The sequence below is a fragment of the Alteromonas sp. ABV2_168 genome (assembly GCF_056161165.1).
On sequence record NZ_JBSWYQ010000005.1, the window covers coordinates 230,686 to 288,356 of the forward strand.

The window sequence follows — 57,671 nt, forward strand, 5'->3', positions numbered from 1 at the left end:
GGTATTGTGCCTTTGTCCTTAGCAGGACTTCACGGCATTATTACTGCTCCTCTGGTACACAGTTCCTATGAGCATTTATTCCATAATACATTGCCACTGATCATTCTTGGTTCCGCCCTGTATTATGGCTATCCGGCTACGAGAGGCAAAGCGCTGGCATTCGCATGGCTGGGTTCAGGTATTGGGGTATGGTTATTTGGCAGGCCGTCTGTGCATCTGGGGGCAAGCGGAGTTGCACACGGATTGTTTTTTTATCTGTTTGTTATTGCCATTCTGCGCAGAGATAACCGCTCAACGGGCCTGATGATGATCGCGTTCTTTCTGTATGGCGGCATGATGATGTCTATTTTTCCCCGCGACCCGCAAATTTCTTACGAGGCGCATTTTTTCGGTGCAGCAGGGGGGGTTATTGCTGCACTGCTGTTTGGTAAACAGGATCCCAAACCGCTGAGGAAGCGCTATTACTGGGAATCGCAGGATGAAGAAGACCCGGTGATTGGTGATCAGTGGCAATCCACCGGGCCGGAAGAGCCGCCTAAGCCGCGTGAACGCGCTGGCGGCGCTGAATAATCATAACGCGGCTGCCTAACATTACGGCAGCACTGCTTAACCCCACTATAAAACCTATCCAGAAGCCGGCAGCGGACATGGGCTCACTGGTTATCCAGTCTGTACGACCCAGAATAAGCCCGGTGGGAAGACCGATTAGCCAGTAGGCAATGAAAGTGATGATAAACATAGCCGTGGTGTCTTTGTATCCCCGTAACGCATTGGCCGATAACACCTGGATTGCATCAGAGAACTGGAAAAGCGCGGCATAAATCAGCAATGAGTTAGCCAGTGCAAATACCGTTTCATCCTGCGTATACAGGCTGATGATGGCATCCTTTGCCAGTAACGTGAAGCTGGCGGTTAACGTGGCAATACACATACCGATGGTAATACCGCTTTTTACCACCATGCGGGCCTGCGCAGGATTGTTCTGGCCAATCCGGTAACCTACACGGATTGACAGCGCCATGCCTAAGCTCAGGGGAAACATGAACATGATTGCACTGAAATTGAGTGCAACCTGGTGAGCCGCTACGGTGCCGGGTCCGAAAGGGGCCAGCATCAGGGCAACGACGGCAAACAGGGTAACCTCAAACAGAAGCGTCATGGCCACCGGAAATCCGAGTTTGAATGTGCGCAGGATCATGCGCAAATCCGGGCGATAGATGTGGCCGAACAGGTTGTACTTCTTCAGTCTGTCAGACAACAAAACGTAAGCCATGGTAGCGAAAAACATCGTGTAGATAACAATGGCCGTGGCGATACCGCAACCTGCGCCCCCGAATGCCGGCACCGGCCCTGCGCCATAAATGAATATGTAGTTACCCGCGACGTTACACATTAATCCGATCAACGTAATGGCCATGGTGGGTTTGGTGGTGCCAAGGCCTTCACAGAAGTTACGCAACCACTGATAACCGGCAAATGCCGGCATGGAAAGCAACACAAACTGCACATAGTCCACGGTAATATCGTAGAGTGCCGGTTCCATGGGAAACAGTGCTACCAGCTGGCCGGTAAACGGCCAGATAAGCAGAATGAGTAAACTGATTGTCAGTAGAAGGTATCCGGCCTGCCAGGCCGCAGAGGCTACGTCAGATGTATTTCCCTTTCCGTGTAATCTCGACAGGATAGGGGGCATAGCAAGGCCCAGGCCCTGAACAAAACACTGCAACGGTACAATGATACTGAAACCCAGTGCCACAGCGGCCATATCCGTAGCGCTGTAATGACCGGCCATAATGGTATCAATAACACCCATCATCATCTGCGTTATCTGGGCAATCAACAGAGGCCAGGCAAGGGTGATCAAACGTTTACTTTCCACGGCAAAGCGCGGAGAAATGAATGCCGCCATGGGTGAATTATGCTCCGTTAACTGAAAATGGCTGCACTTTTACCGTGTCACCGGCACTGAGCATTTTGCAGTCAGACGGAACGACAATGTAACAATTGGCCTGTGTCACGGTGGTCATCACACCGGAACTTTGTTTACCTGACTGAGTGACGTTATAGCTGCCATCCTCCTGCACAACCATAACCGCCCGCAGAAATTCTTGTCTGCCGGCTTTACGTTTTATACCGGCGGTCAGTGTGGCATTAATGGTAAGAGGCTTACCTGCCCCGTCAGTTTCAATACCGCTCAACCGCTTGAGCATGGGTAACACCAGTTGCTGTGTGGTGACCCAGGCTGACACCGGGTTGCCCGGTACGCCACAGAAGCGTGCATTTCCCAGAGAACCGAATGCGAAGGGTTTGCCCGGTTTAATCGCGATTTTCCAGAACGCAATCTCACCAAGCCTGGCAACCAGTTCTTTAACAAAATCGGCATCACCTACAGATACACCGCCGCTGGATATAATGACATCCTGAGATTCAGACGCCTCTTTAAATACCGTTTCCAGAGCGGCTTTGTCATCAGGAATAATGCCATAGTCAGTGATTGTGACCGGCTCATGTGCGAGTAAGGCCCGTGTGCCGGTACGGTTTGATTCGTAAATCTGACCTGACTGCAAAGGTACTCCCGCCTCAACCAGTTCATCGCCGGTAGCCATGATCCCCACTTTGAGTTTGCGGAAAACACTCACTGAACTGATCCCCATTGAGGCAAGCAGTACCAGATGACCGGGCTCCAGGCGGGTGCCCCGTTTAATGACCTGTGCGCCTTTAGCGATATCTCCGCCGGCGCGGCGAATATTTTCACCGGCAATAGCGGGTTTGGTCACTGTGATAATGTCATCTTCCCTGCGTGTATTTTCCTGCATAACCACACATTCTGCTCCGGGAGGGATAAGCGCACCGGTCATGATCCTTACTGCTGTACCCCGCTGTATTTTTTCTTCCGGCAACGCCATGCCCGCAAACTGCGTACCGGATACCGTGACGGGTGCGCCGGCGGTATCGGCTGCATAAAGAGCGTAACCGTCCATCGCAGAATTATCAGCCGGTGGTACATCTGTCTGTGAAACAATGTCTTCGCCGGTAATCCGGTACAGCGCATCAGATACTGCAACGTTTTCAGTTTCTGTAACAGGAGTAACAGCGGCAAGAGCACGGCTCAGGGCCTCGTCCAGTGGAAGCCAGCCGGAGGGAGTGGAAGCAGAATTGGTCATATTTATTAGCGCAGGCGAATTAAGAAGGGGATTATTACTGATTGGTATAAGAAAACCAACACCTGCGGCCAGAATTCCGCAGGTGTTGATAAGCGTGTCAGTCTTCAAACTCCATATTGCTGATCCACACAGTCTGGTACGGCTTTAACTGCATGAATCCGCCCACGTCTTCAATTTCATCACGGGTAATGAGGTCCATCCATTTATCTGTGCCAATCAGATTAATACTGGAAAGCAGGATAGACTGTTCTTCATTAGTGACATTGCTGACGCAGAACACGCTCTGGCGTCTGTCGAGACTTTGCCGCCAGTAGCCAAACAAGGTGTCACCCAGTTGCAGGGTAAACTGTGTGGCATTGGGGTGAAAAGCCGGTTGTGCTTTTCTGATACGGATAAGCTGGGATAACCGGGTTAACACTTTATGATGTTGTGAAAACGGCGAGTCCAGCAGGGCTGCCAGTTCCTCAAAGTTCCATCTGTGCCGGTTGATAGAGCGGTTCTGACCGGTGTTAGCCACTTTTTCATAGTCATTACTGGTACCCAGTAAACTATGGATGTACAGACCCGGTATACCTTCCATGCCCAGCATAATGGCATGAGCACAAATAAAGCGGTCTACCTGATACTTATCCGGGCCTGCTGTGGTTCCCTGCAGTGCGTCAAACAAAGTAATGTTGATTTCATACGGCTTCTGCTGACCATGATCAGACGCCCGCCAGGAGACTTTTCCGCCGAAATTCTGCATGGTATGCACCAGTGTAGAAATTTCTTCATCGTCAAGTAACCCTTCAGCCGGGCGCAGACCGATCCCGTCATGGGATGCAATGAAGTTAAAATATGTCGTGCCGTTTTGGGCAGGCGGCATACTCATCATCCAGTTCTTCAGATAACCACAGTTGCCGGTCACGAGGGTATTTACCAGCAATGGGGGGAGTGAGAAGTTATAGATAGCATGGGCTTCATTGGCATTACCGAAATACGTCAGGTTCTCCCGGTTAGGGATGTTGGTTTCAGTAATAATAATGACAGTAGGATCAGTGTGTTCAATCAGTGTACGGAGCAAACGGATAACTTCGTGGGTCTGTGCCAGATTGATACAACTGGTACCGATGATTTTCCATAAAAACGCCACTGCATCCAGACGGAACAGCTTAGCGCCTTTATCCAGATACAGACGGATAATTTCCACAAAAGCCAGCAGTACCTTCGGATTGCGGAAATCAAAATCCACCTGGTCGTGACTGAACGTACACCAGACATGTTTCGTGCCGGTGGCGGTTTCAGTTTCCCGCAGCAGGGGAGACACCCGCGGGCGGGTAACCATAGATAAATCATCAGACGGATCGGCAGTAAAAAAGAAATCACTGCCAGTGCCTTCGCCTTTCTGAAAATTGTCAAACCAGGCACTACGGGCAGAACAATGGTTGATAACAAGATCAAACATCAGGCCGTAGTGCTTTGACAGCCGTTCAATATCAGGCCAGTCTCCCAGTGATTCATTCACACTGGAATAGTCGATGACGGAAAAGCCATCGTCTGAACTGTAAGGAAAGAAGGGCAGCATGTGTACCTTGTTGATCGTGTTCTTACAGTACGTGTGCAGAAAACGGTCAAGGGTAAACAATGGCTGCTCATTATCACTGATCACACTGTCACCGTAAGTGATCATGATAATATCTTCTTCATCCCAGTAATTGCAGTGCGGCGTTGGTTGAACAACGTCTTTATCTTCTTCAAGACGCATCGTATGCATCAGCTGAGTGGCAAGATCTCCCACAGGGATATCCAGAACCACATCAGCATAAATCGACTGCAAGTGATGACTGACTTTTTCGTGTAATTGTTCCCAACTCGTCATGCGTTACCCTAATAATTCTGCTGTGTCTGCTTCAACGGCCTCCAGCAGGCGGTCAAGAATGTCCGGTACTGCACTGGTGACCCTGTTCCAGCTTGGAATAAACGGTGTTTCCATCGGATTATCCAGGAAGCTGTTACCCGCTTTCATAATATTGCTGGCAAACAGTTCAACGGCTTTTTCTTCATTGTGAATGTCTAATGTCAGGCCATTCATTACTGCATCGTTGTGATAGGTTTCAACGAAATCCAGCGCAATACGGTAATAGGTTGCTTTAATGGAACGGAACATTTCGTTGCTGAAAGTAAATCCCTGAGTCGCCAGCTTTCTGAACAGTGCTTTGGTGATGTCGATAGACATCTTCGACAAACCGCCCTGGTCATTATTGAATGACAAGTCCTGGTGTTTATGATCGTAATTATCTGCAATATCGGCCTGACACAGGCGGTTGTGATTGTAGTTGCGGTGCATTTCAGACAGCACGCCCACCTCAAGGCCCCAGTCACTGGGAATACGGATATCGTTCAGCACATCACGACGGAAAGAGAATTCGCCGGCCAGCGGATAACGGAAGCTGTCCATGAATTCCAGATATTCGTTATCACCCAGCGTGCGTTTCAATGCGCGCAGCAACGGGGTAACCAGCAAACGGGAAACCCGGCCATTGATTTTTCCGTTGGCTACGCGGGCGTAATAACCTTTACAGAACTCGTAGTTGAACTGAGGATTCGCGACCGGATAGATAAGTCGGGCCAGCAGGTCGCGGTTATAGGTAACGATATCGCAATCGTGGAGGGCGACGGATTCTGCACGGTTTGATGCCAGAATATACCCCATGCAGTACCATACGTTACGGCCTTTACCCAGTTCCTTAGGTGCGAGATTCAGAGCCGATAATTCTTCGTCAATGGCTTTAAGACGGGGGCCGTCGTTCCACAAAACGCGATGATGTTGCGGCAGCTTTTCGAAAAATTTTAATGCAGATTTGTATTGCTCTTTATCTGCACGGTCAAGGCCAATGACGATTTCAGACAGATAGGGGACGTGGGTGAGTTCGTCGACGATGTGCGGCAGTGCTTCGCCTTCCAATTCTGAATACAATGACGGCAGGATCAGCGCCATCGGACGTTTCTGAGAAAATCGTAACAGTTCAGCTTCAAGCTCTTCTGTAGGGCGTCTTGATAAGTTGTGTAACGTTGTCACTACGCCATTTTGATAAAAATCAGCCATGTGTTCTCCATGTCCTGTTAAAAAAGTAATCGGGTCAGTACTTCAGTCCAGCCTTGCGGGCCGTGCAGGGTACTGGTGTATACATTTTCTTCTTTTTTTAGTGTAGGGGGTTGATGACTCGGGGAGGCGATCCGAACGGCAATATCCGCTGCCTCAAGCATTGCAATATCATTTTTACCGTCACCCAGCGCAATACTGGTCACCGGTTCGTCATGTTGACGGATAAACTCTTCGACAAACCATTGGAGGGCTGCGCCCTTATTACAGTCGCCGGAAATATGAATAAAACGGCCGCCTTCCAGCGGATAGGCGCCTCTGTCTGTCACAGACCGGATAAACGCCTCTTTTCTCTCCTCTGTGCCTTGCCATAAGACCGGCTCACCGAATTGTCGCTGTGCAGCCAGTGCAGCTTCTGCGGGTGATAACCCGGTGGCTTCGCAGATGTCCTCGTTGGACATCTCGCTGAAATGGGTGAATTCACCGGCAAAATCCGGTTTGACCTTTTCGAGTAATTTCAGCCAGTACATTTTCGATGAGGTGAAAGATTTGCACCAAAATCCATCCTGCCACACGGTACCGGCTGGCTTTTTCGCGAAAAAACCATGAGGAATGTATGCTGCTGCGCCGTTTTCTACGATAAACGGGCCGGTCAGGCCAATGGTTTCCCGCAATTCAAGCAATTCAACAAAGGTCTTGCTGGTGGTAGGGATGACGGGAATATTTCGCTCTGACAGTGAGGTCAGCGTAGGCTTTGCAGCTTCAAAACTGTATGTATGGTGGTCAAGCAACGTACCGTCCATGTCAGTGAAAATGAGTGTATTCGCTGTGTCCATGACTACTTCCTGATGACGTTTTTAATGACTCTGTTTTCATCTAACTCAAATACCTGATTACACTTTGCAGGCAGGGAATTAAACGCATGTTCTGTGAGTCTCTGATAATGTTGTATGAAACGAAGGATTTGTTCATCGCTCATTATACCGCTTCCGGTTTTTCCGGTTTTCGCGGCCAGTTTGTGTTCCTGTTCACACCGCCATTTGTAAACATGCTCAAAAGACGGACCTTTTAACATTACCCAATACTGCATTTCATCGTATAAAGATTCATAATCTGCAGCAATTTTATCATTCACATATCCCCGCCATGTGCCATCCGGGTCTTCGGTACGCTCAAGATCATTAACCGGCTCTTTAAGTGCGTCCTCAGATTGCGCTGACACGCCCCAACACCAGCCTTCAATTAACACAATATCAGGTGGAGAGGTGATTACCGGCCACGCAGATCCTTCAAAAGGATCATCGTTGGCTTTATTAAAGCGGGGCAGAGCAACGCTGCCTGCAGATTTTAACGCTGTGAAAGTGCTATCAGCCAGAACCGTATTGTGCGTACCGGGTACGCCTCTGGTGCAAAGCAAGGGATGTACGTTGGCAGCAAGTTCTTGTCGTCTTGCACGGGAGAGATAGAAATCGTCAAGGGAGATCGTGACGGCTGACAGCCCGTGCTGGTGGGTGAAGTAGTGGATAAGAAAGTCGCATAATGTGGATTTCCCTGATCCCTGGCAGCCATTAACACCGACGAAAAATGGCCCTTCTGCACCATTTTTGTGCGAAAGGATTTCGTCTGCTAACGGTATGAACCATTCTTGTGCAATGGCCTGGTAAGTGTCCGGTAACTGGTGCTCGTTCAGAAAGCCCGTAATATCCATGTTACTACCTGTGTGACGTGCTGTTTCAGCACAGTTTATAAAGTAGTAACTACAACAATTATGCCAATCCGGGTCAGGAATGCTCGCAGACCGGTGCCAAGAATTGGCAACAGTCTGCAAACGAACAGGACATAAAGTTACTTTTTCGTGGCTATCAGCACTGCACGTTGTGGTGCAGGATAACCTTCAATGGTTCTGCTGATGTCATCAGGATCCAGAAAATCTTTTAAAGACTGAGACGTCATCCATTCTGTGGTGCGCTGCTCATCAAGAGACGTGGTGTTGATATCAGCGACCTTAATATTTTCAAAACCCAGCCTGCTCAGCCACACAGTGAGTGCCTTTACACTTGGCAGAAACCAGACGTTGCGCATCTGTGCATAACGTTCGCCTGCCATCAGTACGGTTTGTTCATCACCTTCCACTACCAGTGTTTCAAGCACCAGTTCGCCGCCTTTGCGTAACTGATCTTTTAGTTGGGTGAGAAACTGTACCGGATCTTTTCTATGGTATAGCACACCCATTGAGAACACAGTATCAAATGCTTTTAATGCCGGCATCTGCTCAATGCCCAGGGGTAAAAAATGGATATTGGCGGCAGGAATAAAATGCCTGATAGCCTGAAACTGAATTAAAAACAGTTGAGTCGGATCGATGCCATAAACGCCGGCAGCATCTTCTCCCAGCATACGCCACATGTGATAGCCGCTACCACAACCCACATCCAGAACATGACGGTTGGCAAGCGGGCTGATATGAGGCAGTACCCGATCCCATTTCCAGTCTGACCGCCACTCTGTATTAATATGAATGCCGTGAATGTGATAGGGGCCTTTTCGCCATGGCATAAACTGTTTCAGCAGACCTTCTATCTGTTTCTGCTGATATTCGCTGATGTCAGCGGCGCTGCCCGCAGTAACACTGTGTTTCAGTTCTTTTGAACTGACAGTGGTCTCAGGAAGTTTTTCCAGCAATTTACACCATTTACTGAATTCTCCGTGGAGGTGTTCCCGCTGCCATTCGCTGATTTGTGCCGGCAGCGTTTCAAGCCAGTGTGCCAGAGGCGTGTCCAGCAACTGACGGTAACATTCAGTGAACCAGGGATCAGAAATACGTCGCATCAGGCATTGACTCCACCAGCCTTAATGGCCACCATAGAGGTAAAGTTATAGCATTTGAACCACATAACCACATCTTCAAACCCTACCTTTTTCAACCGGTTTTCGTGAGTCTGATAGCTGTCGGTGAGCATCACATTTTCAAGCGCTGCCCGTTTCTGGCTGACTTCCAGTTCACTGTAACCATTATTGCGCTTAAACTGATGATGCAGGTCGATAAGCAGATGATTTCCCTGTTCACTAGGATGCTGAATTTTCTCTGACAAAACAAGGATCCCACCCGGGTTAAGGCCGTTGAAAATTTTGCTCAGCAGCGTTTCTCTTTGCTCCGGCGGAATAAATTGCAAGGTGAAATTCATGATCACCATAGATGCATTTTCTATTTTGGTGTCCAGAGCAGATTCACAATGGAGTGTGACAGGGTTAGGTAAATGAAAACTGGAAATTACCCGTTCACAGCGCTCAATCATTGCCGGAGAATTATCAATACCGGTTATCTGACAGGACAAATGATCCGTGTTGCGTGCAACAGAAAGACTGGCAGCCCCCAGAGAACAGCCGAGATCATACACATTGCTGCCATCAGTAACTCTGGCTCTGGCCAGTTCTCCGATGGTATGCAGAATCGTCTGATAACCCGGTACTGAACGTTGAATCATATCGGGAAATACGTCAGCTACGTGTTCATCAAATCGGAAATCACTGACGGTTGTCATATGGCTGGCAAAAATATTATCCGGCTTTTGCACTGAAAGACCTTACTGATTAGCTAAAAAACGGGGCAGATTTTAAAGGATTGCCACGTTTTTTTCATTTAAAAGGAAAAATTTCTTGATTATAAAGCGCCTTAAGTTAATTTGACTTTATATCATTAGCCTAAAGTATTACCCTATAGTAACAGGAAAAATTACATAATTCGGGCACCGCATTATATGACTCGTATATTAGTTGCAGATGATCATCCACTGTTCAGGGAAGCATTAAGTGCTGCACTGGAACCGTATTTCAAGGACGCTGAAATTCTTGAAGCGGACAGTCTTGAATCCATGATGACCGTGTTAACTGAAAATCACCACATTGATTTACTGTTATTAGATTTAAATATGCCGGGAGGCGAATACTTCAACGGTCTTATTTCCGTTAAAGATGTTTATCCGGAATTACCCGTCGCGGTTATCTCTGCCAATGAAAGCATTGATGTTGTCGCTCAGGTTATGGGATTGGGTGCACAGGGCTTTATTCCCAAATCATCGCCCACAAAGCAAATTGCTGAAGCAATCGTGACCATTAAAGGTGGTGAAAACTGGGTACCGGAAGAGATGAAAGCGGACCTGGAAAACGTTGATGAAGAACTCACTCAACTGTTGAAACGATTCCGTGAACTGACGCCGAAACAAATTCAGGTGCTGAGCTTCCTGCGTGCAGGTTTAATGAATAAGCAAATTGCCCACGAAATGAATGTGACCGAAGCGACTATCAAGGCACACATCAGTGCAATTTTACGCAAGCTTGAAATTAACACCCGGACTCAGGCTGTACTGCTGATGGACAAATTGCAGTTCAGTTAATTCTCCCGAAGAATAAAAAAGGCCGCATCATTTTGATGCGGCCTTTTAGTTTCAGGCAGCATTTAAGCCATTGTATTCACTTTTGCAATGAGTTCTTCGTTGTCGAAATCATCTACATTGATAGTACGCAGGCGGCCGGCTTCGGCTCTGGTAAGTAACTCAGCTTCTTCTTCGTCAATTATACCGTCTGATAATGCTGCATCAGCCAGTTTATCCAGACCGGTAAAGGGAAGACGGGCTTTTCTGGCCTTACAAATTTTATCGAACACCTGCTCAGCAGCCAGCACGTCATCCAGTGTTTGCTCCAGATCACCAAACAGACTGCCTTCCTCCCGTGTGAGGTACTGACCGTCACCGAGTCGGGTACGCACTGTGCCGGGCGTTTGCAGAATGGTTGCGATCTGGTGTTCCAGTTTGTCATCGGGACGTTTACAACGTCTGCCAAAGGGTAAAATCAATACTCTTAATGCCACAGCCATTGCTTTGTTCGGGAAGTTACTGATAAAGGTATCCAGTGCTTCTTCAATGTCGAACAAGGTGTTTTGCAGTGCCCAGTGCATCAGGGGAGCATCTTCCTGTAACCGGCCTTCTTCATCAAAACGTTTCAGCGTCGCGCTTGCCAAATACAAGCCACTGAGAATATCCCCCAGTCGTGCAGATAAACGCTCTTTGCGCTTAAGCTCACCGCCAAGCAGACCCATTGACACGTCAGTCAGAAATGCCAGGTTAGCACTGTAACCCTGGAGTAACTGGTAATAGCGACCGGTGTCGTCATTAAACGGCGTGCGGTGAAATAAACCACCGGTGAGTGAGAACCACAGGCTTCTTACTTTATTTGCAGCGGCGAATCCCAGGTGACCAAATACCGCTTTATCAAATTCCCGGAGTTGTTCAGATTTATCCGTCATTGCCGCAGCCTGAATTTCAGACAGTACGTACGGGTGACAACGCATAGCGCCCTGACCGAAAATCATCATATTGCGGGTAAGAATATTGGCACCTTCCACGGTAATGGAAATGGGCGCGCCCTGGTAACCGCGGCCAAGATAATTATTTGGCCCGAGCATAATGCCCTTACCACCGTGAATATCCATAGCGTCGTTTATGACCTGGCGCATTTTCTCCGTCAGGTGATATTTGCTGATGGCAGATATCACGGACGGTTTTTCGCCTAAATCTACACCTACCGTGGAGAACCGGGTGACGGCATCCATCAGGTAAGCATTACCGCCGATACGGGCAAGCATTTCTTCCACGCCTTCCATATGACCAACAGGAATGCGGAACTGACGGCGTATACGTGCATAGGCGCCGGTTGCCAGTGCCACTGATTTTGCACCGCCGGCGCCGGTAGAGGGCAGGGTAATGCAACGACCCACTGATAAACACTCCATCAGCATGCGCCAGCCTTTGCCCGCCATTTTCGGTCCACCGATAATGAAGTCCAGGGGCACAAATACGTCTTCACCTTTAAGCGGCCCGTTCTGAAAGGGGGTATTCAGCGGGAAATGACGACGGCCAATTTCCAGTCCTTTCGTGTCTCTTGGGATCAGAGCACAGGTAATGCCTGCGGTTGTCTGACCTACCAACAGCCCTTCAGGATCTTCCAGCTTGAATGCCAGTCCGATAACCGTTGCCACCGGTGCGAGAGTGATATAGCGCTTATTAAAATTAAGACGCATGCCCAGAATTTCTTTTCCTTCCCATTCACCGCGGCACACTACGCCGGTATCGGGAATGGCGCCGGCATCGGAACCTGCTTCAGGGCCGGTAAGTGCAAAACAGGGAATTTCTTCTCCGTCAGCCAGCCGGGGCAGATAATAATCCTGCTGTTCTTTAGTGCCGTAATGTTGCAGCAATTCGCCGGGACCAAGAGAATTCGGAACGCCTACTGTACTGGATAACACTGCAGAGCAACCCGCCAGTTTCTGCAATACCCTCGATTGCGCGTAGGCTGAAAATTGCAAACCGCCATATTTTTTCTTAATGATCATGGCGAAGAATTTATGCTCTTTCAGATAGGCCCAGATTTCCGGCGGCAGATCAGCGTTCTGATGATTAATTTGCCATTCATCAACCATATGGCATACACGGTCTACCGGACCATCAAGAAATGCCTTTTCTTCCGCGGTCAGACGGCCTTTAGGAATTGCATGGAGTTTATTCCAGTCAGGTTTACCGGAGAATAACTCGCCGTCCCACCACACTGTACCGGCATCAATGGCTTCCTGTTCAGTTGCGGACATTTCCGGACTAACTTTTTTGTAAAAAGCGAGCAGGCGTGATGAAATGAATTTTCTGCGTACATCCGGCATAGACAGTGGAACAGCAATGATGAGGAAGAGTAGCCAGCTGAAGAAACCGATGCTTCCGGTGATTGTGCCAAGCACCATAATGCCCGCCAGTAAAGACACGGTAGACGTTAAGCTCATACGCTTATACGCGGCTACACAAACGGCCACCATGAATATGATAAACCACGCGAGTTCACCCATACATTGCTCCTTAACAGTATGAAATATGCTGAATCAGTAAGTTGTACTGAGGTCAGACCAGAGTATGATGCTAAAACTAATGTCTGTCACATCAAAGGTCAAGAAAGAGAACACAAAAATTTTACAACTTAACGTAGATTAAAGATGACGGTATGCACTGAGCTTGATATCCCCCTGCTCATCACCATCTTTAAATTGCTGCAGGCGGACCAGATTATAATCCAGAGCGGGGGCAAACCAGGCAAATGTTTCCCGGCTGCTATTATTGTCGCGAAGAATTTTTACCTTAATAGTGTCAAGTTCGCCGTAAGGCAGTGACAGTTTTTCTTCACCGGTGACTTCAATACCATAATTTTTCCGTTCGCCACGGTAGTTAATGAAATCATAAGACAGGGTTGTTTTGCCTGCGGCCAGTTGTCTGGCGAGATCAATACGGTAAAGTTGATTATCGGTTTCTCCCTGCCATGGCAGAGTCTCACCACCTTCGATTTCTATCTGCTTGTCAGGGAAACTGGCAAACTTAACCGAAAGCTGTTTATCGGGTCCGGTACCCGTGCGCTTATAGTAGTAGGAGAAAGGCAGAATTGTATCTTCCGAGGCAAAAAACACGGAGTGTTCAAAACGTTCGTCAGATAAGAAGAATTTGGAAACGTCTGAAGAATAGGTGAGGGAGTATTGTTCGTCGCTCAGATATTCAAGCTTGATTTTGGCTTCACCCACATCATCACCCCATTTATAAGCGGTATAATGCGCTTCAAAAGGAGTAATAACAGGTTTGTCTTCTGCAGATGCCGGTACAGAAACCAGCATCAACAAAAGTGACAGCAGAAACCCTGCCGGTTTAGTCGTTGGCATAACCTTCCGGCGGAAGAATTTTATCATCAAGCACAGCCTTATTATCTTTCATTGTCAGACGACCGGCGACAAACCACTTCAACACTAACGGATAAATCCGGCGTTCCTGTTCCTGAACCCGTTCAGCCAGTTCATCTGCGGTATCATCTTCAAATACCGGTACACGACTCTGGATGATTACCGGACCACCGTCCAGTTCAGGAGTCACAAAATGCACACTGACACCGTGTTCTTTGTCGCCGTTATCAATCGCACGTTGATGGGTATGTAACCCTTTGTACTTTGGCAACAAAGACGGGTGGATGTTCAATAATTTACCGGAAAAATGTTCAACAAATTCAGGCGTAAGAATACGCATGAATCCGGCCAGTACTACGCCATCCGGGCTAAAACTATCAATCAAAGATTGCAGTTTTGCGTCAAACTCATCGCGGTCTGAAAAATCTTTATGATCCAGGCAATGTGCAGGGATGCCGGCTTTTCCGGCTCTTTCAAGACCGAATACACCCGGGCGGTTTGAGATCACCGCCACAATTTCAGCTTGCAACTGACCGGCTTCGATACTGTCGATCATAGCCTGCAAATTAGACCCGTTACCGGAAATCAGTACGCATAAGCGGGGTTTAGCGGTAGTCATTACTTAATTTCTACCTGTTCTTCATCGCCGTTGCGATCTTCAATATGACCCAGTAACCAGGCTTGTTCTCCGCCTTCATTCAGAATACGGACGGCTTCATCTGCATCGTTTTCATCGACAACGAGGATCAAACCAACGCCACAGTTGAAGGTACGGTACATTTCATGTTGCGTAACGTTACCGTTTTCCTGCAACCAGTTAAATACGACAGGCCATTGCCAGCTTGACTCATCTACTACAACTTTGGCGTTTTCAGGCAGCACACGGGGAATATTTTCCCAGAAACCGCCACCGGTGATGTGAGAGATGGCCTCTACCTTTACTTTTTCCAGCAGTGCCAGTACCGGCTTCACATAAATACGGGTTGGCGCAAGAAGATGATCGATAAGCGGCTTACCATCAAGGTCTGCATTCACGTCTGCTTTGCTGACTTCAACGATTTTACGGACCAGTGAGTAACCGTTTGAATGCGGGCCGGACGAAGCCAGAGCAATAATTTTCTGACCAGCTTTTACGCCGCTGCCGTCAATCACTTTATCAGCTTCTACAACACCTACGCAGAATCCGGCAATATCGTAATCGCCGTCGTGATACATGCCGGGCATTTCTGCTGTTTCACCGCCAATGAGTGCACAGCCAGCCTGTTCGCAGCCTTCACCGATACCGGTGACCACGTCTGCAGCCACATCTACGTCCAGTTTTCCTGTAGCGTAATAGTCGAGGAAGAATAACGGCTCTGCACCCTGAACAATCAGATCGTTAACACACATAGCAACCAGATCGATACCCACGCTGTCATGACGGTTGGCATCCATCGCTACGCGCAGTTTAGTTCCTACACCGTCGGTGCCGGATACCAGTAACGGGCGTTTATACTTCGCGGGCAGTTCACATAACGCACCAAAACCACCAAGGCCACCACGGACTTCCGGACGGGTTGTTTTTTTAGTAACAGATTTAATACGTTCAACCAGCTGATTTCCGGCATCAATGTCTACGCCTGCATCTTTATAACTAAGTGACTGTTTGTTTTCGCTCACGAGTATGGCCCTGGTGCGGTGATTGGAAAGACGCGGATTCTACCAGTAAGTTGCAGTAAGTCCAACAGGGCGCAGGGGGGAATTCGGCTGCTGATCTGTCCTGATGCTATTCTTTTACATTTTAGTGGTGAAATATTCCGGTAAATAACACACAATACGTTTTCGCATAGTCCAGGTACGGGTTTCACGGAGCGGCGTTAATTCTTCATGCTTTTTCAATTATCTTCCTTTTCTTTAGTGTTCATTGTTGTTTCTCTGTTTGCCGGAGCTTTCTCAGGATCCGTTCAGGCCAGTACAGTGGTATCAGTTAACGAGGCCAGTGTGGCTGTGTCCGATCAGTCATCATCGACCCAGAAGAAAGCGGCCCGTCAGGCACTGGAACAGGTAGTCATAAAAATTACCGGTCAGCGTGCAGCTACTTCAAACAGTGCAGTAAGGGCCATGTTGTCTCAACCTGAACGGTATTTGCGGGCGTACCGGTTTGATGTGGTTAACGGTCAGTTGTCTTATGTCGCTGAGTTTGATTCCCGGTCAGTTATAAAGGTGATCAGGGAAGCCGGATTACCCGTCTGGGGACAGCGCAGACCGGATACTTTATTGTGGCTTGCCACCGAAGATGAAAATGGAAACCGCCAGATCATCGATGACGGTGCTAAAGGACAGGTAAGCCGTCGTCTACGTGAACTGGCTGTTGAAAGAGGCGTGCCTGTCGTGTTCCCGCTGATGGATTTAGATGACAGCGTGAATATTTCCGTTTTTGATGTTTGGGGACGGTTTGCCAGAACGTTGCAAACTGCTTCGGTCAGATATCAGCCTGATTACATTGTCGGCGCGCGGTTATACAAAGTAAAGATGAATGCTGTGCCTGACATTGAAGAAGAACAGCAAACGCGGGAGCAGGCATCAGCATTTCGCTATGACACCTACCGGCCTGCTTTTTCCAATAATGGTTTACAGGATTTGAATACCTACCTGGTGGATGATCTTGTGGAAGAAGCCCGTTCTCCGGCGTTCACCCGCAGCGAATTCGAAGCAATGTCACAAAAGCATACGCAAGGTGACTGGGCCCTTGACTGGGTAGTGATCAAAAATAACGACATTCAGTTCGGTACCCTTTATGCAGATGATGAAGACAGCCTTACCGCGTTGTTTTTTGAAGAATACAGCGATTATCTTGGCCAGCATTTTTCAGTCCGTAGCGGTGATGAACAAACAGAAGTGAATAACATTTCTATCTCTGTTGCCAATGTGGACTCGCTGGAAAAGTACGTGCATGCCAGAGAATACATGGAACAGATGAGCATGGTGAGTCATGTGTCGCTGGTGAGTCAGAAAGGGTCTGTGGCGACGTTCTCACTGTCGCTGTTGTCGCAAACCAGTGACTTTTTCAAACTGGTGAGCCTGGATTCAAAACTCAAGCCGGTGTCTGACGTGTCAGGTAACCCCCTTGACGGACTGAACTTTTACTGGAACGAATAACACAGCGCCTATGCAGTTACCTCTGGCGGTATCGTTACCTGATGATGAAACCTTCGCAAGCTTTGAGGCTGGTGAAAACAGCGGCCTTGCAGACTTTCTCTCTGCATTGAGCCAGAGTGGCAGCCGCTGGCGGGATAACACGGCATTCAGTTCGCTGGACAATAGTCCGCTGGCGGGTGTCGGTATTACCGGTGCTGCGGGGCGGGGCAAGAGTCATTTACTTTATGCCGTATGCCACCAACTTGCCTTTCACCAGACACGGCATATTTATTTAAACTTACGGGAATATGCTGACTGGACACCGGTGATCTTTGATGGCCTGGAGCGCCTGCCTTATGTGTGTCTGGACAATATTGATGCCATTGCCGGCATTGATGAGTGGGAAGAGGCGCTTTTTCATTTTATTAATCGTGTGGTAGACAATCATACGTCCATATTTATCTGGACCTCTTCCATCGGCCCGAACCATCCCGCTTTCAAATTACCTGACTTACGTTCACGTCTGAGCTGGGGTATTACCTGGCAACTGGCAGGCCTGACTGATAATGAACGTCTGAATGTGCTGAAAAAGCGCGCGGCGCAACGGGGTATGCGTTTTTCCGAACAGGCTCTGGCGTTTTTACTCACCCATTGTGACCGTGATTTACCGGCGTTGCTTGCTATGCTCGACCGGCTGGACACCCGCTCTTTGCAGGAACAGAAGAAACTGTCTGTGGCTATGATTAAGCGGGAATTGGAAAAAGAATAACCTTTCTGTGTGTCATGGTGTCTTTATTCCGTTTCTTCGAAGCGCTGCTTCTCTTCCTTCATGACATCTTTCAGTTTTTTAAGTCCGAGACCCAATTCCCGACCCCGTAATCTGGCAAACAGGCTGCAACCGGCAAACATGCCCGTGGCAAGTATCAGTTCCGTTATGGCATAACCCAGTTCCTGCGGTGCCGCGTAACCGGCTGTAATGCCGTGGATCACATAAAACAGTACAACAAAGTTTGCCCAGGCGTGGGTATAGGGTTTCCCTGCAATGATGCCGCGAAGTGGCAGGAGTAAAGGCAAAATATAAATTATGGCGATGAAGAGCGTGCCGTAGACCCTTTCTTCAACCAATACAAATTGCCACAAGGTTACCCAGGCGAGTAATCCGAGATAACTGAGTAACGCCAGCCAGCGTGCTTTTTTAGTTGCCGGTGCCATTTCTGTCATGATTTCTTCCGTGCTAATTGCCGTACCAGTTCCCCGAGACGCTTTCCCTGGGCAAAAGCCAGCGCTGATTCATCATCAGTCAGTTTACCGTCACTGTGGCCTGACACATGTCCGGCACCATAAGGCGAGCCGCCGGAAGCAGTATCGTGTAATTGCGATTCAGTGTAAGGAATACCAAAGAGCACCATGCCATGATGGAGCAGGGGCAGCATCATGGTAAGCAGGGTTGACTCTTGTCCGCCATGCATACTGCCACCGGAGGTGAATACACAGGCGGGTTTATCAATCAGTACGCCTTTCAGCCATTCCTGAGAAGTACTGTCGAGGAAATGTTTAAGCGGAGCGGCCATATTTCCGAACCTGACCGGACTCCCCAGTGCCAGACCGGAACATTCTGTCAGATCAGAACGGGTAACGAAGGGCGCGCCTGCTTCGGGAACATCCGGCCATGGTGTCATATATTCAGGGATCGCCGGCACGGTACGCACCCGTGCTTCGGCTCCTGTACTTTCAATGCCTCTGGCGATATGTGTTGCCAGTTGCCGGGTTGTCCCGTTTCTTGAGTAATACAACACCAGTACCGGCGACATCAGAGTATGTCCAGAACACTTTCAGGTGGACGACCAATGCGGGCCTTATGACCTTTTATGACCACCGGACGCTCAATTAACTTCGGAACAGAAACCATGGCATCGAATAATTGTTCGTCGGTAACAGAGCTCTCACCTAATGCCAGCTCTTTATATTCAGCTTCTTTTGTCCGCATCATGTCACGGGGGGACGAAACACCCAGCTTTGTAGCAATGGCTTCAAGCTGTTCCCGGGTTAACGGGTGTTTAAGGTATTCGGTGACTTCAACATCAATACCCTTTTCCTGTAATAAAGTGAGGGTCTGGCGACTTTTGGAGCAACGGGGGTTATGAAGTATTTGTACTGAAGACATAGGCTTTTTATTCAATGTGTTATAAATTTCACTGAGATGAATTCTAACAAGTATTAATGTAAGAATAATATGACCGGACGCAATTAATCATGAAAAAATCATTAATGATTGTCAGTGCGGCTGTGGTTGCACTGATTGCCGGCTGGCAACTTCAGCAATATACCCGCGCAGATGCCGTTACACTTTCTGGACAGCCGGTTCGCTGGGCAGACAATGGCGGAGAATGGCATATCATCAACTTTTTCGCCCCCTGGTGTTCTCCCTGTTTACGGGAGATCCCGGCTCTGAACAGGCTGATTAATCGCCTGCCTGACCATGTGAAGATAACCGGTGTCAGTTTTGATGACAAAAATGAGCAGGAACTGCGTGCCTTAACACAACAGCTAAATATTGAGTTTGCTGTGATAAACACCGCAAAAGAAACCATTTTTCCCATGCCGTATCCGGACTATCTGCCCGCAACGTATCTGATTTCACCTAAGGGGGAGGTTGTGAAAGCGTTGTACGGTGAGCAGGACGATGACTCCCTGGACGGTTTAATTCAGTATACAAACGCGGAGGCGGGTACCTCCGCTCACTGAATTAAGGGAGGCATTTACAGTCGTTTCAGCCGCTCTTCCTCGTCCCGCAGTTGTTTAATCCTTGCGCGGATCCGCTGCTTGTCAAGGTGCTTGTCGGCAGTAAAGTTATAAGCAAACTGTAATTCATCCACAGCGCGACGGTAAGCACCGTTCAGTGCCATCACTTCTGCTTTACTTTGATGCATGCCCTGAAAATCTTTGTTGTTTTTATATGCTTCAGTGAGTAACTGCCAGGCGATTTCATAGTCAGGATGCACCAGCAACAAGTCTTTCAGTAACTGAACAGCTTTGTCATTTTCATTGGCGGCAATAAGCGCATTGGCCTGATTCAATGCCAGTACCTGATTGCGTGGTGTTAATTGCAGGTGCGGTGCCAGACGTTCTGTTGCTTCCTGCGGTTTACCCATTGCCAGAGAAAGATCAGTGGCTGCATCAAGGTAAAACAGATTATCCGGTTCTTCATTAAGTAATGTATCGATCACCTTCGCTGCTTCCGGAATCTTCTCATTGCGCATGAGTGCCAGCGCTAGACCATACATTGCCGCTTCACGGACTACATAGTTCTTACGGTCCACCGCATCCTGGTAGTATTCCAGGCTGTATTTTTTATTGAACGTGTACCTGGACATCACTCTGGCCTTTGCCAGATGAAAAGAAATACTTTCTCTTAACCGCACAGGTGGAAAATCGCCGGCTCTGGCGCGGGCATCTGCAACACGCGTTTCTGTTAACGGGTGAGAAAGCAATCTTGCAGGCGGACGGGATACCATGCGGTATTGTTCCAGCAAGGTTGAGAAGAAGCTGGCTGCCGCGTCAGGATCAAATCCGGCACGGTATAACATGCCTATCCCAATCCGGTCAGCTTCCTGTTCATTAGAACGGGTATAATCAATCTGCATTTGCGCTGAAGCGGCCTGACCGGCGGAAATGGCTGCCATACCGGCCTGAGGATCTGCCATCGCCAGTAAAACACCGCCTAATATACTGGCAATGGCCAGTGGCGTAGCACGCTGTTGTGCCTGCATGTGGCGGGCAAGGTGACGCTGGGTAACGTGAGAGATTTCGTGGGCCAGCACTGACGCAAGCTCACTCTCATTTTTCGCATTATGAATAAGGCCGGTATGCACACCAATGTGGCCGCCAAAGAAAGCAAAGGCGTTGATGGCATCGTTGTTGACCCAGAAGAATTCAAAAGGAAACTTGGTATTGTCGGCATGAACAACAAGGCGGTTGCCCAGATCCTGCAAATACTCATCCAGTACCGGGTCGCCGATAATCGGGGCCCCGCCGCGCATTTGCCGCATAACGGCATCGCCAATCAGCATCTCTTTGTCAAGGGAAAGGGCGTCAGACGCTACCACACCTATTTCCGGTAACGTATTACGATCGCTGTATTTACTGGTTTGTGCAATGGCAGAAAAACTCATTGCCAGCAAACACAAGCCTATTTTAATTCCGTTTCGCGCTAAATATCTCATTGAACCTGTTACTGTTGAGTACCACTGAAGCGTTTACAGATAGAGTGGCAAACTCCATGATTAGTTTCATTTTTCCATCGCATTATTTTAGCATTGTGCCGTACAATACAGGCGATTGCTATATCGCTTCATGCATAATGTAGCCCGGAAGTTTTCATTTAGCCTGTAATACCGCGGAATCCGGGTTGCAGAGCAGTCAGTGATTCTCCTATGATGCATTTTTTTCCGTTCCGACTGAGCAGAATTTATGAGTTTAATCAGTGTATTCGGCCGCTGGTACCGCCGGAAGTTCTCTGACCCCGATGCAGCCATGTTGCTGATCTTAATCCTGTTGACGGCAACTGTGTTCGTATTCTGGGGTGGGCTTATCATGCCTGTTCTGGTGGCAGCTGTGATTGCTTATCTGCTGGACTGGCCGGTGAACCGGCTGGTAAATATTGGTGTCAGCAGGACCATTTCCTGCAGCGTTGTGATGCTGGCGTTTGTTGCTGTCACCATACTGATGATTGTCGGCTTGTTACCTACTGTGAGCCGTCAGAGCGTGAATCTGATTCAGGAAACGCCGCTAATCTGGCAAAACGCACAGGACTGGATCCTGCGGTTACCGGATAAGTATCCTGACTATGTACAGGTTTATCAAATTCAGCAGATGATGGAGAGTCTCAATGATCATCTGGTGGAGTTGGGGCAGCAACTTTTGTCAGCATCTGTCAGTTCAATCGGTAATGTTGCAGCGTTACTGGTATATATGATTCTGGTGCCGTTGATGGTGTTCTTCATGCTGAAAGACAAATTGTTTTTTCTTGATGGCATTTCGTCATTGTTACCGAAAGAGCGCCGGTTGATTACGCAGGTCGGGCATGAAATGAATACCCAGATAGCAAATTATATCCGCGGCAAAGTTATCGAAATTCTGATTGTGGGATCTGTATCCTGCATTGTCTTTGCTCTGATGGACTTGCGCTATGCCATTCTGCTCGGCGTACTGGTTGGCTTGTCAGTGCTTATCCCCTATATCGGTGCAGCCGTTGTCACCATTCCGGTGGCTGTTGTGGCATTGTTTCAGTGGGGGCTGACCCCTGATTTCTGGTATCTGATGATTGCCTACGGCATTATCCAGGCACTGGACGGTAACTTACTGGTACCACTTTTGTTCTCCGAGGCGGTGAGCTTACATCCTCTTTATATCATCGTGGCGGTTCTGTTCTTCGGCGGATTGTGGGGGTTCTGGGGAGTGTTTTTCGCCATCCCGCTGGCAACACTAGTCAAAGCGCTGATAACAGCATGGTCCGGCGGACCGGATGAACCGCCGCCCTGTAACACTTAAACACTTATTGACGGTACGTCCGAACAAAAAAGCCCTGTTCTGACAGGGCTTTTTGCTTTGTGAACGACGGAGTAAACGGGGTTATCAACCAGCCTGATTCAGATAATCCAGTACAACCTGATGATGGTCTTTGGTTTTAAACTTGTTAAACACGTGTTCAACAGCACCGTTTTCATCGATAAGGAAGCTTAAACGATGAATGCCGTCGTATTCTTTGCCCATGAATTTTTTTGGACCCCAGACGCCAAAAGCATCAGCCACAGCGTGGTCTTCGTCCGAGAGCAGGGTGAAGTTCAGGTTTTCTTTCTCAATGAACTTTGGCAGGCGTTTAACTGCGTCCGGACTGATCCCCAGTACCACAACATTGAGTTCATCCAGTGATGTTTTGCTGTCGCGAAGGTTCTGAGCCTGCACGGTACAGCCCGGTGTCATTGCTTTAGGGTAAAAATACACCAGTACTTTCTTACCTTCAAAATCTGCCAGATTAACGGCTTCGCCATTTTGATCCGGCAGGGTAAATGCCGGTGCTTTATCACCTGCTTTTAAGGTGTTCATAATTCTCCTTTATTTTTGTCTATAATCTTGCCACTCAGATTCAGGGAACCGAACAGGGCATCAGCCTCCGAACGAAGCTGCGTGATATCAACGGAATCCGGCGTACTGACAACAAATTTGCAGCGCATCATTTCTTTGCCGGTTTTTTTATCTTTAAAGGTACGCTGACGAAACGCACTGATGGAGACGTGCCGTTTCGCAAAAAAGCCGGTTACCGACTTCAGCAGGCCATGACTGTCTTCGCCGCTGAACTCCACATCGTAAAGATAATCTAAATTTTGTTTCTCATGATGGCTGGTTCGCTTCATCATAGAAAGCAGGCCGAACTTCTGACACATGGGGGGAATGGCCAGCTCCGCCCGTGTGATTGCCTGATGGGAACCTTCGATGATCATGGTCAGGGAAAATTCTTTCCCGTATATCGCCTGCCTGCTGTCGAGAATATTGCATTGCGCTTCCGACACGGTGCCGGCAATTTCGCTCAGCATGCCGCTCTTGTCGGTACCCAAAATCGTGACTATTAACTGATGATTCATGTCGTTACTTATAAAACCGGAGCCACATTTATACTAACACATCAGGATTTTTTGATGCCACGTTCCGGCATCATAAAGTGAGCTTAAGCACCGCGTCAGTTCGAAAAACAGTCTGATGTAAGGGTTTTATCCCCAATTTTTGACGGAATAGTGATTATTTAGAATAAGGTTGTCGATTAACGTCTAAAAAGCCCTTGCGATAACTTGTTTTTAGGGCTGTACCTCATTACCATGTGCGCTCACAAAACGCGGGAGATAATATGTTTAAAGGCAGTTACGTTGCACTTGTCACACCCATGACCAACGCGGGTGACATTGATTACCCTGCACTTGAGAAACTTATTGAGTTTCATATAGAGCAGGGCACACACGGTATTGTTTCAGTAGGAACAACCGGTGAATCCGCCACATTGCCTTTTGAAGAACATATTGAAGTGGTCAAACAGACCGTTGCTATGACAGCAGGGCGTATTCCTGTGATTGCCGGCAGCGGTGGAAACGCAACGGATGAAGCCATCTTCCTCAGTGAACAAATGGCGGGTTTAGGGATCGATGGTTTTCTCAGCGTTGTACCGTATTACAACAAGCCGCAACAACGGGGTATGGTTGCACACTTTAAAGCAGTCGCTGATGCGACTGACTTACCTGTGCTGCTTTATAATGTACCCGGCAGAACCGTAGCGGACATGTTACCTGAGACAGTGGCAGAACTGGCCACACACAAAAACATTGTCGGTCTTAAAGATGCAACCGGCAGTATTGAACGTCTCAAAGCCACACAGAAGCTGGTGCCTGAAGAATTTCTGTTGCTTAGCGGTGACGACGGTACCAGTGCAGAATTTTTATGTCAGGGCGGACACGGGGTTATTTCAGTAACGGCTAACGTGGTTCCCGGCGCAATTTCCAAAATGTGCGAAGCAGGCCTGGCCGGCAACGCTGAGGAATGTCGCCGTATTAATGCTACTATTGAAACCCTGCATAACGGCATGTTTATTGAGCCAAATCCGGTAATGCCAAAGTGGGCGTTATACCGTATGGGGCTGATCAACAGTGCCGAATTACGATTACCGATGGTTTTACCGGAACTTGCGAGCCAAAAAGCACTCGAAGAACTATTACAAAAACACGCTTTGATTTCTGGTTAATAAGGAACACCGATGAAAAACACTCTGGCTTTGCTCAGTGGCTTATCTGTAATAGCCCTGACAGGTTGTTCAAGCCAACAGGATTATGAGACTGCATCGGGCAGTTATGACTACCTTGAAGTTTCCCAGCGGGCCTCTGTGAAAGTGCCTGAAGGTTTAGATTCGCCTGAATTTACATCTGATTATGATCTTCCGGAATTAAGTCAGAATGCAGACACCCGTCTTACCGGCCGCAAACTGACGATTCAGTCTCCGGCGCTTGTCCTGCCCCTTGTGGCGGGTTCACATGTTGAAGAAGGCAAACAGGAAGCAACGGTCTGGTTCGATCAGGTAGATGACAGCAAGCCGCTGAATACCGCTATCTGGGACACGGTGCTGAGCTTTCTTGAGCAAAATCACATCGGTGTAGACAGCTTCGATAAAGAAAATGGCCGACTTGTTACTGACTGGGCCGTTGAAAAGACGACCGAAGAGTCAGCCTGGTACGACTGGACTGAGAATGAAACGTCAGAGGTTTCACGTCGCTTTGTTTTCACCATGGAACTAAAGCCTCACGGCCGGACTGCTGCGTTACGCGCTAAATTGCAGGATTTCAAATTTAATGGTGCAGATGGTGAAACCATCACCATGGATTCCATTGATGCGATGAAAGAACGCAGAGAAGAAATCGGCATCCTGAACGAAGTACTGACTCATTACGAATACCAAATCAGACTCGACGAGAGTAAACGTATTGCTGAAATCCGCAGTGGTCTTAATTTGGAAATGGGTTTTGACGCTAACGGTGATGCAGCCTACGTGGTTGACGCCAGACACGATATTGTATGGCCAAGAATGCTGCTGGTGTTACGCAACCTTGGTTTTGACGTAAAAGATTTAGACAGAACCACAGGCCTGTTATTTGTCACTTATAATGGTGAGGATAACGGTTGGTGGGGCAGCCTGTTCTCTGACGGTGAATCCCTTCTTGAAAAAGGTGATTATCGTTTGAAAGTGGTGCCGGCCGGCGAAAACAGAACGAGTGTGACCTTCATGGATAATGAGAGTCAGCCGTTTGAACCTAATCAGGTTGCCGACATGTACGAGCAATTTGCCCGTGTCATGACTCAGGACAATCTGGATATCTAATTTTTGAGACTGATGATGGAAAAGCGCGAAGAACTTTACCGCGGTAAAGCCAAAACTGTATACCTCACTGATGACAGCGAAAAACTCATCCTTGAGTTCAGAAATGATACGTCTGCATTTGACGGTGAAAAAATTGAACAGCTTGACCGTAAAGGTGAAGTGAATAACAAGTTCAATCATTTCATTATGACAAAGCTGGAAGAAGCCGGCATTGCCACACAAGTTGAGGCGTTGCTGTCAGACACCGATTCTCTGGTGAAAAAGTTGGATATGATTCCGGTAGAGTGCGTCGTTCGCAACGTTGCTGCAGGTTCACTGGTTCGTCGTCTGGGCGTTGAAGAAGGTTTGATGCTAAACGATTCTCCCATTTTTGAATTCTTCCTCAAAAATGATGCGCTGCATGATCCTATGGTTAATGACTATCACATCACTGCATTTGGCTGGGCAACTGAAGCGCAAATTGCAGAGATGAAACGTCTGACTTTTGCCGTTAACGATGTACTCAAAGATCTGTTCGATAAAGGCGGTATGATTCTGGTGGATTATAAACTGGAATTTGGCCTGGACAGTGATGGCAATATTATTCTGGGTGATGAATTCAGTCCTGACGGTTGTCGCCTGTGGGACAAAGAAACCCGTAAGAAAATGGATAAAGACCGTTTCCGTCAGGGCTTAGGTTCTGTAGTAGAAACATACATTGAAGTGGCTGACCGTTTGGGCCTAAAGCTCTAAAGTCGTCTCTTTTTGAAAAGCACCTGCGGGTGCTTTTTTTGTGTCCGGTGTTTACCGGACCGGAGTAACCGGATCTCAAGTACCATTGTAATTGCTCCTTTGTCGTGGGAAGGTGAACAAAATAAAAGGAGCGATTCATGCCTGTATCTACGTTGTTGTACGCCTGCTTAGCCATGGTGGCTTTTGCTGCTAATTCCCTTTTGTGCCGGATGGCGCTGGTAGAGACTGATATCGGGCCGGCTTCTTTCACACTCGTAAGGTTACTCAGCGGTGCTGTGGTGCTGAGTTTGCTTATCCAAATGAAAGGGCATAATCCTGCAAAACAGGGAAGCTGGGCAGGATCTGTCGCACTATTCTGCTATGCAGCAGGTTTCTCTTTTGCCTATCAAAGCGTAACTACGGGCACCGGCGCTCTTTTGCTGTTTGGTGCTGTACAAATTTCAATGATCAGCATCGGCTTTTTAAGAGGGGAACGGTTCAGTTTTATTCAGACAGCCGGCTTTGTAGTAGCTTTTGCAGGTTTAATTTATCTGGTACTGCCCGGCGTTACAGCCCCGCCGCTGCCCGCTGCATTGCTGATGATTACTGCCGGTATCAGTTGGGGAGTGTATTCACTGTTAGGCAAAGGCGTAGCATCGCCACTTTTAATGACGGCAGGAAACTTTGTCCGTACGACGCCGTTTATTGTCGCGCTGTTTATCTTTGTTGATGAGCCACTTTCACTTTCAGAAACAACTATCCGCTACGGTATTATCTATGGCGTATTGTCCGGTGCCATCGCATCGGGTTTGGGTTATGCCTTGTGGTACGCCGTACTCCCTAAAATAGCGGCGACTAATGCCGCCACTTTACAACTCAGTGTACCGGTAATTGCCATCTTGATGGGCTGGGTATGTCTATCTGAAAGCCTTAACGTCAGAGTCATTATTGCCAGTGCTGCAATCATTGGTGGCATTATACTGGTAATAAGAAAATAGCGCTGACCGGCAGGTTTAACAAACAGGTTTCTATACATGCGCTTCGCATAGAGAAATAACTTTGTGTGTTTTTGCTACAGAAAGTCAAAGGATCGGTAATGGAATATGTTAATCATCCAAAATATGGAAATGTCCCGTTAGCTTCAGATGAAGAACACTCACTTGAAGAGATTACCAATGCTCACTGGAGATATTCGTCACTTCAGTTTTTTCCCCAAACAGCGATTAAGGCGGACACGTCGTTACAAAATTTCCGGATGTGCCCGCGTCGCATCTACGTAGATATAGAGGAAACCTGTACGGTCTGCAGCAGGCTTTTCATCTTCTTCGCAAGAGAACAACAATACTGGTTTGAACATTTAAAGTTTTATGTGGACTCACATTGCCGCGAGTGTTTTGAGTGCCGGCAAGTGTCCAAAAGAACTAAATCCATGCAAGCGCATTATCAACTTCTCAGAGAGACTGCTGACCGGACTCCTGAGCAGGATGCGGAACTTGAAGACATTGCCCTGGCGCTGTATCAGCTTGGTATTATTAAAGACGAAAAGTTACTCCGCGTTGGTAAGTGAAGTGGCACAAATTCTGTGCTTATAACCAAACAGCGTTTCCTTAATCTGACGTCGCCGTTTCAATCAGCAAAACATACATTTAAAACGCTTTCTTACCGACGAGAAATCGCGGAAAATAGAGGCTTTCCACTCCTGATCGGGCCCGTTGGTCTGATTTACTAATACAGGGAACCGCCATGCCTAAGGCAAGTGAAATTAAAAAGAATAACACCATCATTTTTGACGGTAAGACATGTATTGTCAGAGATATTGACCGTTCTGTACCACAGGGCCGTGCAGGCGGCAGCATTTATCGTATGCGTATGTACGATGTGGTAAGCGGTGCAAAATATGATGAAACATTTAAGGATTCTGACATGCTGGAAATGGCTGATTTAGTGCGCCGTCCAGCAATGTTCTCTTACATCGACGGCGATGAATATGTATTCATGGATAAAGAAGATTACACACCTTACCATCTGAATAAAGACAGTATTGCTGATGAAGCTTTGTTCATTAACGAAGAAACTGACGGTATTCAGGTTCTGGTTGTAAGCGAAGTGCCGGTAGCGCTTGATTTACCCATGAGTGTTGAACTGGAAGTGGTAGAAACGGACCCTTCCATTAAGGGAGCCTCTGCGACGTCCCGTACCAAACCCGCTACTCTGTCTACCGGTCTGGTTGTTCAGGTGCCGGAGTACATCAGTACCGGCGAGTGGATCAAAATCAACACCGAAGAACGTAAGTTTCAGAGCCGTGCCGATAAGCACTGACAGCATACGGTTCAGTAGCCATAAAAGTCAGGTGGCTGTTGTTACCTTGTAATATTGTGTTATTTTTAACCAGTCCTGCAGGTATTGATTGCCCACAGGATTAACATCAGTACACACTCAACTGCGTAAAAGGAAAGACATATGAAAATGACAAAACAACTCTCATCATTACTATGCATTGGTCTGTTTACCTGCGTGCTTGGCGCATGTAGCGAAGAAAAACAGGAACAGGCTGAAGACTCAATGACTAAAGCAAAAAGTGCCGCCAGCAGTGCATTTGATGATGCAAAAAATGCAGCATCTGATGTGGCAGATAAGACAGAGGAATTTGCTGAAGATGCAGCAGATAAGGCGGAAGACTGGACAGACGGTGCCAAAGATAAAGCTGAAGAGTGGGCCGACGATGCCGGTAATGCTATTGAAGACGGCTGTGAAAAAATGAAAGATAAAATGGATCTGGAAGATAAGGATTGCTAAAGATTCATTCCTGATAATGCGTTAAGTCAGGTAAGTTAAAGCGGAACATCTATTTTGATGTTTGTTACCGGCTTACAGCAACAGGGCAGTATTTCATCGTCGTCAATAAAGGCGAGGGGGTCTGTGGTATATTCCACCGACCCTTCTATCAATTTAGTCCGGCAGGCTCCGCAGAATCCGTCGCGGCAATGATAATGACAAGCGACACCTGCGGATTCTAAAGATTCCAGCAGTGTTTTATCCGGTACGGCATCAACACACCCCGTATCGACAATATCGATACGAAGTGTGGATTCAGGCTTTCCCATTAACGGGGAAGGTAGGAATTACAATTCAAAATCGGCGAAGTCATCTTCGCTGACTGAAGAGTCAATCTGACCAACCAGATAGGAACTGATCTCTGATTCCTGAGGCGCAACCTGTACATTATCTGAGTTCAGGTAGTTGTTCATCCACGGCAGTGGATTACTTTTCACTTCGTATGGTGCGTCAAAGCCAATAGCGGTCATACGCTGATTCGCGATGTATTCCACGTACTGACACAGAATTTCCTTATTCATACCGATCATTGAGCCGTTCTTGAACAGGTAATCAGCCCATTCCTTCTCCTGCTCAACAGCGCTGATGAAGATCTGGCGTGCCTCTTCATGGCACTCTGCAGCGATTTCTGCCATCTCAGGATCGTCCTTGCCTCTGGCCCACAAGTTCAGCACGTGCTGAGTAGAGGACAGGTGCAGGTTTTCATCACGGGCAATCAGACGGATAATTTTCGCATTACCTTCCATCAGCTCACGCTCAGCAAAGGCAAATGTGCAGGCAAAGGACACATAGAAGCGGACCGCTTCCAGGGCATTGACTGAATTCATGCACAAGTACATTTTCTTCTTCAGAACACGCATGTTCACTTCGTACACTTCGCCGTCGACGGTATGAACGCCTTCACCTTGTGTCTGCCACAACTGTGTGTGGAAAATCAGATCATCGTAGTATTTAGAAATATCAGCAGCACGGCGCTTGATTTGCTCGTTAACCACGATGTCTTCAAAAATTGCACTCGGATCGGAAAACAGGTTACGAAGAATATGAGTGTAAGAACGGGAGTGAATCGTCTCAAAGAAAGACCAGGTTTCAATCCAGGTTTCCAGCTCCGGTAATGACACGATGGGCAGGAATGCAATATTCGGACTGCGGCCCTGAACGGAATCCAGCAAGGTTTGATATTTCAGGTTAGAAATAAAAATATGCTGCTCAGGCTCTGTGAGTTTCTGGAAGTCTACACGGTCACGCGTAACGTCAACTTCTTCCGGTCGCCAGAAGAAACTGATTTGTTTTTCAATGAGTTTTTCGAAAATGCTGTGCTTCTGCTGATCGTAACGGGCTACGTTAACAGGGTTACCGAAAAACATTGGCTCGACGAGAGGATTGACGCTTTGTTGATTAAACGTTGTGTATTTCATAACTGCGATAGTACTCAGAACAGATTTATCAGTTAAAAACGGAAGAAACCAGGGCAAGCCCTGGTTTATCGTTAAATTTTACATGCACCGCCGGCACAGTCGTCGTCTTCTTCAATCACAGCAGTTTGCGCCTGTGCTTGAGGTTTCGCCTGGCCTTGTTTGACTTCCATTGAGCTGGTGTCGGTGTTGCCGTCACGGGTGTTATGATAATACAGTGTTTTCACACCCAGCTTGTAAGAGGTCAGCAGATCTTTGAGCAGCAACTTCATCGGTACCTTACCGCTTTCATATTTGCCCGGATCGTAACTGGTGTTAGCAGAAATAGTCTGGTCAATGAATTTCTGCATAATACCAACCAGTTGCAGGTAACCGTCATTGGACGGAATATCCCACAGCAGTTCATAGGCATCTTTCAGATTTTCATATTCAGGAACAACTTGCTTCAGTACACCATCTTTACTGGATTTAATGCTGATATGACCACGGGGCGGCTCGATACCATTGGTTGCATTTGAAATCTGCGAAGACGTTTCAGACGGCATCAGCGCAGACAGCGTAGAATTACGTAGTCCGTGCTCCATCATTTCAGCGCGCAGGCCTTCCCAGTCCATGTGTAAGGGTTCATTACAAATGGCGTCCAAATCTTTTTTGTAGGTATCGATAGGCAGAATACCTTTAGAGTAGGTGGTCTCATTAAATTTAGGACACGCACCTTTCTCTTTTGCCAGATTCACAGACGCTTTCAATAAATGATACTGCATCGCTTCAAACGTACGGTGAATAAGCGGGTTTGCGCTGAAGTCAGAGTACTTCACGCCGTTCTTCGCAAGATAATAAGCGAAGTTGATAACACCTATACCCAGCGTACGACGATTCATAGTGGCATGGTATGCCGCCGGAACAGGGTAATCCTGATAGTCGAGCAGGCTGTCCAGTGCACGCACAGCAAGGTCGGATAATTCTTCGAATTCATCCAGAGATTTAATCGCGCCTAAGTTAAATGCTGACAGCGTACACAGTGCGATTTCGCCGTTTTCGTCGTTTACGTGCTCCAACGGCTTGGTCGGCAGCGCGATTTCAAGACACAGGTTGCTCTGACGGACAGGGGCAATAGCCGGGTCAAACGGGCTGTGAGTATTACAGTGGTCAACGTTTTGCAGGTAGATACGGCCGGTTGAAGCACGCTCCTGCATAAACAAACTGAACAGTTCCATGGCTTTAATTTGCTTCTTACGAATGGAGTCATCCTGTTCATATTTCACATACAGCTCTTCGAACTTGTTCTGATCAGCAAAGAAAGCATCGTACAGACCGGGTACATCAGACGGGCTGAACAGTGTGATGTAGCCGTCTTTCATCATACGCTGATACATCAGCTTGTTGAATTGCACGCCGTAGTCGAGATGACGTACGCGGTTTTCTTCAACACCACGGTTATTTTTCAATACCAGCAGTGATTCAACTTCCATGTGCCACAGCGGGTAGAACAACGTCGCTGCACCACCACGAACACCGCCCTGAGAGCAGCTTTTCACCGCAGTCTGGAAGTACTTGTAGAAAGGAATACAACCTGTGTGGAAAGCTTCACCACCACGGATTGGACTACCCAGTGCACGAATGCGACCAGCGTTTACACCAATACCGGCGCGCTGACTCACGTATTTTACGATGGCGCTGGCGGTGGCGTTGATAGAATCCAGACTATCACCGGTTTCAATCAGTACGCATGAGCTGAACTGACGGGTAGGGGTGCGCACACCGGACATAATCGGTGTAGGCAGAGAAATCTTGAATGTCGATGTTGCATCGTAAAAACGGCGGACATAATCAAGACGGGCTTCTTTCGGGTAGTCAGCGAACAGACAGGCGGCTACCAGAACATACAGGAACTGGGCACTTTCATAGATGTCGCCGGTAACACGGTTTTGTACCAGATACTTACCTTCAAGCTGCTTAACAGCAGCATAACTGAAGGTCATATCACGCCAGTGATCGATGAAATCATCCATCGCCTCAAATTCAGCCTGGGTGTAGTCAGACAACAGGTGCTCGTCATACTTACCCTGTTCAACCATCTTTTTAACATGATCAAACAATTTAGGCGGCTCAAACTGACCATATGCTTTTTTACGCAGGTGGAAGATAGCCAGACGGGCTGCAAGATACTGATAATCAGGCGCATCTGTTGAAATAAGATCGGCTGCAGACTTGATCAATGTCTCGTGGATTTCGCCGGTCTTGATACCATCGTAAAATTGGATCTGAGCTTTGATTTCTACCTGAGAAACAGAAACGTTATTTAACCCTTCTGCTGCCCACGTGATCACTTTATGGATCTTATCTAACTCAATGACTTCTTTTTCGCCATTGCGTTTAGTGACATACAAGTTGTTGTTCATTTGTACTGGCCGTTAGTTTGTTAGCGCATGAAGCAAGGGTTGGCACCCTTTTCATCTTTATAAAATTGAATTTGCTAAGCCTTGAAAGCTTGATCCAGCAGAGATCCCTTACTGCCTGGCGGGATCCCGTGTTTTTGTACTACTTTATTGTTCTAAAACACCCGTCGGACAAGACACAAGATAGTGAGGTTTGCGTGGTTTTGCAACCCAATATCTGGTGGTTTATCCAGCGATCAAAACGGTGCCTGAAAAAGGTTAGTGGTAACTCACCTATGAGCGGCATGATTAAGCCAAATCAGACAGATGCAACCATTTTTTACTTTTTTTGATCGCCGGTTAAAAAGTTTTAATCGCTCAAAGCGGGTTGGTTACAAATACGACATATAGCGTAATATTTATTCTTAAATACTATATATAGTGTTTACTGTAGGGTTTTTTGCGTATGGACGATATAGTTCACATCGATGTTTTTGTCCGATAAGTAGAACTGGCGGCTTAGCGGATCCATATGCAGACCTGTGGTGTTTCTGGCAAACAGATCAACCTTATCGGTCATTGCCATTAATTCTGAAGGCTTAATGAAACGGGCATGCTGATGCGTGCCTTTTGGTACCAGCTTGAGGATATATTCGGCACCAACGATGCCCATCAGCCAGGATTTCACATTTCTGTTTAAAGTAGACAGAAATACATGACCACCGGGCTTAACCAGCCTGGCGCAGGCAGCGATGATCGATGCCGGATCGGGAACGTGCTCGAGCATTTCCATACACGTCACCACATCGAACTCTCCGGGTCTTTGTTCTGCAAAGTCTTCTGCAGAAACACACTGATAATCGACTTTTACACCGGATTCGAGACCATGAAGTTTAGCAACCTCTAAAGAAGCAGACGCCAAATCAATACCGGTAACATCAGCACCCAGTTTAGCCATGGATTCTGCAAGAATGCCGCCGCCACAACCAATATCCAGCACTTTCTTTTCAAACAGACCATCACAGTGCTGCTGCACAAAATCAAGTCTTAACGGGTTGATTAAGTGCAGGGGTTTGAATTCACTTTCGGTATCCCACCAACGGGAGGCCAGTTCACTGAATTTGGCAATTTCTTGTTCATCGACATTCGACATACTGGTGCTCGTATTATCAGATAGAGGAGATTGATTTTGATAAATACGATACATGATCAAAGCAGTAAAAGGGACGATTTGTGTATTAAAGTGGATTAATTGCGTGAAAAGTAATCGGTTGGTAATAACAGCCCCATTTGCGGGTATTAAGCGCTACATAAATCTGTCATCCGGTGATACACTCAATGATTACTTGTAAAACCCATAATAAGAAAGCGCTGTTCTTAGCTGCATTTAAAAGTGCGTGACATTGGATACGCTTGAACTTGAATCAAGGGACATAGCAGTTTATGACTGATAACGCTAAAGAAATTCTCCCCATAAATATCGAGGAAGAGCTTAAAAACTCCTACCTTGATTATGCGATGAGCGTTATTGTCGGGCGAGCATTGCCTGACGTAAGGGACGGCCTCAAGCCGGTTCACCGCCGCGTACTCTTCGCGATGAACGAACTCAAAAACGACTTCAATAAACCGTATAAGAAATCCGCCCGTGTGGTGGGTGATGTTATCGGTAAATATCACCCTCATGGTGACAGTGCGGTGTACGACACCATCGTACGTATGGCGCAGCCATTCTCTTTACGCTACATGCTGGTAGACGGGCAGGGGAACTTCGGTTCTGTGGACGGCGACTCTGCCGCGGCCATGCGTTATACCGAAGTACGTATGGCTAAAATTGCCCATGAGTTACTGGCGGATCTTGATAAAGAAACCGTAGATTTCGTACCTAACTATGACGGTACAGAGCAAATTCCTGAGGTTTTACCTACTAAGGTACCAAACCTGCTGGTAAACGGCTCCTCCGGTATTGCCGTTGGTATGGCAACAAACATTCCGCCCCACAACCTCACTGAAGTGGTCAACGGCTGTATCGCAATGATAGAGAATCCTGCCGTTACCATTGAAGAGCTGATGCAGCATATTCCGGGTCCGGATTTCCCTACTGCGGCGATGATCAGTGGTCGTAAGGGTATTGATGATGCTTACCGTACCGGTCGTGGCAAAATCTATCTGCGTGCCAAAGCAGAAATCGAAACCGACAGTAATGGTAAAGAAACCATCATTGTTAATGAGATCCCTTATCAGGTAAACAAAGCCCGCCTGATTGAAAAGATCGCTGAACTGGTAAAAGAAAAACGTATCGAAGGTATTTCTGCCCTGCGTGATGAGTCTGACAAAGACGGTATGCGCATTGTTGTTGAAGTAAAACGCAACGAGTCGGCGGAAGTACTGCTTAACCACCTGTATGCCAATACCCAGCTACAAACAGTATTCGGTATTAATATGGTGGCACTGGATAACGGTCAGCCTAAAGTATTCAACCTTAAAGAAATGCTTGAGGCGTTTATCCTTCACCGTCGTGAAGTGGTTACCCGCCGTACGGTATACGAACTGCGTAAAGCGCGGGATCGTGCCCATATCCTCGAAGGTCTTGCCATCGCACTGACCAATATCGATCCTATCATTGAGCTTATCAAAGCTTCGCCGAGTCCGTCTGAAGCAAAGAAAGCTTTGGTTGCGCAGGGCTGGAAACTGGGTGATGTTGCCGACATGCTTGAGCGTGCCGGTGATGATGCGGCCCGTCCGGACTGGCTGACGCCGGAATTTGGTATCCGTGACGGCAAGTACTACCTGACAGAACAACAGGCACAGGCCATCCTTGATCTGCGTCTTCACAAACTGACTGGTCTTGAGCACGAAAAGATCCTTGATGAGTACAAAGAGTTACTCGCTATCATCGCTGAATTGCTGCACATTCTGCGTAGCCCTGAGCGTCTGATGGAAGTGATTCGCGAAGAGCTCGAAAAAGTTCGTGATGAGTTTGGTGATGAACGTCGCACAGAGATCACGGCTGCAAGTCATGACATTGATATTGAAGATTTGATTGAGCAGGAAGACGTTGTTGTGACGCTGTCCCGTGAAGGCTATGTGAAATATCAGAAACTGACTGAATATGAAGCACAGCGTCGTGGTGGTAAAGGTAAGTCAGCGACGAAGATGAAAGATGAAGATTTCATTGAGCGTCTGCTGGTTGCGAATACCCACGACCACATCCTGTGTTTCTCTACCCGTGGCCGTCTGTACTGGTTGAAGGTTTATCAGTTACCATTTGCCAGCCGGAACGCCCGTGGTAAACCGATTGTGAATATTCTGCCGCTGGAAAATGACGAGCGGATCACTGCCATTCTGCCTATCAAAGAATTTGAAGAAGGCAAGTTTGTACTCATGGCGACAGCCAACGGTACGGTGAAAAAGACTGATTTGAGTCTGTACTCCAGACCGCGCTCCAGTGGTATTATTGCCGTTAACCTTAATGAAGGCGATGAACTGATTGGCGTATCAATCACCCACGGTGATGACGACATCATGCTGTTCTCTGACGAAGGTAAAGTGGTTCGTTTTAACGAAAAACTGCGCGACTCAGAAACAGGTGAAGTAAAACGTGATCCGGAAACCGGTGAAGAGTTGCAGGCTCTGCGTCCTATGGGCAGAACAGCAACGGGTGTTCGCGGTATTAAACTGCAGGAAGGTCAGCGTGTGGTATCTCTGATTGTTCCCCGCGGTGACGGCGCCATCCTTACTGCAACTGAAAACGGTTATGGTAAACGTACGCCCCTTGAAGATTACCCGGCTAAGAGTCGTGCGACTCAGGGCGTGGTGTCTATCAAAGTGTCAGAACGTAACGGTAAAGTTGTCGGCGCTGTACAGGTTGATGAAACCGACGAAATCATGCTTATCAGCAACATGGGCACACTGGTACGTACCCGTGTCGGTGAAGTGTCTACGGTTGGCCGTAACACCCAGGGTGTACGTCTGATCAGAACTGCTGATGATGAGAAAGTAGTAGGTCTTCAACGTATCGAAGAAGTGATCGACGAAGAACTTGAACTGGAAGAAGGCGGGGAAAACACCGCTGAAGAAGCATCTGCTAACAATGATGCCGCTGTCTCAGACAGCGATAAGCCAACGACAGAAGAATAAGCCGGCGCGCTGTTAACTGCAGCGCGTTTTAACTCTTATTCAACAAGCGGCTTTTGCCGCTTGTTGTGTTTACAGGTGTTGAAATAATCTATGAGTAATGTATTTAACTTCAGTGCTGGACCCGCAATGTTACCTGCAGAGGTCATGCAGCAGGCACAGGCGGAATTTCTGAACTGGCGTGATTCAGGCTGTTCTGTCATGGAAGTCAGCCATCGAGGCAAAGATTTTATTGAAGTTGCCGCTACCGCAGAGCAGGACCTGCGCGACTTACTGGCCGTACCGGACAATTACAAAGTACTTTTTGCCCATGGTGGCGGCCGCGGACAGTTTGCCTCTGTGCCGCTGAACATCTCTCAAACCGGTGACACATCTTTGCACATGGTTACCGGCTCCTGGTCGAAAGGGGCCGTTGCTGAGGCATCTAAATACAACAATGCCAAAGTGATTGGTGAAACCATCGAGATTGACGGACTGAAATCAGTCGCAAGAGTCAATGCCGGCGATGTTGACCAGAATGCGGCTTACCTGCATTTTTGCCCCAATGAAACCGTTGATGGTATTGCTTTTGACTGGTTACCTGAGGCAGGTAAGGTACCGCTGGTATCTGATATGTCTTCTTGTATTTTGTCGCAACCACTGGATGTGGCTGCACACGGTATTATTTATGCCGGCGCACAAAAAAATATCGGTCCTTCCGGTTTATCGGTATTAATTGTTCGCGACGACCTTATCGGTAAAGCGCGTAAAGAAACCCCGTCCATTTTCGATTTTGAATTGATGGCTAATCACGATTCAATGTATAACACACCGCCCACTTTCTCATGGTATCTGGCGGGTCTCGTGTTCAAATGGTTGAAGAACAATGGTGGCCTGAGTGCCATGCAAAAACGCAACGATGAGAAAGCAGCGTTACTTTACAGTGCTATCGATAACAGTGATTTCTACTCAAACCCGGTGCATCCTGACAACCGTTCTAAAATGAATGCGCCTTTCCATCTGGCAGATGACGGCTTGAATCAGGCATTTTTAGAACAAGCTGAAGCTGCCGGACTGAAAGCGTTGAAAGGGCACCGCTCTGTGGGCGGGATGCGCGCCAGTATCTACAACGCAATGCCGGTTGAAGGTGTTGTGGCACTGGTTGAATTTATGCAGCAATTTGAAAAGCAAAACGGGTGAGTCAGTGGAGCAGTTAACATTACAACCAATTTCCCGTGTAGACGGAGAAGTCAACGTACCGGGGTCTAAGAGTTTATCTAACCGTGCTCTGTTACTTGCAGCGCTGGCAAAAGGTGAGACAACACTGACTAATTTGCTGGACAGTGATGATATCCGCCACATGCTGGTCGCCCTGGAAAAGCTGGGTGTGACTTACACACTGAGTGAAGATAAGACTGAATGTACGGTTACCGGTATTGGCGGAAAATTCAACGTTGCCGGTGAAACCGAATTATTTCTTGGCAATGCAGGAACGGCAATGCGCCCGTTGTGTGCTGTCCTTGCTGCCAGTGATGTGCTGGTTACACTGACCGGCGAACCACGTATGGAAGAGCGTCCAATCGGCGATCTGGTTAATGCCTTGCTGGAAGCCGGTGCTGATGTCACATATCTTAAAAATACCGGTTATCCGCCGCTTAAAATTGCCGGTAAACCGTTGTCGGCAAAAGAAGTTAGCGTGGATGGAAGCGTATCCAGTCAGTTCCTGACCGCAATATTAATGGCTGCGCCGTTATTCGTTTCTGATACGCTGATAAAAATTAAGGGTGAGCTGGTTTCTAAACCCTATATCGATATTACGCTGGATACCATGGCCAAATTCGGTATTGTCGTCACTAACAATGACTACACCTGCTTCGAGGTTAAGGGAAATCAAACTTACACTTCTCCGGGTCGTTTCATGGTTGAGGGTGATGCATCATCGGCCTCTTACTTCCTGGCTGCTGCTGCAATTAAAGGCGGTACGGTGAAAGTTACCGGCATTGGTCGTAAAAGTATCCAGGGTGACGTACGTTTTGCTGATGTACTTGAAGCGATGGGAGCGAAAGTTGAATGGGCGGATGAGTCAGTGACTGTCACCGGTGCACCGTTAAAAGGTGTGGATATGGATATGAATCATATTCCTGATGCAGCCATGACTATTGCTACCACAGCGCTGTTTGCTGAAGGGCCGACGTCTATCCGTAATATCTACAACTGGCGGGTTAAAGAAACGGATCGCCTGCATGCCATGGCTACTGAGTTACGTAAATTGGGCGCCGAAGTGGACGAAGGACACGATTACATTACCGTGCAACCTTTGAAATCACTGAAGCATGCTGAAATCGATACGTATAATGATCACCGTGTGGCAATGTGCTTCTCTCTTGTAGCACTTAGCGATACGCCGGTCACTATTAACGATCCGCGCTGTACAGCCAAAACCTTCCCAGACTACTTCACCCGATTCGCGACAATTTGTCACTAATTTGTCGCTAACTGTCAGGAAAATGACAGCTTTCTAAGTTAAAACAATGCTGCCTGTTCTTACAGGCAGCATTGCTTATCATGCCAAGGTGCGTATAATTGCGCGCGATTTAATAACCTTTTAACAAGTGGAGCAGGTATGCAACTGATCCCCGTCGTCACGGTTGACGGACCAAGTGGAGCTGGTAAAGGAACCCTGAGCAGTTTACTTGCAAAAGAACTTCAATGGCATTTTCTGGATAGTGGCGCAATATACCGCGTTCTGGCTGTTGCAGCATTACACCACGATTTACCCGTGGATGATGAAGCTTCTGTTGTGCCGCTGGCAACCGGTCTGGATGTCAGCTTTGAAACAAACGGCGAAGCGAACCGCATTATTCTGGAAGGCGAAGATGTGACTGATGACATCCGCACTGAACAGGTAGGCGCTGTAGCATCACAGGTAGCCGCGTTACCCAGGGTCCGTGAAGCATTATTGCGTCGCCAGCGTGCCTTTCAGCAGGCGCCCGGCCTGGTTGCTGACGGCCGTGACATGGGCACGGTGGTGTTTCCTGATGCGGTTGTAAAACTGTTTTTAACAGCCAGCGCTGAAGCCAGAGCTGAACGGCGATATGCCCAGTTGAAAGAGAAGGGCATGGATGTTAATATTGCGCGCCTTTTAACCGATATCAAAGCACGTGATGAACGTGATACGCAGCGGGCAGTTGCCCCTCTGGTACCGGCTGAAGATGCGGTAGTAATAGATTCTACTCACCTGGATATTACGCAGGTGTTTGAAAAAGCGATGGAAGTTGTGAGATCGAAGGTTCGCTGATTTAAGCGCAGCCTCTTTTTTTCGTTCCATTATTTTGATATGTCGACACAGGACGTGACGACTTTTGTTAGCAACCCCACGTTAGCCGGACTGTAATGTGGATGTCAACTTTTAAAATTTACTGAACTTATGACTGAAAATTTTGCACAACTTTTTGAAGAAAGCTTACAAGAACTGGAAACACGCCCTGGTTCAATTGTAAAAGGTACCGTTGTTTCTATCGACAAAGACATCGTTCTTGTTGATGCAGGCTTGAAATCAGAAAGTGCTATCCCAGCTGATCAATTCAAAAATGCTGAAGGCGAATTAGAAATCGCTGTTGGCGACTCTGTAGACGTAGCACTTGACGCTGTTGAAGATGGTTTCGGTGAAACTATCCTGTCACGTGAAAAAGCTAAGCGCCACGAAGCATGGGTTGAGCTGGAAAAAGCTTACGAAGATAAAGTCACTATCAAAGGCGTTATCAACGGTAAAGTTAAAGGCGGTTTCACTGTTGAAGTTAACAGTGTACGCGCGTTCCTGCCAGGTTCTCTGGTTGACGTACGTCCAGTACGCGACACTACTCACCTGGAAGGCAAAGAGCTTGAGTTTAAAGTAATCAAGCTGGATGCTAAGCGTAACAACGTTGTTGTTTCACGTCGTGCGGTTATCGAAGCAGAAAGCAGTGCAGAACGTGAAACTCTGCTGGCTAACCTGGAAGAAGGTCACGAAATCAAGGGTATCGTTAAGAACCTGACTGATTACGGTGCGTTCGTTGATCTGGGTGGCGTAGACGGTCTTCTGCACATCACTGATATGGCCTGGAAGCGCGTTAAGCACCCAAGCGAAATCGTTAATGTTGGTGACGAAATCAACGTTAAAGTTCTGAAGTTCGACAAAGACAAGCAGCGTGTTTCTCTGGGCATGAAGCAAATGGGCAACGATCCATGGCATGACATTTCCCAGCGTTACCCTGAAGGTACTAAGATCTCTGGTCAGGTAACTAACCTGACAGACTACGGTTGCTTCGTTGAAATCGAAGACGGCGTTGAAGGTCTGGTACACGTTTCTGAAATGGACTGGACTAACAAGAACATCCACCCATCTAAAGTTGTTAGCTTAGGTGACACTGTTGAAGTTATGGTTCTGGAAATCGACGAAGAACGTCGTCGTATTTCTCTGGGTCTGAAGCAGTGCATTGCTAATCCTTGGGAAGAGTTCGCGAAGTCACACGAAAAAGGCGACAAAGTATCTGGTAAGATCAAGTCAATCACTGACTTCGGTATCTTCATCGGCCTTGACGGTGGCATCGACGGTCTGGTTCACCTGTCTGACATCAGCTGGAACAAAACTGGCGAAGACGCAGTTCGTGACTACAAAAAAGGTGACGAAATCTCTGCCGTTGTTCTGCAAGTCGACCCAGAGCGTGAGCGTATCTCTCTTGGCGTTAAGCAAATCGAAGAAGATCCTTTCAACAAGTATCTGACAGATAACAAGAAAGGTGCTATCGTTAACGGTACAGTTACTGCTGTTGACGCAAAAGGCGTTACTGTTAACCTGGCTGAAGAAGTTGAAGGCTACATCCGCGTTGCTGACTTGTCACGTGACCGCGTAGAAGACGCTTCTGAAGTTGTTAACGTTGGCGAAAGCATCGAAGCGAAATTTATGGGCGTAGACCGTAAGAATCGCACTGTTAACCTGTCTGTTAAAGCGAAAGATCAGGCTGACGAAAAAGAAGCTATCGACAAAGTTAACCAGCAGGAAGACGCTGGCTTCGCTAACGCGATGGCAGAAGCATTTAAAGCTGCTAAAGGCGAATAATGCAAATACGGGTGTGCTAAACCCACACCCGCTCCGTAGTAGCTGTAAAATAACGTTTTTACGAGAGAGGTTTTAAATGACCAAGTCGGAACTAATTGAACGGCTCGCGGATCAGGCGCGACATATCCCGGCAAAAGATCTTGAGCTGGCGATAAAGGAAATCCTGGAACAGATGGCGCAAACCCTTCAAAAGGGCGAGCGTATTGAAATCCGGGGTTTTGGTAGCTTTTCTCTGCATTACCGTGCACCACGTGTCGGGCGTAATCCCAAGACAGGTGATACTGTGAAGCTGGACGGTAAATACGTCCCTCACTTTAAACCCGGTAAAGAATTACGGGAAAGGGTAGACAGCGCCGTAAACTAATCGTAAAAAGCCGCATCAGCGGCTTTTTTTCTGCCCGCATTTACTACCTTTTATCCTCAAATTTGCACCCCGTAGACCATATTTCCTGAGAAGTCCAATCACTGAGATTAATTCTTGACCATCTTTACATATCCTATATATTAGTGAAGCGCTAACTAATACTATGTGCTGAGATCATGTCAGCCTCGACAGAACAACAAATAATAAAACAATATCAACCATTGATACGGGCTTTGATACCTTACGAGCAGGATAACCGCTTGCTTGAAGGGTTAAATAAGTTCACGGGCAGGGTGCCCGGCAATGTCAGGAAGATCATCAAGGACGAAGTCATGAGGCTTACGTGCATCACTGATGCGCCCGCTGATAACTCCGCCTTCGCAGAATTCCCTGTATTCAAATTTTCTCATTTCGGTGTTGAAATGCGTCTGGATAAAGTTGGCGCACGTATTCTGCAAACCGAATCCCAACTCTATCAGGACAGGTATACTGTTGGTGTATTTGAAACCATCACGAATTCTGATTTCTACCAGGCCCATTTAAAGAAAGAAAACTATAAAAAGATTGTTGATGCATTTACGGTAGAAACCCAGTCTCTTGACGATATTCATTTTGGTAATGATTTAGCTATCGCACCCAATTTCCCTGTATCGTCTCTGGAGTTCGAAAAGGGCAAAACCTGTACTATTTCTTCTTTGGGTTATAAGTCAATGTCGCTGGAAAGTAAGCGGCCCCCAAAAGTCTCAGCAAAAGAAGTGTTTAATTTTCAGTTTCCGGAAGTGCCCGGGCTACCCAAAGGCATGGCAATCAAATACGTTGTCAGCGGCATCAAATTTAACAAGCAAACTGAAAAATACGAAACACAATTCAGGCTCCATCCTTCTACCGATCCCCGTTTAGCGAAAATCCTGCAGAAATACATCGATATGGCATCTTTCCAGCAGCCCTTACAGCGGGAACTGGAAAGTGAAAGAGCCATGCAGGATCTTGAACGGGACAGGGTCCTTGATAACAGCCCCTGGGTACCTTTGTTTATTCAAAAGGTTGATAACGGCGTTAAACCACTTTCAGCTCTGTTCACCGCTGTAAATGAATCAAACTCAGGCGGTATTGCCAATATCCGTCAGTTGACCAGCATGAAGCTGTTTCCGCGCATATTAAAAGAATTGTTTAAATATAAAGAAACCTTTGTTGTTTCGGGCGTTATTGAAACGAAAAAGGGCGAGTTCAGAATTCTGGCCACGTTAAGAGAGCTTGAATCAGCTGATTTACTGGCACCGGTCATTCATTTGCTCAATAAAAACGAAAGTTTGCATTGTCTGCAATGCCGATTGTCAGAAGTCGTCCGCGATGACAGGCAAAAGGCCTATGCCATTCACGACCTCATCCAGACTGATTACGAAGAACTCGATGCCATTTCTCACATTCTTTTTTGTAAGAATGTGTCCGCCTCACTGCATGGTCTTGCCGTGACGGAAAGACGTCCGATGCCGGCGATTCCTGAAGAATTACTTGAAGATACTGCTCAATACCCCTTCAGTCTGGTATTTGATGAAGACATGAACCGCAGAAGCGAGGCACGTTATATTATCGACAAAGAAGGGGCGGTAAAAAGTGGCTTGCTGAGTTCAAGTCCCGTGCTGGTGAAAGATATTTCTTCCAGGGGGATGCGTATAGTTTTGTCTGAGCCATTCAGTAAGCCGGAAAAAGAAATTAAAGTTTCCGTCCCCGAGCTGAAGATTAAAAATCAGAAATATGACATCGTGGGATATTCTGCTGCGACCAGAGAGGTAAGACTGCGGTTGCCTTCAAAACGGGATGCGATTGCGGCGGGCATTTTGCAATTTGTGCATAAAAATTATGCCTGGTTCAAAAACAAAGACACCAACCTTTTACACCGTAATACTCACAGGTTCTTATGGGAACTCGCGGTGCGACATCATCCGTCAGCGAGTATTTTATGTATTACTAACCGTTATTTACTTAACCGGTTAAAGACAGTTTATCAGACCCCGGCCTGTGATGACCTTTACCCATTTTCAGCCATTGAAAATGTGGTCCCGATGCATGGGTTCTTTGCCGACAAAGATGCGCAAAAACCTAAGTCGAAATTGCTGGTTGATATGTTTCATGGTGCAGTTACCGGTGTATCGGTTGTCCATTGTGTGCGTAAGTCAGACAATAAACTGGTTTACCTTCCGGAAACGGATTTTTTATACGGATCAATGCGTAAGCACGTGCATAACCACATCCAGGAAGATAAAGTTGAGTTATGCGTAACCAAAATTGATGTTGTCCGTTGTCAGTCAGAGTCATCACCAATGACGAAAAAGCGTCTGGCACAACTATCGCGCATTGATAAACCCATGTATGACCGTTTTAATGTCATGCAATCATCGTATTCTCATGTGTTATACCTCACCAGTGAGTCTGTCCTGCAACAGGCAGTGCTGAGAGCCCGGCTCAGGCCGGTAAAACCACAAACAGCAAAGGCCAGCCAGGCCGAATCAGCCTGATAAGGCTTTTTTGCTGATTCTGATGTCATGTTTTCACACAATTTGCTATCCTCTCAGAGAGTTAAAGAACAAAGGTCTTTGTGTTGAAAGGAATAGTTACCTTACTTGTTATTGTGTTTCTCCTCGTACTGGCATTTGCTATCGGGTCGCAGAATGATGCATCAGTGACAGTAAATTACCTGATTGCACAGGCAGAAATACGCATGTCTACGCTGATTGCTGTTACGCTCTGTATCGGTATTATCATCGGATTGCTCATGATGTTGTTGAGCTGGTTAAGTCTGCGCGTGCAGCTGGTTGCAACCCGCAGTCGTTTACGCAAAGCCATCAAAGAATAATTTATGCTCGAACTGTTGTTTCTACTTTTGCCTGTGGCAGCCGGGTACGGCTGGATAATGGGCCGTAACAGTGTGCGTCAGGCACAGCGGAAACAATCGAGTATTCTGTCCAGGCACTATTATCGTGGCCTTAACTTCCTGTTAAGCGATCAACCTGATAAAGCCGTTGATACACTGATTAAGATGATTAATCTGAACAGTGATACGGTGGAAACCCATATTGCCATGGGGAATTTTTTCCGCCACCGGGGAGAAATTGACCGCGCTATCAAGATTCACCAGAACCTGGTTTCCAGAGAGGAAATTCAATCTAACCAGCAGGAAAACGCCTTAAAGGAACTCGGGCGCGATTATATGCAGGCAGGGTTTCTGGAGCGGGCTGAAGGTGCCTATTTGCAATTGATGAACAGTGACAGGCATTATCTCGTTGCCCAGCAACAGTTGTTCAGCATCTATCAGACTACGAAAGAGTGGGAACGGGCCATCGAACTGGCTGAAAAGATGGTTGAATGTCATGGTGACAGTGATGATGTTAGCGAGCGTCTGGCCCATTTTTATTGTGAACAGGCACAACTGGAACAGGATAATGGACAGCAGGGTGAAGCACTTATTCTGTTGCAGAAAGCGGTTAATGCAGATGAGCATGCTGTCCGCCCGTGGTTAATGCTTGGACATATTGCTTTTGACCAGAAGCGCTTCGGTGATGCGAAAGCGTATTTTGTACAGGTGGCAGAGCACGACCTCAACTGGTTCAGTGAAGCGGTCCCCGCACTTGAAGCAATTGCACAGGAAACCGGAGACTGGGACGGCTTTGAAGAAGCGTTGTCTTCTCACTGGCAGGAGTGCGCCACATCGTATCTCGCCATGGTAGATATAAAAATTCATCAGGGAAAGACCTCGGAAGCTGCCGATTACCTGCTCGATCAGTTACGCAAACGCCCGACCATGAAAGGCTTTAAAACGCTCATGGGCTTGTACATTGACCAGCTTAACGATGAAGCATCTGCAAACAGTCTGCGGTTACTGAAAGGACTTGTTGAAGAGCAAATGAAGCAGCGTCCGAAATACCGTTGTACCAGTTGCGGGTTTTCCGGAAGAAAACTGTACTGGCTATGTCCATCCTGTAAAAAATGGAATGTTGTTAAACCCATTAAAGGCTTAGACGGAGAATAAATTCCTCATGCAAGATCCTAAAGTCATTGTTGCCCTGGATTATGATAACAAAGACACCGCCCTGGCGTTTGTTTCGCAGTTAGACCCTGCAATATGCCGCCTGAAAGTCGGAAAAGAAATGTTCACCCTGTTCGGGCCTGAGTTCGTTAAGACACTGGTTAATATGGGGTTTGATATTTTTCTCGACCTCAAGTTTCACGATATACCCAATACCGTAGCGAAAGCCTGTAAAGCTGCTGCTGAGCTGGGTGTGTGGATGGTGAACGTTCATGCTTCCGGCGGCGCAGAAATGATGAAAGCAGCGAAATTGGCTATTGAGTCCAGTTCACATCCCGAAACAAAGCTGATTGCCGTCACCGTGCTGACCAGTATGGACGAAGCTCAGTTACAACGGGTTGTTCCCGGTGTGACGCCGGCACAACAGGTAGAGAAGCTCGCTGCACTGACTTTTGAAGCTGGTCTGGACGGTATTGTGTGTTCAGCGCAGGAAGCGGTATTGCTTCGTAAAACTATGAAGGCGCCATTCTTGCTGGTAACGCCTGGTATTCGTCCGGCAGGCAGTGACGTTGGCGATCAGAAGCGTGTGATGACACCGGTTGATGCGATGAACGCCGGCGTCAGCTACCTGGTAATGGGGCGCCCCATTACGCAGGCTGCTGATCCGCTCAGCGTCCTCAAAGAAGTGAATGCCTCTCTGTGAGGTAAGTTATACAAAAAAGCCCCGTCCTGTATGAACAGAACGGGGCTTTTTAATATCTTTACTGATTACTTCAGCGCTTCTTCAGCCGGTGTATACGTCAGACCCAGTTTTTCACCAAGTGCATCGACTACCGCTTTATACGTTACTTTTCCTTCGTGAATGTTAAGACCGTTCAGCAGGTGTTTGTCATCAAGCATAGCCTGTTTCGGGCCTTTATTAGCCAGCGCCAGACCAAATGGTAATGTCGCATTGTTCAGTGCCATGGTAGAGGTGCGTGCAACACCGCCCGGCATATTGGCAACGCAGTAGTGAACCACGTCGTCAATAATATAAACAGGATCCTGGTGTGTTGTCGCTTTTGAAGTAGCAAAACAACCGCCCTGGTCAATGGCCACATCCACCACAACTGAACCCGGCTTCATCGCTTTAATATGGTCTTCGTTCAACAGTTTCGGCGCTGCCGCACCTGGAATAAGGACTGCACCGACAACCAGATCTGCTTTTGATGAATATTGTTCAATGGCATCTACCGTTGAGAATACTGTTTTAACCTGACCGTTGAAGATATCATCAATCTGACGGAGTCGTGGCAGAGAGCGATCCAGAATGGTTACATCAGCACCCATACCAACAGCCATTTTAGCCGCGTTGATACCTACAACACCGCCACCAATTACCAGTACTTTACCCGGTGCTACACCCGGTACGCCACCAAGCAGAGTACCGCTGCCGCCGTGGGCTTTTTCAAGGTAGTGTGCGCCGGCCTGAACTGACATGCGTCCGGCAACTTCGCTCATCGGTGCCAGCAGGGGTAATCCACCACGGTCGTCTGTTACTGTTTCATAGGCAATACAAGTGGCGCCGGATGCGATAAGTAATTCAGTCTGAACAGGGTCCGGAGCAAGGTGCAGATACGTGTACAGTGTCTGACCCTTTCTCAGCATTTTGCATTCATTGGGCTGAGGCTCTTTTACTTTAACAATCATGTCAGCTTCAGCAAAAATCTGCTCAGCCGTCTGTGAGATGCGGGCACCTGCAGACACATACATGTCATCAGTGAAGCCAATGGCAGTCCCTGCATGAGTTTCCACAACCACATCGTGACCATGGGTAACAAATTCTTTAACTGCTGCAGGCGTCAGACCAACGCGGTATTCATGGTTTTTAATCTCTTTTGGTACACCAACTAACATAGAACCCTCAAAAATTGTTGTTTTTTGTTTGTCTCAGATGGCGGCAGTATACGTGAGAAAAAAACGAAGTATGTGCTGAAGATTTTCAGGATGCCGTGCTATATTTTGTAAAACAAAGAAAGTGCAGAATTTAATATGCTGGTAAAAACACCAAAACACCTTGACCGGATAGACAGAAATATCCTTACACAGCTGCAAAAAGACGGGCGGATATCGAATGTTGAATTGGCTAAAGCAGTGGGGCTTAGTCCCAGTCCCTGTCTTGAAAGAGTTAAGCGCCTTGAGGCTCAGGGTTATGTTACCGGATATCATGCTACACTTGACCCCGAGAAACTGGGCGCTGCCATGCTGGTTTTCGTTGAAATCACTTTAACGAAAACATCGGTGGATATCTTCGCAGAATTTTCTGCTGCAGTGCAGGATCAGGAAGATATTCAGGAATGTCACCTTGTGTCCGGAGATTTCGATTTTCTGCTGAAGGCAAGGGTAGCGGATATGTCCAGTTACCGGAAATTACTGGGAGATACCTTACTTCGTTTACCCGGTGTGAGTGAATCGAGAACCTACGTGGTGATGGAAGAAGTAAAAAGTACCACTGCAGTACGCATCAATATGAAATGACGGCTAAAAGTGGCGTAGTTGCCAGTGCTGCAGAAGGGTGGAAACGGTTAAAACCACTGTATATTAAACTAGGTATCCTTTTTCCCTTTGTGGTAGTCTGTAATATCACAGTTACTGTAGTTTCAGTCGCTGTTCAGCCAGTATTCATCACGGCTGAAGAAATATTAAAATAATAAAAGTGTGTTAAAACAAGTCACCGTTGTTTTCTGTGTGCATGGAAAGGCTTCTGCACTTACGGTGACGGATAAAGATGATTAAGGGTTTATGGCGCGTTTAACAGGTATCCAGCGATTACTTGAAGCAGGCATGATGGTCGCCTGCGTTTTCGCATTCTTTATTTTACTGGCACTGGCTTCTTTTCATCCCGGCGATCCGGGATGGAGTCAGGCAGGCTTACAACTTGATGTGCATAACTGGGTGGGGGCAACAGGCGCCTGGGTCGCAGACTTATTACTTTTCAGTTTCGGCTGGCTGGCATATCTTTTACCGTTTTGCTTTGCCTTTATTGGCTGGTTCTTATTTCAGCACGTCAAAGATCTCGATGAATTTGATTATCTGACTATCGGCCTGAGAATCATTGGCGGATTACTGATTGCGCTGGGTGTTACCGGCATCGCAAGTATCAATTTTAACGATTTGTATAACTTTTCGGCTGGCGGTTTTGTCGGTGATGTAATCAGTTCTGCACTCATTCCTTATTTTAATACTGCCGGCACAATTCTGTTGTTGCTCTGTTTTTCCTGCACCGGTTTTACATTACTTACCGGTATCAGCTGGCTGGATATTATCGACAGTATGGGCAGTGCAACCATCTGGTTCGGCCGAAAGACCATTTCGGTCCCGCAACAGCTTATCGGTCTTGATATGCCAAAGCTGGCTTTATCTTCAGAAAAATCTGCAGGGCAGGGGAGTGGCGATACTGTCGAGGTAACGACACTGAGAGCTGCGCCACCACCTGAAGATGCACCGCGCAAGAGTGATAAAACAACGTCTTCTCCCTGGTCAGGGAGTCAGCGGGACGAGCCTTCATTTGGTATTCCTGATGAAGTATTCGCCAATGACGATGATGAACCACCTTTTGAAGTTGATGAACCGGTAACCATCGAAGCGGACAAGAAGTCCGGGTTCTCTTTCAGTAGTTTTAAAGAAAAAGTGATGCCGTCTAAAGACAAAGATACGGCTCCGGCTGAAAAATCTGAACCGGTGTTCAGTACGGATGATGCATCAGATGATTCGGATGACAAACCACAAAACATTGAAACTTCAACGGTTACAGAACAGCCTGAGGCTGCGAAGCCGCTGTCACAACCCGCTGCAAAACCAAAAGCGCCGACAACTCTGGCTGAAGCGGTGGCTGCAAAAGAGGCTGAGAAGGCTGAAATTGCTGCATTAGGGCCAATGCCATCTTTCGATTTGCTGGAACGCCCCGACCGTAAAGAAAACCCTATCACTCAGGAAGAGATGGATATGGTGTCCCGTCTGGTGGAGGACAAACTGGCAGATTTTAACATTGAAGCCAGTGTGGTAGGCGTCTATCCCGGTCCTGTTATCACCCGTTTCGAGCTTGATCTGGCGCCCGGCGTGAAGGTAAGCAAAATTACCGGTCTGTCAAAAGATTTAGCCCGTGCTATGTCTGCTATGTCAGTGCGTGTTGTGGAAGTTATTCCAGGAAAGTCTGTGATAGGTCTTGAGCTGCCTAACAAAAAACGTGAAATGGTTCGTCTGAGTGAAGTGATCACCTGTGACGCCTTCCAGAGCAATAAGTCTGCTCTGACCATGGTGTTAGGAGCGGATATCAGCGGTAAACCGGTTGTGGTCGATCTTGCGAAAATGCCTCACTTACTGGTGGCCGGTACAACCGGTGCCGGTAAATCCGTCGGGGTGAATGTGATGATCTTAAGCTTACTTTATAAGTCTAAGCCCGAAGATGTCCGCATGATCATGATAGACCCGAAAATGCTGGAACTTTCTGTATATGAAGGGATCCCTCATTTGCTGGCAGAAGTGGTCACCGATATGAAGGAAGCCGCTAACGCGTTGCGTTGGTGTGTAGGTGAAATGGAACGCCGCTATAAATTAATGTCTGCTCTCGGGGTCAGAAACCTGAAAGGCTATAATGCCAAGGTGTTACAGGCCATCGAAGACGGCGAGCCGATTAAAGATCCGTTGTGGCGCACTGAAGACAGCATGGAAGAAGAAGCGCCGGATTTACAGAAATTGCCGGCCATTGTTGTGGTTGTTGACGAATTTGCCGACATGATGATGATTGTGGGTAAGAAAGTAGAAGAATTGATAGCACGGATCGCGCAAAAGGCCCGTGCCGCCGGTATCCATCTTATTCTGGCCACGCAGCGCCCGTCTGTAGATGTTATCACCGGTCTGATCAAAGCCAACATACCCACCCGTATCGCTTTCCAGGTATCCAGTAAAATCGATTCCAGAACAATATTGGATCAACAGGGCGCAGAAGCGCTGCTTGGTATGGGTGATATGCTGTATTTGCCGCCCGGCAGCCCAGTGCCGACGCGCGTACACGGTGCCTTTGTGGATGACCATGAAGTGCATGCGGTAGTCAGTGACTGGCAGAAACGGGGCAAGCCTGATTACATTGATGAAATTCTTAACGGTGAAGCCACTGCGGAAGTCTTACTGCCGGGAGAAGCAGCAGAAAACGGTGACGAGGAGTATGATGCCTTCTTCGATGAGGCCGTGGCATTTGTAACTGAAACGCGGCGGGCCAGTGTATCTTCCGTGCAGCGTAAATTCAGAATTGGTTACAATCGTGCGGCCAGACTGGTAGAACAAATGGAAGCGAATGGTGTCGTATCTTCACCAGGTCATAACGGTAACAGGGAAGTGCTTGCGCCCCCTGTACCCAAGGAGTAGTACATTGAACCGTTTTATTTACGCCATCGTTTTATCCGGCTTTTTCGCTTTTTCCGCGCAGGCGGATGACGCCGCAGGTGCAAAGTTAAAATCTTTGTTGTCCGGTATTAATCAGTTCAAAGCGCAGTATGCGCAGGTTATTACTGATAGCGGTAATAATATCGTTCACGAAACCAAAGGCGAAGTGGTGCTGGCCCGTCCGGACAAGCTGCGCTGGGAAACTTACGCACCGGATGACAACGTGCTTATTGCTGATGGCGAAACGGTCTGGAATATCGACCCCTTTGCCATGCAGGTTACCGTGATGGATCAGAAAGGTCAGGTAAAAGATAACCCGTTTATGTTACTAACCTCTGATGATGATACTGTCTGGTCGAAATTCGTTATCCGTGCTGCTGACGACAATGCATCTGAATATATCGTTACCCCTAAAAACGGTGAAGGTCAGATCCGTGAATTGACCCTGTTGTTTGAGGGCAACAGCCTTACAGGTTTGTCTACACTGGATGCACAGGAACAAACCAGCACCATTCTGTTTTCTCAAAGCAGTACCCGCTTTCCTATGGCAGCCGATACATTTCAGGCAGATATTTCTGATCAATTTATGGTAGACGATCAGCGGTGAGTTTGTTTTCGCAAGACGACTACGCCCCGCTGGCTGCCCGTATGCGGCCGGCCGGCATCGATGATTATGCCGGTCAGACCCATTTACTGGGCGAAGGGAAGCCCTTAAGAAAAATGCTGGAAGCCGGTCATTGCCATTCAATGATTTTGTGGGGACCTCCCGGTACAGGCAAAACCACACTGGCAGAAATGATTGCTGCGTATACACAGGCAAAGGTAGTGCGTCTGTCAGCAGTCACCGCCGGTGTAAAAGACGTCCGGGCCGCGATGGAGCAGGCTGAAATAGATCAGCGTCATGGTCAGCGTACATTATTGTTTGTTGATGAGGTTCACCGGTTTAATAAAAGTCAGCAGGATGCATTCTTACCCTTTGTGGAATCCGGTACGGTTACATTTATTGGTGCCACCACAGAAAACCCCTCTTTTGAGCTGAATAATGCATTGCTGTCACGGGTCAGGGTTTATGTGTTGCAGTCGCTGGACGACAATGCGCTTAACGGGGTGCTGAACAGGGCGTTATCAGATAAAGATAAAGGGCTTGGCAAACGCGGTTTTAAGCTGAAAGATGATGCCAGAAAGGCGCTTCTTGGCCTGTGTGCCGGTGATGCCCGCAGATTACTGACTTATCTTGAACTGGCCGGGGATTTCGCTGAGGGCGATGTCATCACTCTCAGCGATATTGAGCAGGCAACCGGCGAAAAAGTGGCTGCTTATGACAAACGTGGCGATACGTTTTACGATTTAATTTCCGCTTTTCACAAGTCAGTACGTGGCTCAGATCCTGACGCGGCGCTTTATTGGTATGCAAGAATACTGAACGGCGGTGGTGATGCGCTGTACGTAGCCAGACGTCTGTTGGCCATCGCGTCTGAAGACATTGGCAACGCCGACCCAAGAGCCATGCAATTGAGTGTGAACGCCTGGGATTGTTATCATCGTGTCGGTCCGGCAGAAGGGGAAAGGGCCATTGCCCAAGCGGCTGTATATTGTGCACTTGCGCCAAAAAGTAATGCCGTTTATATGGCCTTCAGTCAGGCAAAGCAGATGGCAGCTAAAGCGCCGGATTATCCCGTTCCGGTGCATTTAAGGAACGCCCCGACGGCACTGCTTAAAGAGCTCGGGCACGGCGATGAATACCGTTATGCGCATAACGAGCCCCATGCTTTTGCAGCGGGCGAGGTCTATCTGCCGCCAGAGATTGCCGGTACCCGTTTCTATGAGCCCACAGAACGTGGACTGGAGCAGAAACTAAAAGCAAAACGGGATTTTCTCGACACACTGAATCAACAGGCTACGGATAAAAAGGGATAGTCATGCCAACAGGAATTGTCTTGTACTGTTACATCGCAGCAGGCGGCGCAATAGGCGCGTGTCTGCGCTTTTTTGTCACATCTAATATCGATTCCTGGTTTGGAAAAGCGCTGCCCTTTGGTACACTGACGGTGAACGTATTAGGCTCGTTCAGCCTTGCACTGTTATACGGATTCATAGAGCGGCATGAACTGATGGATTCTCCCTATCGTGCTCTGATAGGTGTCGGCCTTTTAGGGGCATTTACCACCTTTTCCACGTTCTCTATCGAAACACTGACATTACTGGAAAATGGCCTGATAATGAAAGCCATAGCCAATGTGTTATTAAATGTGTGCCTGTGCCTGCTGGCAGGATGGGCAGCAATAGCAATGATGAAAGGATAAAAAGAATTACATGTTAGATCCAAAGTTACTTCGGGCAGACATTGAGAACACTGCTAAACGCCTTGCCGACCGGGGCTTTACACTGGATGCAGACGCTTTTAATGCGCTGGAAGAAAAGCGCAAATCCCTGCAGACAAAAACGCAGGAATTACAGAATGAACGTAATGTCCGTAGTAAGTCCATTGGTAAAGCAAAAGCGCAGGGCCAGGACATTGCGCCATTACTGGCCGAGGTTGGCCAGCTGGGCGACGATCTTGACACAGCAAAAAATGAACTTGATGCATTGCTGGCTGAAATCACTGCACTGACTCAGGGGATCCCGAATCTTCCCCACGAATCTGTGCCGGTGGGTGAAGACGAAAACCAGAATGTGGAAATCAGTAAGTGGGGCACACCTGCTGAATTTGATTTCGAAGTAAAAGATCACGTAGATGTAGCTGAAGCTTTAAATAAAGGGCTGGATTTCGCTGCTGCGACGAAGTTAACCGGTAGTCGTTTCGTTGTAATGCGCGGCCACATTGCCCGCATGCACCGTGCACTCGCTCAGTTCATGCTGGATGTGCATACTGCAGAACACGGTTACCAGGAAATGTACGTACCCTATCTGGTCAATCATGACAGCCTGTATGGTACCGGTCAGTTGCCTAAGTTCGGTGAAGATCTGTTCCATACTCAGCCTGCCACCGAAGAAGGTCAGGGGTTATCGCTGATCCCAACTGCTGAAGTTCCGCTGACCAACCTGGCACGTGACGAGATTTTTGATGCCAAATCCCTGCCGGTGAAGATGACTGCCCATACACCTTGCTTCCGGAGTGAAGCGGGTTCTTACGGTCGTGATACACGAGGTCTTATCCGTCAGCATCAGTTTGATAAAGTTGAGCTGGTTCAGCTGGTTAAACCCGAAGATTCCTTTGATGCGCTGGAAGCACTGACTGGTCATGCGGAAGTGATTTTACAGAAGCTGAACTTGCCTTACCGCAAAATGTTGCTGTGTACCGGTGATATGGGTTTTGGTTCCTGTAAAACGTACGATTTGGAAGTCTGGTTACCGGCGCAAAATACTTACCGGGAAATTTCTTCATGTTCTAACATGCTTGATTTCCAGGCGCGCCGGATGCAGGCCCGTTACCGTAACCCGGAAACGAATAAGCCTGAATTATTACACACGCTGAATGGCTCAGGTCTGGCTGTAGGCCGTACTTTAGTGGCTATTCTTGAAAATTATCAGCAGGCTGATGGCAGCGTAAAAGTGCCGGAAGCACTGGTAAGTTACATGGGTGGTGTGACTGAAATTAAACCGGCTTAATCACACCGGTAAACACTAAAATGGCGTCTTCATAAGACGCCATTTTTTTTATTACAGACACTTGGCGGGTTTAGGCAAGCCCGCCAGTTTTGTTGCCTGTTTGGCCGGCCCTTTTTTAAATAACCGCTGAAGATAACGGCTGTTACCTTTTTCCGGACCGTATTCGGCCGCCATTGCTTTCACCAGTGCGCGTACCGCAGGACTGGTTTCAAATTCCAGATAAAAATTCCGGACAAAACGAACCACTTCCCAATGTTCTTTTGTCAAAGAAATGTTTTCCTGCTCCGCCAGCACAGGCACCATGCTCTCGTCCCACTGCGTGTAATCCAGCAGGTAACCGTTCTTATCAGTTTCTATGTCTTTGCCTTGCCATTCAAAGCTTGTATTGCCGGCCATTATAGTACTATCCACTTGCCATATTGTTGAGTGAAACGAATAACGTTGCTGTGTGAGATAAGGTCACCCTCTTCACAGTTCACGCCGCGGCATTCAGCATCGTCAGCGAGTACGTAAAGCGGAACATCACTTTCTTGCAGTTCACCATATTGATAAACGCCGTTTCCACGAAGAATAACGGGTATGTTCAAGGTTTCAGCATTCCGGAGATAGCGCTGCTGCATATCATTACTTTTTGAGGTAGTAATAAATAATATCATCAGAACGTCACCACATGATCAACCCGTTCAATCAGCGCCGGCACCTCATCATCAGTTAACGCCTTAACAGTTTTTAATACATCCCGCCCAGTAATTCTTCTGGTAGCATAATCGGACTGCACGTAGTAACAGTCTTCAATGTCAAAGAATGGCAGCGCTTTAAGCCTTTTAAACTGATTTTTCACCCCTTGCTGTTGCGGGGCCTGCTCTGTTAACTGGTAGATGCCGTCACCTTCAAACAGCATTGATACTTCGTGGCCGTAGTTCGTTGCTGCCATGGCAAAGTCCAGCCCGTCGGATGCCTGACTGACAGAGTAGGGGGCGGTTGTAAAACGAATGAGTAAATGTGCCATCAGAATTGTACCAGGTGCTCACACTGATGAAGTGAAGTGAAAAAATCACTGAGGCCGGTATGTTCGAAAACCTCTTCTTCGCCGGTGCCGTTTACACCCCGCTTGTCTCCCGCGGTCATGCAAACCCGTAATGACGTTTGTGCTTTTAATTTCAAATCACACCATGCCTGATAGACATTCACTTCGTCATTAGGCGGGTTCATTTGCGGCAGCGCATTGTAAATGCCGGCCTGATAGAAAAATATCTGTTCAATTTCCTGACCGTCAGCAAGTAACTGATGGCAGAAGGCCAGAGCGCGTGAGGCTCCGTCGTTGTCGTAGGGTGATGATGTGACAAGTACAGAATAACGGGACATAGAAATAAAAAAACACCCCTTACGGGGTGTTTTCCTCAGGCAGTAAGCCTTTTAATTAATCATCACCACCAAACGCACCCAGTAAGTGCAGGATAGAAGTGAACAGGTTATAGATGTTCAGGTACATTGAAACGGTTGCACGGATGTAGTTTGTCTCACCACCGTTAACAATGCGGCTGGTATCAAACAGGATGAAACCTGACATGATGAACACAATAGCAGCACTGATTGCCAGTGATACCGCAGGTACCATGAAGAAGATATTCGCGATACCGGCGACTACAGCAACTACCAGACCT

General features: G+C 47.6%; 57 protein-coding genes (2 of these 57 only partly in view). 29 read left to right on the forward strand and 28 right to left on the reverse strand.

Going from position 1 to position 57,671, the window contains the following annotated elements; genetic code table 11:
* Positions 1-570, forward strand: partial view of a rhomboid family intramembrane serine protease gene (locus ACXAH4_RS10110; protein ID WP_349586834.1) — the 3' portion only. 123 nt of this gene lie to the left of the window's left edge; only the last 570 of its 693 coding nucleotides appear in the window; its start codon lies off the left edge, out of view; it ends in the stop codon at positions 568-570.
* Here the strand turns inward: ACXAH4_RS10110 and ACXAH4_RS10115 are convergent.
* The 8 genes from ACXAH4_RS10115 to cmoA all read right to left on the reverse strand — a co-directional run bounded on the left by ACXAH4_RS10115 (position 536) and on the right by cmoA (position 9,821).
* On the reverse strand, positions 536-1,909 hold the full coding sequence (locus ACXAH4_RS10115; RefSeq protein WP_474881741.1) for an MATE family efflux transporter: 1,374 nt from the start codon (positions 1,907-1,909) through the stop codon (positions 536-538). The genes ACXAH4_RS10110 and ACXAH4_RS10115 overlap by 35 nt on opposite strands.
* A 7-nt stretch (positions 1,910-1,916) precedes the next feature.
* Complete coding sequence (moeA, locus tag ACXAH4_RS10120) at positions 1,917-3,164, reverse strand: molybdopterin molybdotransferase MoeA (RefSeq protein ID WP_474881743.1); 1,248 nt, start codon at positions 3,162-3,164, stop codon at positions 1,917-1,919.
* Between the two features lie 97 nt (positions 3,165-3,261).
* Positions 3,262-5,022: a sugar phosphorylase gene (locus ACXAH4_RS10125; RefSeq protein WP_474844267.1), complete on the reverse strand. Its 1,761-nt coding sequence runs from the start codon at positions 5,020-5,022 to the stop codon at positions 3,262-3,264.
* A 3-nt stretch (positions 5,023-5,025) separates the two neighbouring features.
* On the reverse strand, positions 5,026-6,249 hold the full coding sequence (locus tag ACXAH4_RS10130) for a glycosyltransferase family protein (protein WP_119501460.1): 1,224 nt from the start codon (positions 6,247-6,249) through the stop codon (positions 5,026-5,028).
* 17 nt (positions 6,250-6,266) lie between these two features.
* Complete coding sequence (locus ACXAH4_RS10135) at positions 6,267-7,082, reverse strand: HAD-IIB family hydrolase (protein ID WP_474844266.1); 816 nt, start codon at positions 7,080-7,082, stop codon at positions 6,267-6,269.
* Between the two features lie 2 nt (positions 7,083-7,084).
* Positions 7,085-7,954, reverse strand: a complete 870-nt coding sequence (locus ACXAH4_RS10140; RefSeq protein WP_474844265.1) for a kinase — start codon at positions 7,952-7,954, stop codon at positions 7,085-7,087.
* A gap of 137 nt (positions 7,955-8,091) precedes the next feature.
* Positions 8,092-9,066 (reverse strand): tRNA 5-methoxyuridine(34)/uridine 5-oxyacetic acid(34) synthase CmoB, encoded by a 975-nt coding sequence (cmoB, locus tag ACXAH4_RS10145; protein ID WP_474881783.1) that lies wholly within the window; start codon positions 9,064-9,066, stop codon positions 8,092-8,094.
* A gap of 8 nt (positions 9,067-9,074) precedes the next feature.
* Positions 9,075-9,821, reverse strand: a complete 747-nt coding sequence (gene cmoA / locus ACXAH4_RS10150) for a carboxy-S-adenosyl-L-methionine synthase CmoA (protein WP_474881744.1) — start codon at positions 9,819-9,821, stop codon at positions 9,075-9,077.
* Between the two features lie 183 nt (positions 9,822-10,004).
* On the opposite strand from cmoA, the gene ACXAH4_RS10155 reads away from it, so the two are divergent.
* Positions 10,005-10,640, forward strand: coding sequence for a response regulator transcription factor (locus ACXAH4_RS10155; RefSeq protein ID WP_119501455.1), 636 nt, complete (start codon positions 10,005-10,007; stop codon positions 10,638-10,640).
* 62 nt (positions 10,641-10,702) lie between these two features.
* Here ACXAH4_RS10155 and fadE read toward each other — a convergent pair whose 3' ends face one another.
* From fadE to purM, 4 genes are all read right to left on the reverse strand, one after another.
* The gene (gene fadE / locus ACXAH4_RS10160) at positions 10,703-13,135 is read right to left on the reverse strand and encodes an acyl-CoA dehydrogenase FadE (protein WP_474881746.1); all 2,433 of its coding nucleotides are present in this window, start codon (positions 13,133-13,135) and stop codon (positions 10,703-10,705) included.
* Positions 13,136-13,273: 138 nt separating this feature from the next.
* Complete coding sequence (locus ACXAH4_RS10165; RefSeq protein ID WP_474881748.1) at positions 13,274-13,990, reverse strand: DUF3108 domain-containing protein; 717 nt, start codon at positions 13,988-13,990, stop codon at positions 13,274-13,276.
* Complete coding sequence (gene purN, locus ACXAH4_RS10170; protein WP_474881750.1) at positions 13,977-14,627, reverse strand: phosphoribosylglycinamide formyltransferase; 651 nt, start codon at positions 14,625-14,627, stop codon at positions 13,977-13,979. Before purN ends, ACXAH4_RS10165 begins: the two co-directional genes overlap by 14 nt.
* Positions 14,627-15,667 carry a phosphoribosylformylglycinamidine cyclo-ligase gene (gene purM / locus ACXAH4_RS10175; RefSeq protein WP_119501451.1) on the reverse strand — a complete coding sequence of 347 codons (1,041 nt, stop codon included), beginning with the start codon at positions 15,665-15,667 and terminating at the stop codon, positions 14,627-14,629. The genes purN and purM overlap by 1 nt, the downstream gene beginning before the upstream one ends.
* A gap of 207 nt (positions 15,668-15,874) precedes the next feature.
* On the opposite strand from purM, the gene ACXAH4_RS10180 reads away from it, so the two are divergent.
* Entirely contained in the window at positions 15,875-17,146 is a 1,272-nt protein-coding gene (locus ACXAH4_RS10180) for a DUF2066 domain-containing protein (RefSeq protein ID WP_474844259.1), read from the forward strand.
* Positions 17,147-17,156: 10 nt separating this feature from the next.
* Positions 17,157-17,894, forward strand: a complete 738-nt coding sequence (hda, locus tag ACXAH4_RS10185; protein ID WP_119501449.1) for a DnaA regulatory inactivator Hda — start codon at positions 17,157-17,159, stop codon at positions 17,892-17,894.
* 23 nt (positions 17,895-17,917) lie between these two features.
* Here hda and ACXAH4_RS10190 read toward each other — a convergent pair whose 3' ends face one another.
* The 3 genes from ACXAH4_RS10190 to arsC are packed head-to-tail and all read right to left on the reverse strand — an operon-like array spanning position 17,918 to position 19,289.
* On the reverse strand, positions 17,918-18,337 hold the full coding sequence (locus tag ACXAH4_RS10190) for a DUF2069 domain-containing protein (protein ID WP_119503400.1): 420 nt from the start codon (positions 18,335-18,337) through the stop codon (positions 17,918-17,920).
* A gap of 5 nt (positions 18,338-18,342) precedes the next feature.
* A complete protein-coding gene (wrbA, locus tag ACXAH4_RS10195; protein ID WP_474844258.1) occupies positions 18,343-18,936 on the reverse strand; it encodes an NAD(P)H:quinone oxidoreductase in 594 nt (197 codons plus the stop codon).
* Positions 18,936-19,289 (reverse strand): arsenate reductase (glutaredoxin), encoded by a 354-nt coding sequence (arsC, locus tag ACXAH4_RS10200; protein WP_474881751.1) that lies wholly within the window; start codon positions 19,287-19,289, stop codon positions 18,936-18,938. The genes wrbA and arsC overlap by 1 nt, the downstream gene beginning before the upstream one ends.
* 89 nt (positions 19,290-19,378) lie before the next feature.
* Between arsC and ACXAH4_RS10205 the strand changes: the two genes are divergently transcribed.
* Entirely contained in the window at positions 19,379-19,870 is a 492-nt protein-coding gene (locus ACXAH4_RS10205) for a TlpA family protein disulfide reductase (RefSeq protein WP_474844257.1), read from the forward strand.
* Between the two features lie 14 nt (positions 19,871-19,884).
* On the opposite strand, the gene bepA is transcribed toward ACXAH4_RS10205, so the two are convergent.
* On the reverse strand, positions 19,885-21,348 hold the full coding sequence (gene bepA / locus ACXAH4_RS10210) for a beta-barrel assembly-enhancing protease (protein ID WP_474844256.1): 1,464 nt from the start codon (positions 21,346-21,348) through the stop codon (positions 19,885-19,887).
* Between the two features lie 247 nt (positions 21,349-21,595).
* Here bepA and ACXAH4_RS10215 point away from each other — a divergent pair, with 247 nt between their 5' ends.
* Positions 21,596-22,675 carry an AI-2E family transporter gene (locus ACXAH4_RS10215; RefSeq protein ID WP_474881753.1) on the forward strand — a complete coding sequence of 360 codons (1,080 nt, stop codon included), beginning with the start codon at positions 21,596-21,598 and terminating at the stop codon, positions 22,673-22,675.
* An 84-nt stretch (positions 22,676-22,759) separates the two neighbouring features.
* On the opposite strand, the gene bcp is transcribed toward ACXAH4_RS10215, so the two are convergent.
* The gene (gene bcp / locus ACXAH4_RS10220; protein ID WP_474844255.1) at positions 22,760-23,230 is read right to left on the reverse strand and encodes a thioredoxin-dependent thiol peroxidase; all 471 of its coding nucleotides are present in this window, start codon (positions 23,228-23,230) and stop codon (positions 22,760-22,762) included.
* Entirely contained in the window at positions 23,227-23,766 is a 540-nt protein-coding gene (locus ACXAH4_RS10225; RefSeq protein ID WP_119501442.1) for a glycine cleavage system transcriptional repressor, read from the reverse strand. The genes bcp and ACXAH4_RS10225 overlap by 4 nt, the downstream gene beginning before the upstream one ends.
* A gap of 260 nt (positions 23,767-24,026) precedes the next feature.
* Here ACXAH4_RS10225 and dapA point away from each other — a divergent pair, with 260 nt between their 5' ends.
* The 7 genes from dapA to ACXAH4_RS10260 all read left to right on the forward strand — a co-directional run bounded on the left by dapA (position 24,027) and on the right by ACXAH4_RS10260 (position 29,546).
* Positions 24,027-24,911, forward strand: a complete 885-nt coding sequence (gene dapA, locus ACXAH4_RS10230; protein ID WP_474844253.1) for a 4-hydroxy-tetrahydrodipicolinate synthase — start codon at positions 24,027-24,029, stop codon at positions 24,909-24,911.
* 12 nt (positions 24,912-24,923) lie between these two features.
* Positions 24,924-26,039 (forward strand): outer membrane protein assembly factor BamC, encoded by a 1,116-nt coding sequence (gene bamC / locus ACXAH4_RS10235; RefSeq protein ID WP_474844252.1) that lies wholly within the window; start codon positions 24,924-24,926, stop codon positions 26,037-26,039.
* Positions 26,040-26,054: 15 nt separating this feature from the next.
* Positions 26,055-26,771, forward strand: coding sequence for a phosphoribosylaminoimidazolesuccinocarboxamide synthase (purC, locus tag ACXAH4_RS10240; protein ID WP_119503399.1), 717 nt, complete (start codon positions 26,055-26,057; stop codon positions 26,769-26,771).
* Between the two features lie 137 nt (positions 26,772-26,908).
* Positions 26,909-27,748 carry a DMT family transporter gene (locus ACXAH4_RS10245; protein WP_474881754.1) on the forward strand — a complete coding sequence of 280 codons (840 nt, stop codon included), beginning with the start codon at positions 26,909-26,911 and terminating at the stop codon, positions 27,746-27,748.
* Positions 27,749-27,846: 98 nt separating this feature from the next.
* On the forward strand, positions 27,847-28,317 hold the full coding sequence (locus ACXAH4_RS10250) for a zinc-ribbon domain containing protein (RefSeq protein ID WP_474844250.1): 471 nt from the start codon (positions 27,847-27,849) through the stop codon (positions 28,315-28,317).
* Positions 28,318-28,493: 176 nt separating this feature from the next.
* The gene (efpL, locus tag ACXAH4_RS10255; protein ID WP_119501438.1) at positions 28,494-29,069 is read left to right on the forward strand and encodes an elongation factor P-like protein EfpL; all 576 of its coding nucleotides are present in this window, start codon (positions 28,494-28,496) and stop codon (positions 29,067-29,069) included.
* A gap of 141 nt (positions 29,070-29,210) precedes the next feature.
* Positions 29,211-29,546 (forward strand): hypothetical protein, encoded by a 336-nt coding sequence (locus ACXAH4_RS10260; RefSeq protein ID WP_474881756.1) that lies wholly within the window; start codon positions 29,211-29,213, stop codon positions 29,544-29,546.
* 35 nt (positions 29,547-29,581) lie between these two features.
* Here the strand turns inward: ACXAH4_RS10260 and yfaE are convergent, their stop codons facing one another.
* The 4 genes from yfaE to ubiG form a co-directional block, all read right to left on the reverse strand.
* Positions 29,582-29,854: a class I ribonucleotide reductase maintenance protein YfaE gene (gene yfaE / locus ACXAH4_RS10265; RefSeq protein WP_303574717.1), complete on the reverse strand. Its 273-nt coding sequence runs from the start codon at positions 29,852-29,854 to the stop codon at positions 29,582-29,584.
* A gap of 18 nt (positions 29,855-29,872) precedes the next feature.
* Positions 29,873-31,003, reverse strand: coding sequence for a class Ia ribonucleoside-diphosphate reductase subunit beta (gene nrdB / locus ACXAH4_RS10270; RefSeq protein WP_474844248.1), 1,131 nt, complete (start codon positions 31,001-31,003; stop codon positions 29,873-29,875).
* A gap of 71 nt (positions 31,004-31,074) precedes the next feature.
* Positions 31,075-33,402, reverse strand: coding sequence for a class 1a ribonucleoside-diphosphate reductase subunit alpha (gene nrdA, locus ACXAH4_RS10275; RefSeq protein ID WP_474881757.1), 2,328 nt, complete (start codon positions 33,400-33,402; stop codon positions 31,075-31,077).
* A gap of 421 nt (positions 33,403-33,823) precedes the next feature.
* Complete coding sequence (ubiG, locus tag ACXAH4_RS10280) at positions 33,824-34,531, reverse strand: bifunctional 2-polyprenyl-6-hydroxyphenol methylase/3-demethylubiquinol 3-O-methyltransferase UbiG (RefSeq protein WP_474851503.1); 708 nt, start codon at positions 34,529-34,531, stop codon at positions 33,824-33,826.
* Positions 34,532-34,821: 290 nt separating this feature from the next.
* Here ubiG and gyrA point away from each other — a divergent pair, with 290 nt between their 5' ends.
* The 10 genes from gyrA to pyrF all read left to right on the forward strand — a co-directional run bounded on the left by gyrA (position 34,822) and on the right by pyrF (position 47,680).
* Entirely contained in the window at positions 34,822-37,515 is a 2,694-nt protein-coding gene (gyrA, locus tag ACXAH4_RS10285; RefSeq protein ID WP_474881759.1) for a DNA topoisomerase (ATP-hydrolyzing) subunit A, read from the forward strand.
* A gap of 90 nt (positions 37,516-37,605) precedes the next feature.
* Positions 37,606-38,691, forward strand: coding sequence for a 3-phosphoserine/phosphohydroxythreonine transaminase (serC, locus tag ACXAH4_RS10290; RefSeq protein ID WP_474881760.1), 1,086 nt, complete (start codon positions 37,606-37,608; stop codon positions 38,689-38,691).
* Between the two features lie 4 nt (positions 38,692-38,695).
* Complete coding sequence (aroA, locus tag ACXAH4_RS10295) at positions 38,696-39,976, forward strand: 3-phosphoshikimate 1-carboxyvinyltransferase (protein ID WP_474881762.1); 1,281 nt, start codon at positions 38,696-38,698, stop codon at positions 39,974-39,976.
* 138 nt (positions 39,977-40,114) lie between these two features.
* Positions 40,115-40,789 (forward strand): (d)CMP kinase, encoded by a 675-nt coding sequence (gene cmk, locus ACXAH4_RS10300; RefSeq protein ID WP_119501431.1) that lies wholly within the window; start codon positions 40,115-40,117, stop codon positions 40,787-40,789.
* Between the two features lie 129 nt (positions 40,790-40,918).
* Positions 40,919-42,589 (forward strand): 30S ribosomal protein S1, encoded by a 1,671-nt coding sequence (gene rpsA / locus ACXAH4_RS10305; protein WP_119501430.1) that lies wholly within the window; start codon positions 40,919-40,921, stop codon positions 42,587-42,589.
* Between the two features lie 76 nt (positions 42,590-42,665).
* Positions 42,666-42,953 carry an integration host factor subunit beta gene (gene ihfB, locus ACXAH4_RS10310; RefSeq protein WP_119501429.1) on the forward strand — a complete coding sequence of 96 codons (288 nt, stop codon included), beginning with the start codon at positions 42,666-42,668 and terminating at the stop codon, positions 42,951-42,953.
* Between the two features lie 332 nt (positions 42,954-43,285).
* Positions 43,286-45,469: a PilZ domain-containing protein gene (locus tag ACXAH4_RS10315; protein ID WP_474881764.1), complete on the forward strand. Its 2,184-nt coding sequence runs from the start codon at positions 43,286-43,288 to the stop codon at positions 45,467-45,469.
* An 80-nt stretch (positions 45,470-45,549) separates the two neighbouring features.
* On the forward strand, positions 45,550-45,807 hold the full coding sequence (locus ACXAH4_RS10320; RefSeq protein ID WP_474844241.1) for a lipopolysaccharide assembly protein LapA domain-containing protein: 258 nt from the start codon (positions 45,550-45,552) through the stop codon (positions 45,805-45,807).
* Positions 45,808-45,810: 3 nt separating this feature from the next.
* Positions 45,811-46,980 carry a lipopolysaccharide assembly protein LapB gene (gene lapB / locus ACXAH4_RS10325; RefSeq protein ID WP_474844240.1) on the forward strand — a complete coding sequence of 390 codons (1,170 nt, stop codon included), beginning with the start codon at positions 45,811-45,813 and terminating at the stop codon, positions 46,978-46,980.
* 7 nt (positions 46,981-46,987) lie between these two features.
* Positions 46,988-47,680 carry an orotidine-5'-phosphate decarboxylase gene (pyrF, locus tag ACXAH4_RS10330; RefSeq protein WP_474844239.1) on the forward strand — a complete coding sequence of 231 codons (693 nt, stop codon included), beginning with the start codon at positions 46,988-46,990 and terminating at the stop codon, positions 47,678-47,680.
* Between the two features lie 65 nt (positions 47,681-47,745).
* Here pyrF and ald read toward each other — a convergent pair whose 3' ends face one another.
* Positions 47,746-48,873, reverse strand: a complete 1,128-nt coding sequence (gene ald / locus ACXAH4_RS10335; protein ID WP_474881766.1) for an alanine dehydrogenase — start codon at positions 48,871-48,873, stop codon at positions 47,746-47,748.
* Positions 48,874-49,008: 135 nt separating this feature from the next.
* Between ald and lrp the strand changes: the two genes are divergently transcribed.
* The 6 genes from lrp to serS all read left to right on the forward strand — a co-directional run bounded on the left by lrp (position 49,009) and on the right by serS (position 56,007).
* Entirely contained in the window at positions 49,009-49,494 is a 486-nt protein-coding gene (lrp, locus tag ACXAH4_RS10340; protein WP_119501423.1) for a leucine-responsive transcriptional regulator Lrp, read from the forward strand.
* Positions 49,495-49,758: 264 nt separating this feature from the next.
* Positions 49,759-52,380, forward strand: a complete 2,622-nt coding sequence (locus ACXAH4_RS10345; RefSeq protein ID WP_474881767.1) for a DNA translocase FtsK — start codon at positions 49,759-49,761, stop codon at positions 52,378-52,380.
* A 4-nt stretch (positions 52,381-52,384) separates the two neighbouring features.
* Positions 52,385-53,005, forward strand: coding sequence for an outer membrane lipoprotein periplasmic chaperone LolA (lolA, locus tag ACXAH4_RS10350; RefSeq protein ID WP_474881768.1), 621 nt, complete (start codon positions 52,385-52,387; stop codon positions 53,003-53,005).
* Positions 53,006-53,046: 41 nt separating this feature from the next.
* Complete coding sequence (locus ACXAH4_RS10355; protein ID WP_474881785.1) at positions 53,047-54,315, forward strand: replication-associated recombination protein A; 1,269 nt, start codon at positions 53,047-53,049, stop codon at positions 54,313-54,315.
* 2 nt (positions 54,316-54,317) lie between these two features.
* Positions 54,318-54,701, forward strand: coding sequence for a fluoride efflux transporter CrcB (gene crcB, locus ACXAH4_RS10360; protein ID WP_119501420.1), 384 nt, complete (start codon positions 54,318-54,320; stop codon positions 54,699-54,701).
* A gap of 10 nt (positions 54,702-54,711) precedes the next feature.
* Positions 54,712-56,007, forward strand: a complete 1,296-nt coding sequence (gene serS, locus ACXAH4_RS10365) for a serine--tRNA ligase (protein WP_474851514.1) — start codon at positions 54,712-54,714, stop codon at positions 56,005-56,007.
* Positions 56,008-56,058: 51 nt separating this feature from the next.
* Here serS and ACXAH4_RS10370 read toward each other — a convergent pair whose 3' ends face one another.
* The 5 genes in view from ACXAH4_RS10370 to ACXAH4_RS10390 are tightly spaced (at most 55 nt apart) and all read right to left on the reverse strand, a layout consistent with a single transcriptional unit that may run on beyond the window.
* Positions 56,059-56,403 carry a TusE/DsrC/DsvC family sulfur relay protein gene (locus ACXAH4_RS10370; RefSeq protein WP_474881770.1) on the reverse strand — a complete coding sequence of 115 codons (345 nt, stop codon included), beginning with the start codon at positions 56,401-56,403 and terminating at the stop codon, positions 56,059-56,061.
* Positions 56,403-56,663, reverse strand: a complete 261-nt coding sequence (locus tag ACXAH4_RS10375; protein WP_474881771.1) for a hypothetical protein — start codon at positions 56,661-56,663, stop codon at positions 56,403-56,405. Before ACXAH4_RS10375 ends, ACXAH4_RS10370 begins: the two co-directional genes overlap by 1 nt.
* Entirely contained in the window at positions 56,663-57,016 is a 354-nt protein-coding gene (locus tag ACXAH4_RS10380; protein ID WP_474881773.1) for a DsrE family protein, read from the reverse strand. Before ACXAH4_RS10380 ends, ACXAH4_RS10375 begins: the two co-directional genes overlap by 1 nt.
* Positions 57,016-57,372, reverse strand: coding sequence for a sulfurtransferase complex subunit TusD (gene tusD / locus ACXAH4_RS10385; RefSeq protein WP_474881774.1), 357 nt, complete (start codon positions 57,370-57,372; stop codon positions 57,016-57,018). Before tusD ends, ACXAH4_RS10380 begins: the two co-directional genes overlap by 1 nt.
* Before the next feature lie 55 nt (positions 57,373-57,427).
* Positions 57,428-57,671: the 3' end of a Bax inhibitor-1/YccA family protein gene (locus ACXAH4_RS10390; protein ID WP_303574701.1), read on the reverse strand. The gene runs 422 nt beyond the window's last position; the window shows 244 of its 666 coding nt (coding positions 423-666); its start codon lies beyond the right edge, outside the window; it ends in the stop codon at positions 57,428-57,430.

Bases quoted from the DNA above. Each gene is read 5' to 3' on its own strand.
- ACXAH4_RS10115 (WP_474881741.1), bottom strand. From the start codon at position 1,909: ATGGCGGCATTCATTTCTCCGCGCTTTGCCGTGGAAAGTAAACGTTTG.
- moeA (WP_474881743.1), bottom strand. From the start codon at position 3,164: ATGACCAATTCTGCTTCCACTCCCTCCGGCTGGCTTCCACTGGACGAG.
- ACXAH4_RS10125 (WP_474844267.1), bottom strand. From the start codon at position 5,022: ATGACGAGTTGGGAACAATTACACGAAAAAGTCAGTCATCACTTGCAG.
- ACXAH4_RS10130 (WP_119501460.1), bottom strand. From the start codon at position 6,249: ATGGCTGATTTTTATCAAAATGGCGTAGTGACAACGTTACACAACTTA.
- ACXAH4_RS10135 (WP_474844266.1), bottom strand. From the start codon at position 7,082: ATGGACACAGCGAATACACTCATTTTCACTGACATGGACGGTACGTTG.
- ACXAH4_RS10140 (WP_474844265.1), bottom strand. From the start codon at position 7,954: ATGGATATTACGGGCTTTCTGAACGAGCACCAGTTACCGGACACTTAC.
- ACXAH4_RS10155 (WP_119501455.1), top strand. From the start codon at position 10,005: ATGACTCGTATATTAGTTGCAGATGATCATCCACTGTTCAGGGAAGCA.
- fadE (WP_474881746.1), bottom strand. From the start codon at position 13,135: ATGGGTGAACTCGCGTGGTTTATCATATTCATGGTGGCCGTTTGTGTA.
- ACXAH4_RS10165 (WP_474881748.1), bottom strand. From the start codon at position 13,990: ATGCCAACGACTAAACCGGCAGGGTTTCTGCTGTCACTTTTGTTGATG.
- purN (WP_474881750.1), bottom strand. From the start codon at position 14,627: ATGACTACCGCTAAACCCCGCTTATGCGTACTGATTTCCGGTAACGGG.
- ACXAH4_RS10180 (WP_474844259.1), top strand. From the start codon at position 15,875: ATGCTTTTTCAATTATCTTCCTTTTCTTTAGTGTTCATTGTTGTTTCT.
- hda (WP_119501449.1), top strand. From the start codon at position 17,157: ATGCAGTTACCTCTGGCGGTATCGTTACCTGATGATGAAACCTTCGCA.
- ACXAH4_RS10190 (WP_119503400.1), bottom strand. From the start codon at position 18,337: ATGGCACCGGCAACTAAAAAAGCACGCTGGCTGGCGTTACTCAGTTAT.
- wrbA (WP_474844258.1), bottom strand. From the start codon at position 18,936: ATGTCGCCGGTACTGGTGTTGTATTACTCAAGAAACGGGACAACCCGG.
- arsC (WP_474881751.1), bottom strand. From the start codon at position 19,289: ATGTCTTCAGTACAAATACTTCATAACCCCCGTTGCTCCAAAAGTCGC.
- ACXAH4_RS10205 (WP_474844257.1), top strand. From the start codon at position 19,379: ATGAAAAAATCATTAATGATTGTCAGTGCGGCTGTGGTTGCACTGATT.
- bepA (WP_474844256.1), bottom strand. From the start codon at position 21,348: ATGAGATATTTAGCGCGAAACGGAATTAAAATAGGCTTGTGTTTGCTG.
- ACXAH4_RS10215 (WP_474881753.1), top strand. From the start codon at position 21,596: ATGAGTTTAATCAGTGTATTCGGCCGCTGGTACCGCCGGAAGTTCTCT.
- bcp (WP_474844255.1), bottom strand. From the start codon at position 23,230: ATGAACACCTTAAAAGCAGGTGATAAAGCACCGGCATTTACCCTGCCG.
- ACXAH4_RS10225 (WP_119501442.1), bottom strand. From the start codon at position 23,766: ATGAATCATCAGTTAATAGTCACGATTTTGGGTACCGACAAGAGCGGC.
- dapA (WP_474844253.1), top strand. From the start codon at position 24,027: ATGTTTAAAGGCAGTTACGTTGCACTTGTCACACCCATGACCAACGCG.
- bamC (WP_474844252.1), top strand. From the start codon at position 24,924: ATGAAAAACACTCTGGCTTTGCTCAGTGGCTTATCTGTAATAGCCCTG.
- purC (WP_119503399.1), top strand. From the start codon at position 26,055: ATGGAAAAGCGCGAAGAACTTTACCGCGGTAAAGCCAAAACTGTATAC.
- ACXAH4_RS10245 (WP_474881754.1), top strand. From the start codon at position 26,909: ATGCCTGTATCTACGTTGTTGTACGCCTGCTTAGCCATGGTGGCTTTT.
- ACXAH4_RS10250 (WP_474844250.1), top strand. From the start codon at position 27,847: ATGGAATATGTTAATCATCCAAAATATGGAAATGTCCCGTTAGCTTCA.
- efpL (WP_119501438.1), top strand. From the start codon at position 28,494: ATGCCTAAGGCAAGTGAAATTAAAAAGAATAACACCATCATTTTTGAC.
- ACXAH4_RS10260 (WP_474881756.1), top strand. From the start codon at position 29,211: ATGAAAATGACAAAACAACTCTCATCATTACTATGCATTGGTCTGTTT.
- yfaE (WP_303574717.1), bottom strand. From the start codon at position 29,854: ATGGGAAAGCCTGAATCCACACTTCGTATCGATATTGTCGATACGGGG.
- nrdB (WP_474844248.1), bottom strand. From the start codon at position 31,003: ATGAAATACACAACGTTTAATCAACAAAGCGTCAATCCTCTCGTCGAG.
- nrdA (WP_474881757.1), bottom strand. From the start codon at position 33,402: ATGAACAACAACTTGTATGTCACTAAACGCAATGGCGAAAAAGAAGTC.
- ubiG (WP_474851503.1), bottom strand. From the start codon at position 34,531: ATGTCGAATGTCGATGAACAAGAAATTGCCAAATTCAGTGAACTGGCC.
- gyrA (WP_474881759.1), top strand. From the start codon at position 34,822: ATGACTGATAACGCTAAAGAAATTCTCCCCATAAATATCGAGGAAGAG.
- serC (WP_474881760.1), top strand. From the start codon at position 37,606: ATGAGTAATGTATTTAACTTCAGTGCTGGACCCGCAATGTTACCTGCA.
- cmk (WP_119501431.1), top strand. From the start codon at position 40,115: ATGCAACTGATCCCCGTCGTCACGGTTGACGGACCAAGTGGAGCTGGT.
- rpsA (WP_119501430.1), top strand. From the start codon at position 40,919: ATGACTGAAAATTTTGCACAACTTTTTGAAGAAAGCTTACAAGAACTG.
- ihfB (WP_119501429.1), top strand. From the start codon at position 42,666: ATGACCAAGTCGGAACTAATTGAACGGCTCGCGGATCAGGCGCGACAT.
- ACXAH4_RS10315 (WP_474881764.1), top strand. From the start codon at position 43,286: ATGAGGCTTACGTGCATCACTGATGCGCCCGCTGATAACTCCGCCTTC.
- lapB (WP_474844240.1), top strand. From the start codon at position 45,811: ATGCTCGAACTGTTGTTTCTACTTTTGCCTGTGGCAGCCGGGTACGGC.
- pyrF (WP_474844239.1), top strand. From the start codon at position 46,988: ATGCAAGATCCTAAAGTCATTGTTGCCCTGGATTATGATAACAAAGAC.
- ald (WP_474881766.1), bottom strand. From the start codon at position 48,873: ATGTTAGTTGGTGTACCAAAAGAGATTAAAAACCATGAATACCGCGTT.
- lrp (WP_119501423.1), top strand. From the start codon at position 49,009: ATGCTGGTAAAAACACCAAAACACCTTGACCGGATAGACAGAAATATC.
- ACXAH4_RS10345 (WP_474881767.1), top strand. From the start codon at position 49,759: ATGGCGCGTTTAACAGGTATCCAGCGATTACTTGAAGCAGGCATGATG.
- ACXAH4_RS10355 (WP_474881785.1), top strand. From the start codon at position 53,047: ATGCGGCCGGCCGGCATCGATGATTATGCCGGTCAGACCCATTTACTG.
- crcB (WP_119501420.1), top strand. From the start codon at position 54,318: ATGCCAACAGGAATTGTCTTGTACTGTTACATCGCAGCAGGCGGCGCA.
- serS (WP_474851514.1), top strand. From the start codon at position 54,712: ATGTTAGATCCAAAGTTACTTCGGGCAGACATTGAGAACACTGCTAAA.
- ACXAH4_RS10370 (WP_474881770.1), bottom strand. From the start codon at position 56,403: ATGGCCGGCAATACAAGCTTTGAATGGCAAGGCAAAGACATAGAAACT.
- ACXAH4_RS10375 (WP_474881771.1), bottom strand. From the start codon at position 56,663: ATGATATTATTTATTACTACCTCAAAAAGTAATGATATGCAGCAGCGC.
- ACXAH4_RS10380 (WP_474881773.1), bottom strand. From the start codon at position 57,016: ATGGCACATTTACTCATTCGTTTTACAACCGCCCCCTACTCTGTCAGT.
- tusD (WP_474881774.1), bottom strand. From the start codon at position 57,372: ATGTCCCGTTATTCTGTACTTGTCACATCATCACCCTACGACAACGAC.